At 47.7% G+C, this 57671-nt stretch carries 45 protein-coding genes (1 of these 45 running past the window's edge); 14 read left to right on the forward strand and 31 right to left on the reverse strand.

The genetic code is table 11. From position 1 onward, the window contains the following. The 20 genes from Q4563_RS09580 to mnmG all read right to left on the reverse strand — a co-directional run. On the reverse strand, positions 1 to 5351 hold a 5351-nt coding region (locus Q4563_RS09580), incomplete at its 3' end, for an MBG domain-containing protein (RefSeq protein ID WP_303604374.1). Between the two features lie 110 nt (positions 5352 to 5461). Beyond that, positions 5462 to 6016 carry a hypothetical protein gene (locus Q4563_RS09585; RefSeq protein ID WP_215974670.1) on the reverse strand — a complete coding sequence of 185 codons (555 nt, stop codon included), beginning with the start codon at positions 6014 to 6016 and terminating at the stop codon, positions 5462 to 5464. 31 nt (positions 6017 to 6047) lie between these two features. Beyond that, on the reverse strand, positions 6048 to 6800 hold the full coding sequence (locus tag Q4563_RS09590) for a TlyA family RNA methyltransferase (protein ID WP_303604375.1): 753 nt from the start codon (positions 6798 to 6800) through the stop codon (positions 6048 to 6050). Further along, the gene (gene glmS / locus Q4563_RS09595) at positions 6800 to 8629 is read right to left on the reverse strand and encodes a glutamine--fructose-6-phosphate transaminase (isomerizing) (RefSeq protein ID WP_215974672.1); all 1830 of its coding nucleotides are present in this window, start codon (positions 8627 to 8629) and stop codon (positions 6800 to 6802) included. The genes Q4563_RS09590 and glmS overlap by 1 nt, the downstream gene beginning before the upstream one ends. A 52-nt stretch (positions 8630 to 8681) precedes the next feature. Next, positions 8682 to 11483, reverse strand: coding sequence for an insulinase family protein (locus tag Q4563_RS09600; protein ID WP_303604376.1), 2802 nt, complete (start codon positions 11481 to 11483; stop codon positions 8682 to 8684). Between the two features lie 17 nt (positions 11484 to 11500). After that, positions 11501 to 12322, reverse strand: coding sequence for an undecaprenyl-diphosphate phosphatase (locus Q4563_RS09605; RefSeq protein WP_215974674.1), 822 nt, complete (start codon positions 12320 to 12322; stop codon positions 11501 to 11503). A gap of 12 nt (positions 12323 to 12334) precedes the next feature. Beyond that, positions 12335 to 13702: a bifunctional UDP-N-acetylglucosamine diphosphorylase/glucosamine-1-phosphate N-acetyltransferase GlmU gene (glmU, locus tag Q4563_RS09610; protein WP_303604377.1), complete on the reverse strand. Its 1368-nt coding sequence runs from the start codon at positions 13700 to 13702 to the stop codon at positions 12335 to 12337. A gap of 140 nt (positions 13703 to 13842) precedes the next feature. Then, positions 13843 to 14268 carry a F0F1 ATP synthase subunit epsilon gene (locus Q4563_RS09615; RefSeq protein WP_215974676.1) on the reverse strand — a complete coding sequence of 142 codons (426 nt, stop codon included), beginning with the start codon at positions 14266 to 14268 and terminating at the stop codon, positions 13843 to 13845. 45 nt (positions 14269 to 14313) lie between these two features. Then, complete coding sequence (gene atpD, locus Q4563_RS09620) at positions 14314 to 15693, reverse strand: F0F1 ATP synthase subunit beta (protein ID WP_215974677.1); 1380 nt, start codon at positions 15691 to 15693, stop codon at positions 14314 to 14316. 73 nt (positions 15694 to 15766) lie between these two features. Continuing rightward, entirely contained in the window at positions 15767 to 16630 is an 864-nt protein-coding gene (atpG, locus tag Q4563_RS09625) for a F0F1 ATP synthase subunit gamma (protein WP_215974678.1), read from the reverse strand. Between the two features lie 53 nt (positions 16631 to 16683). After that, positions 16684 to 18228 carry a F0F1 ATP synthase subunit alpha gene (gene atpA / locus Q4563_RS09630; protein ID WP_215974679.1) on the reverse strand — a complete coding sequence of 515 codons (1545 nt, stop codon included), beginning with the start codon at positions 18226 to 18228 and terminating at the stop codon, positions 16684 to 16686. 16 nt (positions 18229 to 18244) lie between these two features. Further along, positions 18245 to 18781 carry a F0F1 ATP synthase subunit delta gene (locus Q4563_RS09635; RefSeq protein WP_303604378.1) on the reverse strand — a complete coding sequence of 179 codons (537 nt, stop codon included), beginning with the start codon at positions 18779 to 18781 and terminating at the stop codon, positions 18245 to 18247. Positions 18782 to 18793: 12 nt separating this feature from the next. Further along, positions 18794 to 19264, reverse strand: a complete 471-nt coding sequence (locus Q4563_RS09640; protein WP_215974681.1) for a F0F1 ATP synthase subunit B — start codon at positions 19262 to 19264, stop codon at positions 18794 to 18796. 49 nt (positions 19265 to 19313) lie between these two features. Then, a complete protein-coding gene (gene atpE / locus Q4563_RS09645) occupies positions 19314 to 19550 on the reverse strand; it encodes a F0F1 ATP synthase subunit C (protein WP_020208604.1) in 237 nt (78 codons plus the stop codon). Between the two features lie 54 nt (positions 19551 to 19604). Beyond that, entirely contained in the window at positions 19605 to 20549 is a 945-nt protein-coding gene (gene atpB, locus Q4563_RS09650; RefSeq protein WP_215974682.1) for a F0F1 ATP synthase subunit A, read from the reverse strand. 48 nt (positions 20550 to 20597) lie between these two features. Beyond that, positions 20598 to 21032: an ATP synthase subunit I gene (locus tag Q4563_RS09655; protein WP_303604379.1), complete on the reverse strand. Its 435-nt coding sequence runs from the start codon at positions 21030 to 21032 to the stop codon at positions 20598 to 20600. A 303-nt stretch (positions 21033 to 21335) separates the two neighbouring features. Further along, positions 21336 to 22247 carry a ParB/RepB/Spo0J family partition protein gene (locus Q4563_RS09660; protein WP_215974684.1) on the reverse strand — a complete coding sequence of 304 codons (912 nt, stop codon included), beginning with the start codon at positions 22245 to 22247 and terminating at the stop codon, positions 21336 to 21338. Positions 22248 to 22274: 27 nt separating this feature from the next. Further along, entirely contained in the window at positions 22275 to 23081 is an 807-nt protein-coding gene (locus Q4563_RS09665; RefSeq protein WP_215974685.1) for a ParA family protein, read from the reverse strand. A gap of 148 nt (positions 23082 to 23229) precedes the next feature. Continuing rightward, a complete protein-coding gene (gene rsmG, locus Q4563_RS09670; RefSeq protein WP_303604380.1) occupies positions 23230 to 23874 on the reverse strand; it encodes a 16S rRNA (guanine(527)-N(7))-methyltransferase RsmG in 645 nt (214 codons plus the stop codon). Continuing rightward, positions 23874 to 25769 (reverse strand): tRNA uridine-5-carboxymethylaminomethyl(34) synthesis enzyme MnmG, encoded by a 1896-nt coding sequence (gene mnmG / locus Q4563_RS09675; RefSeq protein WP_303604381.1) that lies wholly within the window; start codon positions 25767 to 25769, stop codon positions 23874 to 23876. The genes rsmG and mnmG overlap by 1 nt, the downstream gene beginning before the upstream one ends. A 622-nt stretch (positions 25770 to 26391) precedes the next feature. Here mnmG and Q4563_RS09680 point away from each other — a divergent pair. The 3 genes from Q4563_RS09680 (at position 26392) to Q4563_RS09690 (ending at position 28588) form a co-directional block, all read left to right on the forward strand. Then, positions 26392 to 27255 carry a fructosamine kinase family protein gene (locus Q4563_RS09680; protein WP_303604382.1) on the forward strand — a complete coding sequence of 288 codons (864 nt, stop codon included), beginning with the start codon at positions 26392 to 26394 and terminating at the stop codon, positions 27253 to 27255. A 71-nt stretch (positions 27256 to 27326) separates the two neighbouring features. Then, positions 27327 to 27950, forward strand: coding sequence for a signal peptidase I (gene lepB, locus Q4563_RS09685; RefSeq protein WP_215974689.1), 624 nt, complete (start codon positions 27327 to 27329; stop codon positions 27948 to 27950). A gap of 125 nt (positions 27951 to 28075) precedes the next feature. Further along, on the forward strand, positions 28076 to 28588 hold the full coding sequence (locus Q4563_RS09690; RefSeq protein WP_215974690.1) for a helix-turn-helix domain-containing protein: 513 nt from the start codon (positions 28076 to 28078) through the stop codon (positions 28586 to 28588). A gap of 72 nt (positions 28589 to 28660) precedes the next feature. Here Q4563_RS09690 and mnmE read toward each other — a convergent pair whose 3' ends face one another. The 5 genes from mnmE to rpmH form a co-directional block, all read right to left on the reverse strand. Next, entirely contained in the window at positions 28661 to 30022 is a 1362-nt protein-coding gene (mnmE, locus tag Q4563_RS09695) for a tRNA uridine-5-carboxymethylaminomethyl(34) synthesis GTPase MnmE (protein ID WP_442903751.1), read from the reverse strand. Between the two features lie 16 nt (positions 30023 to 30038). Then, complete coding sequence (yidC, locus tag Q4563_RS09700) at positions 30039 to 31694, reverse strand: membrane protein insertase YidC (RefSeq protein WP_215974803.1); 1656 nt, start codon at positions 31692 to 31694, stop codon at positions 30039 to 30041. A 25-nt stretch (positions 31695 to 31719) separates the two neighbouring features. Beyond that, a complete protein-coding gene (yidD, locus tag Q4563_RS09705; protein ID WP_368411077.1) occupies positions 31720 to 31989 on the reverse strand; it encodes a membrane protein insertion efficiency factor YidD in 270 nt (89 codons plus the stop codon). Further along, a complete protein-coding gene (gene rnpA / locus Q4563_RS09710) occupies positions 31941 to 32315 on the reverse strand; it encodes a ribonuclease P protein component (RefSeq protein WP_215974693.1) in 375 nt (124 codons plus the stop codon). Before rnpA ends, yidD begins: the two co-directional genes overlap by 49 nt. A gap of 121 nt (positions 32316 to 32436) precedes the next feature. After that, positions 32437 to 32571: a 50S ribosomal protein L34 gene (gene rpmH, locus Q4563_RS09715; protein WP_215974694.1), complete on the reverse strand. Its 135-nt coding sequence runs from the start codon at positions 32569 to 32571 to the stop codon at positions 32437 to 32439. A gap of 410 nt (positions 32572 to 32981) precedes the next feature. On the opposite strand from rpmH, the gene dnaA reads away from it, so the two are divergent. The 8 genes from dnaA to Q4563_RS09755 all read left to right on the forward strand — a co-directional run bounded on the left by dnaA (position 32982) and on the right by Q4563_RS09755 (position 48369). After that, a complete protein-coding gene (dnaA, locus tag Q4563_RS09720) occupies positions 32982 to 34430 on the forward strand; it encodes a chromosomal replication initiator protein DnaA (RefSeq protein WP_215974695.1) in 1449 nt (482 codons plus the stop codon). 52 nt (positions 34431 to 34482) lie between these two features. Further along, on the forward strand, positions 34483 to 35586 hold the full coding sequence (dnaN, locus tag Q4563_RS09725) for a DNA polymerase III subunit beta (RefSeq protein ID WP_215974696.1): 1104 nt from the start codon (positions 34483 to 34485) through the stop codon (positions 35584 to 35586). Between the two features lie 10 nt (positions 35587 to 35596). Further along, positions 35597 to 36703 (forward strand): DNA replication/repair protein RecF, encoded by a 1107-nt coding sequence (recF, locus tag Q4563_RS09730; RefSeq protein ID WP_303604383.1) that lies wholly within the window; start codon positions 35597 to 35599, stop codon positions 36701 to 36703. Positions 36704 to 36736: 33 nt separating this feature from the next. Then, on the forward strand, positions 36737 to 39157 hold the full coding sequence (gene gyrB, locus Q4563_RS09735) for a DNA topoisomerase (ATP-hydrolyzing) subunit B (RefSeq protein WP_215974698.1): 2421 nt from the start codon (positions 36737 to 36739) through the stop codon (positions 39155 to 39157). 520 nt (positions 39158 to 39677) lie between these two features. Continuing rightward, positions 39678 to 42491, forward strand: coding sequence for a TonB-dependent receptor (locus Q4563_RS09740; RefSeq protein WP_303604384.1), 2814 nt, complete (start codon positions 39678 to 39680; stop codon positions 42489 to 42491). A 65-nt stretch (positions 42492 to 42556) separates the two neighbouring features. Continuing rightward, the gene (locus Q4563_RS09745) at positions 42557 to 44158 is read left to right on the forward strand and encodes a discoidin domain-containing protein (RefSeq protein ID WP_303604385.1); all 1602 of its coding nucleotides are present in this window, start codon (positions 42557 to 42559) and stop codon (positions 44156 to 44158) included. A gap of 73 nt (positions 44159 to 44231) precedes the next feature. Next, the gene (locus Q4563_RS09750; RefSeq protein ID WP_303604386.1) at positions 44232 to 46775 is read left to right on the forward strand and encodes a family 20 glycosylhydrolase; all 2544 of its coding nucleotides are present in this window, start codon (positions 44232 to 44234) and stop codon (positions 46773 to 46775) included. Positions 46776 to 46785: 10 nt separating this feature from the next. Further along, on the forward strand, positions 46786 to 48369 hold the full coding sequence (locus Q4563_RS09755) for a tetratricopeptide repeat-containing sulfotransferase family protein (RefSeq protein ID WP_303604387.1): 1584 nt from the start codon (positions 46786 to 46788) through the stop codon (positions 48367 to 48369). A 3-nt stretch (positions 48370 to 48372) separates the two neighbouring features. Here the strand turns inward: Q4563_RS09755 and Q4563_RS09760 are convergent, their stop codons facing one another. The 3 genes from Q4563_RS09760 to Q4563_RS09770 all read right to left on the reverse strand — a co-directional run bounded on the left by Q4563_RS09760 (position 48373) and on the right by Q4563_RS09770 (position 51493). Continuing rightward, the gene (locus Q4563_RS09760) at positions 48373 to 49500 is read right to left on the reverse strand and encodes an AraC family transcriptional regulator (RefSeq protein ID WP_303604388.1); all 1128 of its coding nucleotides are present in this window, start codon (positions 49498 to 49500) and stop codon (positions 48373 to 48375) included. 492 nt (positions 49501 to 49992) lie between these two features. Further along, positions 49993 to 50913, reverse strand: a complete 921-nt coding sequence (locus tag Q4563_RS09765) for a prolyl oligopeptidase family serine peptidase (RefSeq protein WP_215974704.1) — start codon at positions 50911 to 50913, stop codon at positions 49993 to 49995. Positions 50914 to 51019: 106 nt separating this feature from the next. Beyond that, entirely contained in the window at positions 51020 to 51493 is a 474-nt protein-coding gene (locus Q4563_RS09770) for an Lrp/AsnC family transcriptional regulator (RefSeq protein ID WP_215974705.1), read from the reverse strand. 266 nt (positions 51494 to 51759) lie between these two features. Here Q4563_RS09770 and leuA point away from each other — a divergent pair, with 266 nt between their 5' ends. The 3 genes from leuA to Q4563_RS09785 all read left to right on the forward strand — a co-directional run bounded on the left by leuA (position 51760) and on the right by Q4563_RS09785 (position 56220). Continuing rightward, complete coding sequence (gene leuA, locus Q4563_RS09775; RefSeq protein ID WP_303604389.1) at positions 51760 to 53460, forward strand: 2-isopropylmalate synthase; 1701 nt, start codon at positions 51760 to 51762, stop codon at positions 53458 to 53460. A 245-nt stretch (positions 53461 to 53705) separates the two neighbouring features. Further along, entirely contained in the window at positions 53706 to 55013 is a 1308-nt protein-coding gene (locus tag Q4563_RS09780; RefSeq protein WP_215974707.1) for a GGDEF domain-containing protein, read from the forward strand. Between the two features lie 82 nt (positions 55014 to 55095). Beyond that, positions 55096 to 56220 carry a pectate lyase gene (locus tag Q4563_RS09785; RefSeq protein WP_215974708.1) on the forward strand — a complete coding sequence of 375 codons (1125 nt, stop codon included), beginning with the start codon at positions 55096 to 55098 and terminating at the stop codon, positions 56218 to 56220. A gap of 3 nt (positions 56221 to 56223) precedes the next feature. Here Q4563_RS09785 and Q4563_RS09790 read toward each other — a convergent pair whose 3' ends face one another. The 3 genes in view from Q4563_RS09790 to glyS are tightly spaced (at most 20 nt apart) and all read right to left on the reverse strand, a layout consistent with a single transcriptional unit that may run on beyond the window. Next, positions 56224 to 56979, reverse strand: a complete 756-nt coding sequence (locus Q4563_RS09790) for a lysophospholipid acyltransferase family protein (RefSeq protein WP_215974709.1) — start codon at positions 56977 to 56979, stop codon at positions 56224 to 56226. Between the two features lie 20 nt (positions 56980 to 56999). Next, positions 57000 to 57560 carry a D-glycero-beta-D-manno-heptose 1,7-bisphosphate 7-phosphatase gene (gmhB, locus tag Q4563_RS09795; RefSeq protein ID WP_215974710.1) on the reverse strand — a complete coding sequence of 187 codons (561 nt, stop codon included), beginning with the start codon at positions 57558 to 57560 and terminating at the stop codon, positions 57000 to 57002. 6 nt (positions 57561 to 57566) lie between these two features. Continuing rightward, positions 57567 to 57671, reverse strand: partial view of a glycine--tRNA ligase subunit beta gene (glyS, locus tag Q4563_RS09800; protein WP_303604390.1) — the final stretch only. 1974 nt of this gene lie beyond the right edge of the window; the window shows 105 of its 2079 coding nt (coding positions 1975-2079); its start codon lies beyond the right edge, outside the window; its stop codon occupies positions 57567 to 57569.

Genomic DNA, 57671 nt, shown 5'->3' on the forward strand with positions numbered 1-57671 from the left:
ACATTCTCGCCCGCGGCGCGGCTGAGGGTGCCGTCCAGCGTTTCACCTGCTGCCAGTGAGCCGTCGGTGACCGCCCAGCTCAGGGCGGGGTCATTTTCGCCGTAGACTTTTACCAAATCGGCGATGGTAACGGTAAGCTCGCGCGGGGTAATGGTAAGCACACCGTCTTCGACGCTGACCAGGTAGTTATCATTCATGACATCGCCACCCACATCACCCGTAATGGCGTAGTCACCGACATCGTCTCCGGCCTCGCGCGATAGCGCCACGGTGAAATCATCGCCACTGGCCGGCTCGCCGCTGACGCTGTAGGTGAGCGCCGGGTCCGCCTCGCCGTACACGCGGGATAAGTCGTCGATACTGATGGTAATCTCACGCGGGGTGATGGTGAACACACCGTCGACCAAGGTCACATCGTAGTTAGGGCTGTCCAGGTCACCGGTGATATTACCGGTGATGGCATAGCTGCCGACATCTTCGCCCGATTCGCGCGATAGGCTACCGGTTAAAGAGTCGCCCGAACCGAGCGAGCCGGAGGTAAGATCCCAGCTAAAGGTGGGGTCGGCCTCGCCGTAGATTTTGCTGGCGTCGTCAATGGTCACTGTGACCTCGACCACGGCTTGATCGATGGTGAGCACACCGTCGTTCATCACAATGTCGTAGCCGCTTTGGTTGGACCACAGCTCGCTCGGGGTAAGATCGTAGGTGCCGACATTCACCGCGCCCTGCGAGTCGCCGCTGTATTCTAAATCGGGGCTGTTAATGTCGTCCGAGCCGTAAGGCGTGCCGTTTTCGCCAAACACCGAAACAAACTCGGCGTAGTTGGTGCCGTAGCGTACGCCGGCACCGGTTGTCGCGTTAATATCGTGCAGGCCGTCGTAGGCCGCGCCATCGTAGACTTTGTAGTCGTCGTAAGCGATGACGTCGATTTCGGTTAAGAAGGAGCGGAGCAGTGGCGCCGATTGGCCTTCGTAGATTCGCCAAGTGGCGCCTGTGCCACCCTCAGCATCGATGTCCCAGCCGGTAAAAGACGCCAATTCCATAAACTCGGTGGTGGTAAGACCGACTGCATTCGATGTACCAAAATTCTGACCAACACCCGTCGCTACAACGCCCAAGTCCCAGTAACTGTTGTCGATTGAGCCTACATTGAAGCCAGCTAAACCACCTACATTCGTTGTTCCTGTTACCGCTCCTGTTGCGTAACCTTGTTCAATCTGTGAAATGTTGAAGCCTACTAGACCACCAATATTTTCAGCGCTATTTGTTCCCGTTACTTCACCTGTAGCATAACTATTAGAAACAGTTCCGATGTTGCGACCAGCTAACCCCCCGACATCGGTGTCACCCTGTACATCACCACTCGCATAACTACCCGAGATGTTTCCTAAACTTAAGCCAACTAAACCACCAACGGTATCAACACCTACTACCGATACATTAGAGCCATTATTTTGTTGATTCCCAGAAATAACATGGCCGATTAAACCACCAACATGCACGTTACCACTTACCGTGCCCGAAACTATGACCCCGCTTGTGGAACCATCGATGATCCCTGTAAGCACACCGGTATAATCATTACCTGTCACATCCGCAGAACTAATGACAACATCGGCCATGGTTGCACCCATGGAAAAACCGAAAAGGCCCACATTATCTTGATCAGAGCGATTAATGGTCAATTGTGAAATGACATTGTTAGCACCATCAAAACTACCAGCAAACGGTGTCGTGGTGTCTCCTACCGGCGCAAAACCGCGCCCACCCCAGATATCCGAATAGTTGCCAAGATCGCCCTGCGCCACACTGTCGGCCGTGGCCGAGGCGTCGATATCGGCCATAAGGATGTAGCTGCCACCTAAATCAGCGGCCATACCTTGCAGGTCGTAGAGGTTATGGATTTCACCGCCGCCCGAGAGATGGGCGCGCAGCATAGGGCGGGAACTGCCCTCGGCAATAAACCAATCGTTGGTAAAATCCAGCTCTTGGCCGGCTACTTCGTAGCTAGCCTGGTTGTAGGCATTGGGGCTACTGCCCCAGTCGCCCTGGACTTCATTGACCGTTTGGGCGTTAAGATCAGCCCCTATGGCATCGGCTTGGCCTGTGGTATCACTGTCCCAGTAGCTGGCGTTAACAGTACCGGAAACAGCATTTGCGCCCACCAGGCCGCCTACACTGGTATCACCATCAACCTCGCCCGTCGCGTAGCTGCTGGTTATGCTCTCATAGTTTAGTCCCACTAGGCCGCCTACATAGTTAGCACCATCAACCGCACCCGTCGCGTAGCTGCTGGTAATACTTCCACTTGTAGTGTTATTGCCCACTAGGCCGCCCACATAGTCAGTACCACCAACTTCGCCCGTCGCGTAGCTGCTGGTTATGCCCCCAATGTTTACACCCACCAGGCCACCCACATTGTCAGTACCACCAACTTCGCCCGTCGCGTAGCTGCTGGTTATGCTCCCTATGTTTTCGCCCACCAGGCCGCCCACTTGGATGTCACCATCAACCGCGCCCGTCGCGTAGCTGCTGGTTATGCTCTCTATGTTTTGGCCCACCAGGCCGCCTACATAGATAGCACCATCAACCGCACCCGTCGCGTAGCTGCTGGTTATGCTCCCATCGTTTCGCCCCACCAGGCCACCCACGTTGTTTTGTCCAGCAATAGATCCTCCCTCTAGGCCGATTCCAGTCAGGTTAGTGGTATTACTGGTGACGCTAAACAGACCCACATAATCCTGATCGGGTCGGTCGATAGTAAGACCCTCAATCACAAAGTCCTGACCATCGAGGCTTCCGGTGAAACGTAGTACTAAATTTCCGACAGGAGAAAACCCGCGACCACCCCACACATCGGAGTAGTTGCCGCCATTACCCGCCGCCACACTGTCAGCGGTGGCTGAGGCATCGATATCGTTGAGCAAGGCGTAATTGCCCGCGAGATTGGCGGCCATACCTTGCAGTTGATAGAGGTTGGAAATATTGCCGCCGTCTAAAAAGGCGCGCAGCATGGGGCGCGAGCTGCCCTCGGCGATAAACCAGTCGTCGGTGAAATCTAAGCCCGTATAAGATGTCTGGTTATAGGCATCAGGTGCACTCCAATCACCGTCTACAGCGCTTATACCGGCCGGAGTACTGCCATTAGCACCAAACGATTGGCCCGAAGTAAACGTATCCCAGTAACTGTTGGTGAAAGTGCTTCCGCCGCTACTACCCACCAAGCCACCTTCTGGCCCACCACCCGCAACTGACACCAAGCCACTCGCCCAAGAGTTATTAATGGACGATGTATTTGCCTGGCCAATGAGCCCACCGTTACCACCTGGGCCAGGGCCTGTAGCCGTGACACTGCCAGTAGCGTAAGTATCGTTAACTGAAAGACTATTTGCTCCCCCCACTAGACCACCAACGGTATGTTCACCGGTTACCGCAACATTAGCGTAGCTTTGTGAGATGGCGTTCAATGGATCTGCAAGCCCCATCAAGCCACCAACATTATGTGCCCCCGTTACCTCACCTGTGGCGTAACTGCCAGTGATTTGTCCAGCACTGTGTCCAACTAGGCCACCGACATAACCCTCACCGACAATATTAATATTGGTTAAACCCACATCTGTGATGGTAGCGTTCGACGCATTGGCAAATAGACCCACCGCACTTTCAGTAGGTCGGTTAATAGTCAAACCATTAATGACATTGCTGCCGCCATTAAAATCAGCAGAGTAACCATTCAGTTCATCACCAATCGGATCAAAACCCTCACCGCCATTCCAACCCGAGGTACCCGAGGCGTCAATGTCACTTACCAAAACGGCATCAGCATTCAACGTGGTATCCAGTCCCTGCAACCCAAATACGTCGGTAATTTGCAAAGCTGCACCGCCCACACTGCCACCGGTGGCACGGGTAAAGGTGCCGCCGTTAATCACAAAATCATCGGCCATAAATGTGGGCAGGGTGGCTGAAATTTGCGAAAAGTTACCGCTGTTTAAGGTAAAGGTGTCAACGTTAATATGGCCCTCGGCGCCGGTGGTGATGTTGCCCACGGCATTGAGAGTGAGACCGCCGCCGGGGGCGTGCAGATAGTCGTTAAAGGCAATGCCGCCATCGGCATCCAGGCTTAGGGTATTGCCGCTGGCCCAAATAATCGGGTCGGCAATGGTGATATCGCCGGCTCCGCCGCCAGAGTTGGCAGTTTGCAGTGTGACATTGTTGCCGGCCAAAGAGTTTTGCAACGCCTGGGTGTGGACGTGGCTGGTGCCATCGTTGCCGCCCATTTCGTCGTAGCTGATTTCCATGTTCGTGGGATCGAGCAACCAGGTGCCCGCTGCACCACCCGCGCTTGCGCTGGTAATAACAGCATCGGCACCAACTTTGACAATGCTGCCCGAGGTTTCAATAAAGCCGCCGTCGCCAGTTTCGGGGGCAGAAGCATCCAGCGTACCGCCGACACGCACAGTGCCACCCGTCTCAGGCGTCATGCCGCCCAGTAGTAAAATTTTGCCGTCTTGCTCTTGCAGGGTTTGCGCTTCAATCACGCCGGTGTTGTTGACCACGGTTTGCAAGAGCGCGTCACTGGCGTGGGCAGTCATGAGTACCTGGCCGCCGTCGGCCTGAATCAGGCCGTGGTTTTCCGCCAAGGCGTTCAGCGCGGCTTGGTCCACTTGTACATTCAGCAGGCCATCACCGGCAAAATCGAGGGTGATTTGGTTGCCCGCAGCCAGTGCCACATTGCCCAGCTTGGCGTGAATGACACCGCGGTTACTGACTTGCCCACCTAAAAGCGCTACCGCACCTGTGTCGGCAGCGGTGATTTCGCCTAAGTTTAATACCGAGGCGGGGGCGCCATTGCCGCTAAAGGTAAAGTGGGTATAGCCGGTGTGCGACACGTCCAACGTAGAAGCCACCAGGGAGTCGACGTTGACGCTGGCGTCTTGGCCAAACAGTACACCGTTCGCGTCCAACACAAAAACGCGGCCGTTGGCGTTAAGCTGGCCATTGATCTGGGTACCGTCGGCGCTGAAGACGCGGTTGAGCGCAATAGAGGTGTCATTCGGCTGCAGGAAGTTAACGATTTCGCTGGCGTCGATATCAAAGCTGTCCCACACGATGGTGGTGTTCTGGCTGTGCTGGTTGATATCGGTCATGTTGCCGTAGCGGTGGATGTTGGCATTGCCGTCGATCACTACGCCGCCCTCGGGCGCCGCCATGGCGCAATGAGCACTGGCCACGGCCAGTGCTAGCGCTAATTGCTTACCGGCAAACGTTCTTTTTCGGCGCCCACTTTTGGCGGCATCGATGTGCGACGAATTGTTTGTGTTCCCTTGAGTATTAGCGATTACGCTCATGACGATCCTCGAAAGCTGATGTTCGACTTAATGACTGGGTTTCTATGCAATTGCAAAGGCCTCTATTCTAAATCAGGGGCATTGAGATTAGATAGTAGCTGAACCAAGAATCACTGCAACTGAGCGATATTGTGGCTGAATATTCGCGCAGCCTGATCCAGGCTTTGTAACTTGAGCGGCAAGGTCAGCGTAATTGACTTATTCAGCGTCATAGCCCCGCGCCATACCGAATGTTGAGTGTAGGCGTTGTCTAGCCAGATTATTAATGTTTTATCACTCAGTTGGGTTGCATTAGCAAGGGCTGGTGCCACCCCAAAGCGAGTGATCATTTGCGCTTTTGACAGCTGGCTGTCGAGCACCAGGGCGCCTCGAATTAGATAACGGGCACGGCTTTCCTCCTCTGCAATCATCAAACCATCGGCCTCTAAGGCCGATAGCAGTAATTGCTGCCAGTGTTCAATTTCTTCGGTTGTGATTTCACTGGGTTTTGAGGCTAGTATTTCTAGAGGTGCACCCCAGGCGATAGCGTCGGTACTGTGTATTTGAACCCCCCGTGCCACGACACTGATAAAAGACTCATTATTAGCGTTATCGGTGGGTGGCGGATAAAAAACACACGCGTTCAACACTGCGTTAAGGCACAACAGACAAAACCATTTGACCATAAACGACTTTCCTTGCGGCGTTAGCAGGTTGCTAACGGCCCTTCTGCGCCCACACAAAAAACTCGCGGTTACCATCGCCGCCTTTTATCGGGCTGTCGAAGTAATCTTTCGCCTGTAGTTGATTGGCTTGGCAGTAGGCTTTGATTTTGGCTTGAACTTCTTTATATAGACTGGCGTCGCGCACAATACCGCCTTTTCCTATTCCCTCACGGCCTACTTCGAACTGCGGCTTAACCAAGCTGAGCAAATACCCGCCGGGAGCCAGTAATGGGGCCAGCGAAGGGTAGATCAGCGTTTGTGAAATAAACGAGACATCCATAACCGCCAAATCAAACCCGGCGGCGCTGTGAGTATCGCGCAGTGTTAAGGGTAGGGCACGGGCGTTAATTCCTTCGTAAACTGTAACGCGCGTGTCCTCGCGGATGCATTGGGACAGTTGGTCGTGGCCCACATCGACACCAACGATAGCATTAACACCAGCTTGCAATAAGCAATCGGAAAAACCACCGGTGGATTGACCCACATCGAGTGCCGTTACACCAGAAACCTTAATACCGGTATGTTGCAATGCACCCTCAAGTTTTAAACCACCTCGCGAGACGTAGCGATCTTCCTCGGTGGCGGTGACCGTCAACGGTGTATTTACCTCGATTTTTTGACTGGGTTTGGTCAACGGCAAGTTTGTATTACTGTCACTGACGCAGCCATTTTTAATCAGCTTTTGCGCATGAGCGCGACTGCGTGCTAAGCCGCGCACTACCAACTCAGTATCCAACCGATCCATTATTCGACAGTAACCGATTTGGCCAAATTACGCGGCTGGTCAACATCGGTACCTTTAATAATAGCGACATAATAAGACAATAATTGCAGCGGAATGGTGTACACCACCGGGGCCAGCCAAGGGTCGGTATGGGGTAGGTTAATAACCCGCATGGTGTCGTCCGATTGAAAATTAGCATCGATATCGGCAAACACATACAGTAAGCCGCCGCGCGCGCGCACCTCCTCAACATTGGATTTTAATTTTTCCAACAACTCGTTGTTAGGGGCAACCACAACAATGGGCATATCATCGTCAATCAGTGCCAAGGGGCCGTGTTTTAACTCACCCGCGGCGTAGGCCTCGGCGTGAATATAAGAAATCTCTTTGAGCTTTAACGCCCCCTCCATGGCGATAGGATATTGGTCGCCGCGCCCCAAAAACAACGTGTGGTGCTTATCGGCAAACTCTTTGGCCATGGTTTCAATAGACGAAGCAAGGTTAAGGGTTTCTTCTAATTTTTGCGGTAGGTTTTTAAGTGCGCTAACCAGCTGCTTGAGCTGCTCTGGGTTCATCTGATTGTGTTGCGCTAAAGACAGCACCAAAATCGCCAAGCCGACCAGTTGAGTAGTAAAAGCTTTGGTTGAGGCAACGCCGATTTCCACACCGGCGCGTGTCATAAACGCTAGATCGGATTCTCGCACCAACGACGATGCACCCACATTACAAATTGCCAGGGTAGCCAAATAACCCAAATGACGCGCCATTCTTAACGCGGCCAAGGTATCTGCCGTTTCACCGGATTGCGAAATCGTCACCAACAGACTGTTTTCGGGTACCACGGATTTTCGGTAGCGGTACTCTGAGGCAATCTCGACACTGCAGGCAATACCAGCCAAAGATTCAAACCAATAGCGCGCGACCATTGCCGAGTGATAACTGGTGCCACAGGCGACTATTTGTACGTGGCGTACTTGGGCAAATATTTTCGTGGCCTCAGTGCCAAACGCTTGCTCTAGCACATGATCTTGAGCCAGGCGCGACTCCAGCGCGTTACGCACAGCCTGGGGCTGATCGTAGATTTCTTTGAGCATAAAATGGCGGAAATCGCCTTTGTTGCCCGCGTCGTAACTGGCGGTAGATTCTTGCGCAGGGCGGTCAACTTCTACTCCGTTGGCATCTTCAATATAAACATGATCGCGTGTGATTAAGGCAACATCGCCTTCTTCTAAATAAATAAATTGGCGCGTTACCGGTAAGAGGGCGAGCGAGTCTGAGGCGACAAAGTTTTCTCCTATACCTAAACCAATAACCAGCGGGCTTCCCGAGCGGGCCACTACCAGTTGCTCTGGGGTATTTTTATCCATTACCACGGTACCATAGGCGCCACGCAACTTCTGGGTGACGGCCTGAACGGATGCCAATAGATCGTTACGTTGTTGTTGCTCTTTATGCACAAGGTGAGCAATCACTTCGGTATCAGTTTGTGATTGAAAGTGATAACCCTCAGCCACAAGTTCTTGGCGCAGCTCCTGATGGTTTTCAATAATGCCATTGTGCACCAGGGCAATATTGTCCGAACTGGTGTGAGGATGGGCGTTATTCTCGCTGGGCTCACCGTGAGTTGCCCAACGAGTATGGGCAATACCAGTGCCACCAATTATTGGGTTTGTCATAGCATCGGCCAAGGCTTGCACCTTACCCAAGGCACGAATTCGCTCTATGGTATTCTCTGGATTGATGACCGCTAAACCAGCAGAGTCGTAACCTCTGTACTCCAGACGTTTTAAGCCTTCTAATAATATTTGCGCTACATCGCGCTGGGCGATGGCCCCAACTATTCCACACATAATCTTTCACACTCTCTAATCGTAGCGCGCGGGCATTGCGCGTACTGTTTTGTTATGGGCTAACAAAAAGCTCGCCTTGTAACTGGACAGTTACACGCTCTGCGTTATCGCCGAGCAGTAGGCTATCGTATAACGATAGAACCTGGTTTTTACTGGTTGCTTCTATCGCTTCAGTCAGTTTTTGTCGGGTGTTAAAGTCATCATTACCCCGATAAAAATCATTGAGAAACCTTGGGTATTCATCGGAAAAATTACCCGGTGGCTGATTAATTTGCGCTATCAGTGTTGTACGTAAAGTATCAAACACACTTTCATCAAGCTCAGCCAGATCGCGTCTATAGTCTTTAATGAATAGGTCAAACCGCGCCTGTAGAGGCTGCAATGCGGTATTTTTCGTTTGTGTGTAAATCATTAAGCCCCAATGGTAACCAATGCGATCAATACTTGATCCCACAATATAACCCACTTGTTCTTCGGTTCTTAATTTGTTGTACATGGCTTGATTGAATACCGAGTTTAGCAATAACAACTCGGCACCGGTGGTTAACTTATCGACCGGAGAGTAAAACGCATTGAGTAAGGCATTGTCGGTATGTTGGGTGGTACCGTTGTGCTCTATTTCTATACCAGCTTTTACCGGCTTGTACTCACTCAAGTAGCGCTCTTGGGCTTGCCAGTTGCCAGGTAAAAGTGCTTGGGTACTAGCGGCTATTGCCTCCACATTCTCTGGGGTGTAGTTACCAAAGGCATAAATACGAATTCTATTGTTTAACAAAATTTGACGGTGATATTGCTGTATATCTTCTGGCCTAACCTCTGCGAGTGCTTCAGCCAATTGCTGATCAGTCCAACCGTGAGTCGACATTAAGCGATTTAATTCGGTGAAAAGTTGCCTATTAGGATCATCTTTTTTTCGCCCCTGTAGCCAATCATTAAACCCTTCTTTCGCAATGGCAAACGATTGCGCATCAAACTCTAGATTAATCCAACGCTTGAGCATTCTTGCAAACAGAAGAGGGTGTTTTTCTGTATATCCTGACAGCGTTAAGGCGTGATTTTCTCTGGGGCGCTCAATCCCCATACCAATACCAGCGCGACCCGCTTTATCCCTTAAGGCAGTGGTTTTTTGGGCAAAAACACGATTGATTAGATCGCTCATTACTGAGTTTTTAGCACTCTTAACAGGTAAGTTTGTATTAAACATCACCTGTACATAACCGTATTCTGACTGATGGTATTGGCTGTGTGTTAACCAGGCTTCTATACCGGGTTGATTTACAATACGTTTAGGAGAAGCTAGATCATTATCGACAATCTGTGCTTTGCCCGAGCTAAACAGGTCATTTTCTTCCGGTAAAGATAACTGCTGTTTTTTGGCTTTTTCTTGCCATAGTTTGAGTTCTTGCTCAGTGATGGGGCGAATAGCGTACTGACCATCGTAGTAGGGTATATCTTCAGTGACCTCAACACTTGGCAAGATATGCCAAATACGGGCAAGCTCTGGTTGCATTCGATCCAATATCTGTTGAATTTTTTGCGGATGAAACTCACTTAATACATAGTTTGCATTAATAAGATTTTCTATCGGCAAATCGAACATAGCCCGGGAAAAATGTAATGCTTGTCGGTACGCCTGTGGCACTTGTAAATCGGCAAAGCGTTTGTCTAGCATTGCTCGATATTCTTTGAAATATACCTCATCAACTCCGTTATTTTTAATTTTTTCAATATACGAAAATACCGTGGCAATTATATCGTCTTGATAGTCTACGCCGGTTTCGGTCAAGCCAATGTTAATGGTGAAAATACCGTCAGAGCCATAATATTGCGGGCTTACACTGGCAGTAAAATTATCCACCCAGCCCTTAGCTCTTAATACTTGTGCGGCGGTTCCGGGCTCTTCAGAGCTAATCAAGTTGGCAATAAAACGATTGGGTTTATAGGGCCACTGATTTGAATTGTCGTCGATTGAAAATTCAATCACCAGCTCACGCATTGGTTTTTTCGGCTGGTAATCAATATGCTTGCCTAGCTGGGCTGCTGTTAGACCTTGTACGGCAATGCTGGGGCGTGCAATGTTTTTGTTTTCAATAGCTGTAAAATTTTCACGCGCTATTTTTTCCAAATCACCAATAGGGAGATTGCCAAAAACAACCAGTTTCATGTTATTGGCAGAATAGTACTGTTGATACAAACCCAGCATCGCTTGGTAGACGTCTACATTGTCGTTATTTTGCAATGTCTCAAGATTACCAACCGACATTCTCGTCGCAGGGTGTGCGGGGTTAGCGGTGATGCCTCGCAACCGATTAATAATTCGGCCGTCTTGGGTGCGGCCCATAGACCACTCGCTATCGACAGCGTGTTTTTCTTTGGCGCTGTACTCTTTATCAAAATTCGGAGACTTAAAATAATCGCTAAAACGATCTAGCGCTTCTTCAATGGCTTTTTCACCAATTTGAAAAAAATAATTGGTATGGTCGGTGGCGGTATAAGCATTGCTAAACCCCGCATTTTTTTGTACGTAGGTTTGAAAACCATTAGCTTCTGGGTATTTTTCTGTACCCAAAAACAACATGTGCTCCAGATAATGCGCTAAACCCGGTATAGCCTCAGGGTTGTGATAACTGCCCACACCCACACTTAATGATGCACCGGCTACCTCTAATGAAGGGTCTGATATCAGTACAACATCCAGCTGATTATCTAACTGCACGGCTTTATAAGCTCGCTGATCATTAGGGCTTTTTATAATCATTAAATCTTCTTTATCGCTTTGATGGTGGTTAGCACTACAGGCCGTTAACAGTACGGCGATCGTGGCTAACAGAGGGAGACTTAATAAATACTTCATTTGATTGATTTTTCCGTTCAGTAATATAAGTAAAGCAAATAACCACCTAGCAACAGGCGATACCAAACAAAAGGCTGTAGTCCGTATTTTTTAATCAGTGCGAGAAACCAGTGAATACACGCATAAGCACTGATGGCTGAAAGCCCCGTACCGACTATTAGAGGAAACAAGGCTGTCTCTGTCGGCTGAGCCTGCAACTCTATGGTTTGCAGGCCTGCGGCAAGCGCAATAACCGGTATACTCAACAAAAATGAAAATCGTGCGCTGGCTTCACGAGTCATACCTGTCATTAGACCTGCTGTCATGGTAATGCCCGAGCGTGATGTGCCGGGTATTAATGCCAGTACTTGACTTAAGGCAATAATCAACACTTGACGATTGGTCATACTGTGTTCATCGGTAAGCACAGGTTTAACTTGTCGCTTTTGCGCTTGAGCATAACGCCAATCGGCCCACCCCAACAGTAAACCAAAAACAATCAAGCTATAGGCCATGTACACGCCTGTGCGCAAATGTTCTTCAATCACTGATTTGGCCAGAAGACCAACCAACCCTACCGGGATAGTGGCCAGAATAATACTCCAGGCCAGTTTTGAGTTAGAGGTATGTACACCATTAAAACTTTTGCACCAGGCTATAAAAAGCTGAAATATATCTTTTCTGAAATACGTAACAACCGCTAATAAACTGCCAAAATGTAATGCAATATCAAAAGCCAGCCCTTGATCTTGCCACTGGGTAAACAGTGGAATTAATAACAAGTGGGCACTGCTGGAGATCGGTAAGAATTCCGTCAGCCCCTGAATAAGAGATAAAACAAGTACTTCAAACCATTGCACTATTGTTCTCTCTTATTGTTTGGTTGGTTTTTGCCAACCCGGTAAATTACGCTGTTTAGCGCGGGCAATGGCTAAGTCTTGTGCTTCTGTACTTTTGGTAATAGTGCTGCCAGCACCGATACAAGAGTCGCGGGCCAACTCAACCGGAGCAACTAGTGCCGTGTTAGAGCCGACAAAACAATCATTGCCAATCACTGTTTTAAATTTGTTTACACCGTCATAGTTGCACGTAATAGTGCCGGCACCAATATTAACCCCAGTGCCCATATCGCAATCACCAATATAGCTTAGGTGATTCACCTTGCTGCCTTTACCTATTACAGACTTCTTAATTTCAACGAAGTTTCCAACTTTTGCCTTAGCCTGTAACACGCTGCCCGGTCGCAAACGGGCGAAAGGTCCAACGGTACAGTGAGTATCCAGTTGGCTGTTGTCGATCATCGAGTTAGCTTCTATTCGACTACCCGCGGCGATTGTGGCGTTTTTAATAATGCAGTTGGGGCCGATGGTTACACCATCACCGAGCTCTACATTACCTTCGATAATAACGTTGATATCAATGCATACATCTTGGCCAAATATAAGGGAACCACGACAATCAAAGCGAGTAGGATCGAGCAACATCAAACCTTTTTGCATATAGGCATTGGCCTGATTTAACTGATATTGGCGCTCCAAGGTGGCTTGTTGTTGTCTGTTATTCACACCTTCCACCTCCCACAAGTCCTGGGGCTGACAGCTGGTAATAGTTGTGCCGTCGCGCTTGGCCATGGCAACGATATCGGTTAGGTAATACTCTTGTTGGGCATTGTTGTTCGATAGCTGCGGCAACCAGTCACGCAGTTTATCGGTGGGAACTGCCATGATTCCGGTGTTGATTTCAGCTATTTTTTTCTGCGCATCACTGGCGTCTTTTTCTTCCACAATGGCTACAATACTGTTGTCGCTTGGCTCGCGCACTATACGCCCATACCCGGAAGGGTCTGCCAGGTTAACAGTCAATAGCGTCAATTGTTCCCCGTTACATTGGGCTGATAAACGCTGCAGTGTTTTCGGTTGGATTAACGGTACATCGCCATACAGAATTAATGTTGTGGTCGACTCGCCAAGGTGGGGTAGGGCAGCTTGAACGGCATGACCGGTTCCCAGCTGCTGATTTTGCTCGGCCCATTGCACTGTTTGACTGGAAAAGTTTTCTTTCACCTCTGCGCCACCGTGCCCCACTACGATCACTGGAGGTGCATTATTGCCAGGCAATGCACTAGCGGCTTGATATACATGACTCACCATTGGCAAGCCTGCAATAGTTTGTAGGACCTTGGGCGTAGCCGAGCGCATACGGGTGCCTTTACCCGCCGCCAAAATCACAATATCCAGCACTGATCAACTCCAATAGACGTATGTTTGAGGGGTAAGCGAATGATACCAATATCTGACAATGCCCGCTGAGAGTTAAAGCTCTAAACGAAAAAAGGGCAGCCGAAGCTACCCTTTTTAATGCCGATGTACCTTGGCGTGAGTTACTTCCGCGCTTTGCGTCTAATCGCCTGTAAAGCGCGCAATTGAGCAGAAGCTTCGGCCAGCTGTATCGCCGCCTTGGAATAGTCCATTTCACCGGAGTTATTCAGCAGCTTAGCAGCGGCTTGCTTTTTCGCGTTTTCGGCAGCGGCTTCATCCATATCGCCGGCGCGCAGGGCGGTATCGGCCAAAATGGATACATGATTCGGCTGAACTTCCAAGTATCCACCGGATACATAGAAGACTTCCTCTTCACCGCCTTGCTTTTTGATGCGAACAGGACCAGGCTCTAAGCCAGTCAGCAGTGGTGCGTGACCATAGGTTACACCCAGGTCACCCAGGCTACCTGTTGCCACAACCATCTCTACCAAACCGGAAAAGATCTCTGTTTCTGCACTAACGATATCGCAATGGACAGTCATTGCCATAATCTGCCTCTCAAGCTTTTAGGGAGCGGCTTGCGCCGCGCCCAATTACTTCATTTTTTCGGCTTTCTCGACGGCTTCGTCGATAGTACCAACCATGTAGAACGCCTGCTCTGGCAGGTGATCGTAATCGCCAGCCAAAATACCCTGGAAACCACGGATGGTTTCTTTCAGGGATACGTACTTACCAGGCGCACCGGTGAATACTTCCGCTACGTGGAAAGGCTGAGACAGGAAGCGTTCAATCTTACGGGCACGTGCTACGGTCTGCTTATCTTCTTCAGACAGTTCGTCCATACCCAAAATCGCAATAATGTCTTTCAGCTCTTTATAACGCTGCAACACCATCTGTACACCGCGCGCGATGTCGTAATGCTCTTGCCCAATGATTAATGGATCAAGCTGACGCGAGGTTGAATCCAGCGGGTCGATAGCGGGATAAATACCTTTAGAGGCGATGTCACGGCTCAAGGTTACGGTTGAGTCCAAGTGAGCAAAGGTGGTCGCTGGCGATGGATCGGTCAAGTCATCCGCAGGTACGTAAACGGCCTGAATAGAGGTAATAGAACCGGTCTTGGTCGAGGTAATACGCTCTTGCAGTACACCCATTTCTTCGGCCAGAGTTGGCTGATAACCTACCGCCGATGGCATACGACCCAACAGTGCCGATACTTCGGTACCCGCCAGGGTATAACGATAAATGTTATCGACGAAGAAGAGTACGTCTTTACCTTCATCGCGGAATTTCTCGGCCATAGTCAGACCGGTCAATGCAACGCGCAGACGGTTACCCGGTGGCTCATTCATCTGGCCGTAAACCATGGCAACTTTATCCAGTACGTTGGACTCTTTCATCTCGTAGTAGAAGTCGTTACCTTCACGAGTACGCTCACCCACACCGGCAAATACAGACAAACCGCTGTGCTCTTTGGCGATGTTGTTGATCAGCTCCATCATGTTAACGGTCTTACCAACACCGGCACCACCGAACAGACCAACTTTACCACCCTTGGCGAATGGGCATACCAAGTCGATAACTTTAATACCGGTTTCCAGCAATTCATCGGAAGCTGCCAACTCTGCGTAAGCAGGGGCTTTACGGTGAATTTTCATACGGTCTTTTTCACCGATAGGGCCGGCTTCGTCGATGGGGTTACCCAACACATCCATAATGCGACCCAAGGTTTCAGCACCTACAGGTACTTTGATCGCTTCATTGGTGTTTTCGACATCCAGACCGCGACGCAAACCTTCAGACGAACCCAGTGCAATAGTGCGTACCACACCGTCGCCCAATTGCTGCTGAACTTCCAAGGTCAGGTTTTTCTCGGTGATAGTCAGTGCGTCATAGACTTGAGGCACTGCATCACGTGGAAATTCCACGTCGATCACGGCACCGATGATCTGTACGATACGTCCGCTACTCATTTCCGATTCCTCTTTATTTCAGGCTCTTAGCCTGAAGGTTTAAGCTAAATTCTTCACAATGGCGTACGGGATTTTAAGAAATCGCCGCTGCACCGCTCACAATTTCTGACAATTCCTGAGTAATTGCCGCCTGACGAGCTTTGTTGTAGACAAGCTGCAGACCGTCAATAAGGTCACCGGCATTATCGGTGGCGCTTTTCATAGCGATCATACGAGCGGCTTGCTCACAAGCTCCGTTTTCTACGACAGCCTGGTAAACCTGTGACTCGATATAACGGGTCAGCAGGCCTTCAAGCAACTGTTCAGCATCCGGCTCATACAAGTAGTCCCAGTGATGCTGCAGCTCTTCGTCTTGTTTTGGCTCAAGTGGTAACAGCTGCGCTACACCAGGGTCTTGTGTCATGGTGTTCACAAACTCGTTGCTCACCAGGTACAACTTATCGATACCCTCATTAGAATAGGCATCGAGCATAACCTTGACTGAACCAATCAAATCAGCAACGCTTGGTGCTTCACCAATGTCGCGAGTGCTTGCCAGCACACTGCCGCCAAAACGATTGAAAAACGCCTGCGATTTCGCACCGATTAAACACAAGTCTACGCCCACACCCTGTTCAGAATAGCTTTGCATTTTCTTCAATGCTGCTTTGAACAGGTTAACATTCAGGCCGCCACACAAACCGCGATCTGTGGAAACGACGATGAAGCCCACGCGTTTAACATCGCGCTGCTGCATAAAACGGTGTTTGTATTCGGGGTTGGCGTTTGCCAGATGTCCGATCACCGAGCGCATACGGGTAGCGTAAGGTTTACCTTTTTGCATGCGTTCTTGAGCTTTACGCATTTTACTGGCGGCGACCATTTCCATCGCGCTGGTAATTTTTTGCGTGCTCTTAATGCTCGAAATCTGTGTGCGTATTTCTTTTGCGCCTGCCATTAATCCGGCCCTCGAGATTTCTTAACGGTGGTGCGCAAAGCGCACCACTGAACTTACCAAGTTTGGCTAGATTTAAACTTCTCAACCAATGCTTTGAATTGCTCTTCCAAATCGCTGTTCCAATCACCGGTATCGTTGATTTGTTTAATCAACTCACCGTGTTCGGCATCAGCGTAAGACAGAAGGGCAGCTTCAAAATCCAAAATCTTATTGGTTTCGATGTCTTGCAAATAACCTTCGTTGGCGCAGTAAAGTACCAAGCCCATTTGCGCAATGCTCATGGGTGAGTATTGCTTTTGCTTCATCAGCTCGGTAACACGCTCACCGTGATCCAACTGGGCTTTAGTCGCGTCATCCAGATCAGAAGCAAACTGAGCAAAGGCCGCCAATTCGCGGTACTGAGCCAGTGCGGTACGAATACCACCAGAGAGCTTTTTGATAATCTTGCTTTGCGCCGAACCACCCACACGAGATACCGAAATACCGGCGTTCATCGCAGGGCGAATGCCCGAGTTGAACATGTCTGCTTCGAGGAAAATCTGACCATCGGTAATCGAGATTACGTTAGTCGGTACGAATGCAGAAACGTCACCACCCTGGGTTTCAATAATTGGCAGAGCGGTCAAAGAACCGGTTTTGCCTTTTACTTCACCATTGGTTTGTTTCTCAACGTACTCGGCGTTTACACGAGCGGCACGCTCTAGCAGACGTGAGTGCAAGTAGAAAACATCCCCTGGGTAGGCTTCACGGCCCGGTGGGCGACGCAAAAGCAAAGAGATTTGACGGTAGGCCCAAGCTTGCTTGGTCAAATCATCGTAAATAATCAGGGCATCTTCACCGCGGTCGCGGTAGTACTCACCGATGGTACAACCGGCGAATGCAGCCAGGTACTGCATAGACGCTGGGTCTGATGCGGTAGCGGCAACCACTACGGTGTGTTCCATGGCGCCGTGCTCTTCTAGCTTACGCACTACGCTGGCAATCGAGGAAGCTTTTTGCCCGATCGCTACATAAACACATTTAATACCAGAGTCTTTCTGGTTGATAATGGCGTCAACAGCAATGGCAGATTTACCAATCTGACGGTCACCAATGATCAGCTCGCGCTGGCCGCGACCGATTGGTACCATTGAGTCAACGGCCTTTAAACCAATCTGTACTGGCTCATCAACCGATTGACGCCAAATTACGCCCGGTGCTACTTTTTCAATAGCGTCGGTTTGCTTGGCATCGATTGGGCCTTTTCCATCGATGGCATTACCCAAAGCGTCAACGACACGACCTTCGAGTTCAGGACCCACCGGCACTTCAAGAATACGGCCAGTACATTTACAGGTTTGACCTTCGGCAATGCCGAAGTAGTCACCCAGAATAACGGCACCGACAGAGTCCTGCTCGAGGTTAAGTGCCATACCAAACATGCCACCTTCGAACTCGATCATTTCCCCGTACATAACATCCATCAAACCGTGGATGCGTACAATACCGTCTGATACAGAGACAACCGTACCTTCGTTACGGGCCTCAGAAGACACATCGAGGTTATCGATGCGCTGTTTGATAATTTCGCTAATCTCGGATGGATTCAGCTGCTGCATGCTTTTTTCCTCAATCCTACGAATTGATTGCTTTGGCGAGTTTTTCTAACCGACCGCGCATGGAGCCGTCGATCACCAAGTCACCAGCTTTAATGACCACACCACCGAGTAATTGTTGATCGGTGATAGTGGACACTTTTACCTTACGCTCCAGTTTCGCACTGAGCGCGTCGGCCAGTTTTTGCTGGCTGGCATCGTCCAGTTCAAATGCTGTTGTCAACTCAACGTCAACGGCCTGCTCTTGGGCGGTTTTCAGCGCATCGAAAAGGGTGAATACTTCGGGCAACAAAGCCAAACGCTTATTGTCCGCCAGTAGCTGAACAAAGTTTTGGACTTTTTCGCTCAGCTGTTCACCGCAGACTTCAATCAGAGCGGTGGCTTGATCAGCGGGAGTCATACCTGGTGAGGCAACAATTTCTTTTGCCTTACCGTACTCGCTAACCAATGCCAGTGTTTTCAGTTGCGTTGCCCAACCCGCAAGATCGCTATGGTCGCGGGCGAATGTAAAAGCCGCTTTTGCATAGGGTCTTGCTAGGGTAGTCAATTCAGCCACAATTCACCTCACTTACAAACTGGCAGCCAGTTTGTCGATCATGTCTTTGTGAGCCGCTTGATCGACAGAAGACTCGAGCACTTTCTCAGCACCGGCAAACGCCAAGACAGAGACTTGTGAACGCAGCTGTTCTTTCGCGCGATTCATTTCTTGCTCAACTTCAGCTTGAGCGGCCGCTTTAATACGGTCTGCTTCAGTGCGAGCTTGCTCTTTCGCTTCATCGACGACTTGCGCTGCACGCTTATTGGCAGACTCCAGAATACCGGCAGCCTCAACCTTAGCTTCACGCAAGGTTTTAGTTGCTTTTTCCTGAGCCAGTTCCAAATCTTTGCTGGCGCGATCAGCGGCGGCCAGACCGTCAGCAATTTTCTTCTGACGCTCCAGCATAGCCGCAGTAATAAACGGCCATACATACTTCATGCAAATAAGCACAAAGACAATGAACGTTATGGACTGTCCAATGATGGTTAAATTAATGTTCACGCCGACACCTCGGTTATGGGAAGTTTCTGTGCGTTAATTCGGTTTTAGCTTACGCCAAACCTGGAACAGTAACGAACAGAATGTACATAGCGATACCCACACCGATCATTGGTACGGCGTCAAGCAGACCAGCGATCAAGAACATTTTGCCTTGCAGCATTGGAGCCAATTCTGGCTGACGGGCAGAACCTTCAAGCAGTTTGCCACCCAAAATGGCGAAACCAATAGCGGTACCCAGAGCGCCCAGACCAATCAACAGTGCAACAGCAATCAGTGCTAAACCCATGGTAAATCTCCTCGATTTAAGTATGTAAAAGTAAATTAAAAAAAGGTGTATATTTTAATGATTAAACTGATCTTCATCATCGTTATGGAACGCCATAGCCATATACACAATGGTCAGCACCATAAAGACAAACGCTTGCAGTGTAATCACGATAATATGGAACAGCGCCCAACCTAATTGCAACACACCGGCGAACAGGCCAAGAATCAAGCCGGCACCAAACATGGTGGCAATCAGAATGAAGATCATTTCACCCGCATAGAGGTTACCGAACAAACGCAGGCCCAATGAGATAGGGCGGGCGAGTAGGGTGACTGACTCAAGCGCGAAATTAATAACAATAATAACCGGTGCCAACACAATCGCCGGCCCTTTGGTGGGCGGGTGGAAAGGGTGGAAGGTCAATTCTTTAACAAAGCCCACAAAACCTTTCTCTTTGATGCTAAACAACACCATCAGAAAGAAAACGGTAAAGCCCATACCCAGGGTAACGTTGGGGTCGGTAGTTGGCACAATCTTAAAGTAGAAGTGGGGGTCGCCGGCAATCCAGGCTGCCAACTGCGGAATAATGTCCACAGGAATCAAATCCATCAGGTTCATCAAGAAAACCCAAACGAAAATAGTCAGAGCCAAGGGCGCAACAAAACGGCTTTTGTACTGAAAACCATCTTTTACGGTTTTATCAATAAATTCGATGATGGCTTCAATAAAATTGAGCATACCAGTGGGGACACCCGCGTGTGCTTTGCTAGCACCCCAGCGAAATAGTGCTAAAAAGATAACACCTAGGCCAATTGACCAAAGCATTGAATCAAGGTGAATCGCATTGAACCCCATAGCCGACATTTCTTCTGAACAGTGTGCAACTGTCCAGCCGGTGGATTCTTGAACACTTTTACCATCGCAATAGGTACCGGCAGGCAATTTGCCATAGGTCCAGTTGGTTAAGTGGTGCTGGATATACTCGGTGGTGGTTGGTGCGCTACCTTCCGCGGCCATCTGTAATCTCTCAACTGTTAATTCACATTTTAAATTGAGCGGAACTTTTTATGGTTTACCGCTCATTCGGTGGTGGCGCAAAACTTTAGCGGTCACCACCAACTGTACTACCTGGGCCAGAATGTAGGCACCGATAAAAACCGGCACACTGAAATCCACATCCCGGGTAAACACCGCCGCAAACAATACGGCAGTGAGTGTAAATTTCGCTGCTTCTGCTCCGTAGAGACGATTAACACTCGCGTAGACACTGGAGGCGCCGTTGATACGTCTGGCATACCAAGCAAATACAATTGCCGGCACCAAACATACGGTAAAACCCCACAGTAAAGACATCCCCCAACGCGGCTGCCAGAGTAGAGCCGGAAAACTGATACACAGGGTAATTACCCACAATCGCATCAAGTGCTTATAAACCGGTAATCTGGCTAGCTCAGCTGTCTGTCGGCGTGCCCCAAGCATCGATTCTTTATCGTTTGCCACTGCGATGGTGTCCTGCAATTTGGCAAATCTGTCGATTTACGCCGTATATTTACGTCTGCTTACAGATCAGCTGCAAAGCCGCAGCATTATAGGGGGTTTCCAGAGTGCCTTTCAACAGTGCAATCGTTAAATTCGCTCAGTTAGGGTCAATTGTGAACCTAATAGTGGGTAAAGACTGCAAAACAAGCCTTAACACTCCTTAACTGGCATGACCAATACCTGTGGATATTATTTTTTTGACCCAAAATAGGGCGGCGGTTATACCAAACCAAACACCTAGAGCACTTTTTACTTGGTTAATTTTTATTTTATATGGGACAAAATACCATCCAGCTCGTCAAGATTATTGTAGCTGATGACTAATTTACCCTTCCCTTTGGCTGAGTGCTGAATAGCGACACCGGCCCCCAGAGTTTCCGACAACTCATTTTGCAGCCGCTTAATATCCGCCGACTCTTGTGGTTTTGCGCCAATGGTTCCTTTGTTTTGTTCTTCTTGGATTTTTCGCACTAAAGCTTCAGCCTGACGCACAGTCATACCTTTGCCCACAATTTGCCTAGCCACTTGACGCTGCTGATCGGCCGTTAGGGACAACAGGGCACGCGCATGGCCCATTTCTAAGTCACCGTGTTCGAGTAATTTTTTCACTTCTTCATCGAGGGCAATCAGGCGCAACAGGTTAGTCACCGTGGTGCGCGACTTACCCACCGCCTGAGCCACTTCCAGATGGGTGAGTTCGAATTCATCTTGTAGGCGCTTGAGGGCGACCGCTTCTTCGATAGGGTTAAGGTCTTCACGCTGAATATTTTCAATCAGCGCCATAGCAATGGCAGCTTCATCCGGCACATCGCGCACCACCGCCGGTATTTTGTCGAGCCCCGCCTGTTGGGTTGCACGCCAGCGTCGCTCACCGGCTATAATTTCGTACTTGTCCTCACTGATGGGGCGCACAATGATCGGCTGCATAACACCCTGTGCCTTGATCGAGTCGGCCAACTCTTCTAAAGCTTCTGGATGCATATCTCGCCGCGGCTGGTATTTACCACGCTGAATCAAATCCACTGGCAGTTGCATTAATTTGCCATCTGCCGGAGTGGGGGCTGGGGTTTGTTCTGCCGTTGAATCCCCTACAGGTACATCGGCCGGAGGAATATTAACCCCAGCACCCAATAGTGCGTCTAAGCCTTTGCCCAAACCTTTACGTTTTCCAGCCATGGTTCTACCTGTGTTCGACTAAATGCGCTATTGCGCCAATTCGGGGTTCAAGGGGACGCTACCAGCGCCTAGTTCGTTGCGGCGAATCAACTCGCCGGCCAGCGCCAAGTAGGCGATAGCCCCTTTGGACTGACGATCGTACACCAATACCGGCTGGCCATAACTGGGAGCCTCAGCAAGGCGTACATTACGTGGAATGCATGTGCGATAAACCCTGTCGCCAAAGTGTTCGTGTAATTGCGCCGACACATCATTGGTCAAACTGTTACGCGGGTCGTACATTGTGCGCAAAATACCCTCAATGCGCAGCTTTGGATTGAGCAGGTCATGTATTTGATTGATAGTACCAATCAGAGCAGACAACCCTTCCAGCGCGTAGTATTCACATTGCATGGTGATGATCACACCATCACAGGCTGCCAACGCGTTGAGTGTCAGCATATTGAGTGACGGCGGGCAATCAATCAAAATATAATCGTAATTACTCTTCACTTGCTCAAGTGCCCGACTAAGGCGGCGCTCTTTGTTCGGCAGTGACAGCATTTCAACTTCGGCGGCGGTTAAATCACCATTTGCAGGAAGGACGTGATACTTGCCCTCTTCGGATACCACCAGACAATCGGCCATTTGCGCCCGGTCGGTTAGCACATCGTAAACAGTTTCTTCCAACTCGGATTTATCCACGCCACTGCCCATAGTCGCATTGCCTTGTGGGTCGAGATCCACCAGCAATACTCGCTTTTTGGTTGCAACCAAAGAGGCGGCCAAGTTCACACAAGTGGTGGTTTTTCCCACTCCACCTTTTTGATTGGCTATGGCGTAAATTTTAGTCAAGTTGTTATCCTTCTTCTGGTGACAAGACCTGCGGTCTACCACTCTGGAGTCGGTGCTATTGGGGGTTGGCGACACCCGCCCCACTAAACGAGCCGTCTATTGTGTGGCAGATATGGACATCGGGCAAGCGCCACAGACAATTGCGAGCTTATTCAGGCTTTACCGGACGTTTGTTGATCACCAATAAATGTCTCTGCCCAGCCTCACCGGGTACGGATAGGGGAATATTCTGCTTCAATTCAAAATCCGGCTGGATATCCAGCAGTTCCTGCTCAGGGTAGATCCCCTTCATTGCGTAAAAGCAACCATCATCGGCCAGCAAATGTTGGCACCAGTGGGTCATATCAGACAAACTGGCAAAAGCCCGGCTTACCACACCTTGGTATTTTTCATGGCTCTGGTGTGATTCAACCCGGCAGTTTTCCACCTCAACCCAATCCAAACCCAGCAGTGTTTTTACATGAAACAAAAAGCGTGTTTTTTTGCCATTACTATCGAGCAAAGTTAATGGTTGGTTGGGCCGACATATCGCCATCACCATACCGGGCAAACCACCACCGGTGCCTACATCAATAAACCTTCCATCCGGCAAGTGGGGTAGTATCGCCAGCGAGTCCAACAAATGGCGACTCACCATCTGATCAATATTGCGAACCGCCGACAAGTTATACGCTTTATTCCAACGCGAAAATTCTTGCAAGTATTGCAGTAATACTTCGATTGTATCCGGAGCTAAAGTCAATGAAAGGGATTTCACCCCTTGTTCAAGTTGTGCGCGCAAAGACAATGCCATTACACGGCCTCTGCTTTAGCGCGCCCCAACAAGCCGCGTTTTTTCATATACACCAAGAGTAATGAAACCGCCGCCGGTGTCACACCGGGTATGCGTTGTGCGCGCGCTAATGTTTCAGGCTTGGCTTCGGATAATTTTTGTTTTACTTCATTCGACAAACCATCGACCGCATTAAAATCAAACGCGTCTGGAAAGCGTGTATTTTCATAAGCTCGCAATCGATCAATATCTTCTTGTTGACGCGAAATATAACCCGAATATTTTGCGTCGATTTCAATTTGTTCGGCTACCGCTTCACTGACATTGACCTCGCCTTTTAGATTGGCAATATCGGTGTAATTTAATTCTGGCCGTTTTAATAAATCAAATAAACTGTATTCACGGGTCAGTGGACTTTTCACTTTTCCAGCTAATTCATCCGCTTGTGGTGTGCCGGCTTGAACCCAGGTATCTTTTAATCGGGCGCGCTCTACTTCAACCGCTTCGCGTTTTTCGCAGTAATCTTGCCACTGCGACTCGCCCACTAACCCCATTTGATAACCTTGTTCGGTTAATCGTTCATCGGCGTTATCTTCGCGCAACAACAACCGGTACTCGGCACGGCTGGTAAACATACGATAGGGTTCACTGGTACCTAATGTGATTAAATCATCCACCAACACACCAAGATACGCTTGATCACGGCGCGGACTCCAGGCATCCAATTCGCGAGCGCGTCGCGCCGCATTTAACCCAGCCAACAAACCTTGCGCGCCGGCCTCTTCGTAACCGGTTGTGCCGTTAATTTGACCCGCAAAATACAAGCCTCCAATCACTTTTGTTTCCAGCGAGTATTTTAAATCTTGCGGGTTAAAGTAATCGTACTCGATGGCATAACCTGGACGCATTATATGTGCGTTTTCAAAACCTTTGATAGAACGCACTAAATTCATTTGCACATCGAACGGCAAACTGGTGGATATACCGTTGGGGTACAATTCGTGAGTCGTTAGACCTTCCGGCTCAATAAAAACCTGATGGCTCGGCTTGTCGGCAAAGCGATGGATTTTATCTTCAATGGATGGGCAGTACCTCGGCCCCACACCTTCAATGACACCCGAATACATCGGTGATCGGTCTAAACCACCTCGAATAATCTCATGGGTTTTTTCATTGGTGTGGGTAATCCAACAACAAACTTGCTTTGGCTGCATTGCGCGATTACCGCGTACTGACATCACCGGGCGAGGCTCATCCCCCCACTGTTCCTGTAATTCAGAAAAGTCGACCGATTTGGCATCGATTCGCGGCGGGGTACCGGTTTTTAACCGGTCAACTCGTAGCGGGTATTCACGCAAACGCTGAGACAATGCCTGTGCAGGTGGATCACCGGCGCGACCGCCTGAGTGATTCTGCATACCAATATGGATGACCCCACCTAGAAAAGTTCCCGCGGTCAGCACCACTTGGTTAGCGAAAAACCGCAAGCCCATCTGAGTGATAACCCCACGCACTTCATCGGACTCAACAATCAAATCATCGACCGCTTGTTGGAATATCCAGAGGTTGGGTTGGTTTTCTAAGGTTTCCCGAATAGCTGCTTTGTACAGTACACGATCGGCTTGAGCGCGAGTAGCGCGAACCGCAGGGCCTTTGCGAGCATTTAAAACCCGGAATTGAATCCCCCCAGCATCGGTTGCCAACCCCATGGCACCACCGAGTGCATCAATCTCTTTTACCAGGTGGCTTTTGCCAATTCCCCCGATAGCTGGATTACACGACATTTGGCCCAGCGTCTCGATGTTATGGGACAGCAATAGGGTTTTTGCCCCCATGCGAGCAGCAGCCAGGCACGCCTCTGTGCCGGCGTGACCACCGCCAATCACAATAACGTCAAAACGATCCGGGTAATTCATTCAGGCCTCAAGGCTACCAAGGAAAAAAGGGCGAGCATTATATAGTGAAGTTGGACTGTATAAAACATGTTCAATACTTAATCTTTAAAATCTAGTTATACAGATAAATATTTAATAATGAATATATATATAAATATGTATTAAAGATTAATACTGTTGTTACTAATGGTAAGGCGGTTTTCTGTTTATAACCGTAATTTATCCTTTTAAAACAATGATTTATTGTGATTACAACTGGGTCTTAAAACTGCCTGTAAACTGGCAGAGAGCTCTTGATAAGCTATGGATGGAATAGCCAGTTATCCCCAGAATTTTTAAAACTCGAGTTATCCCCATTTTCATCATCAAGTTAATCAGTCTTAATACACAGGGTTATGGCCAATTCTGATTACTTAACAGGCAAAAAACACTTGAAAACAGTAACTTATGGGATAAACCTGTGAACAATTGTGGATAACCTTCGTAAGTTAGTGCTTTTAGGTGCTTGGCGCTGTGGGTAACCTTGTCCACTTCTGTGAATAAAACGCGTTTTTGAACTTTTGGGCGTGTTTATCCCTTGCAATTGAGAGTTGTTCTCAAGTGTATAATTTTTCAAATTCATTAATGCGTTATAGGTGGGTGTGTGAATCTTGCACTATGGGGTCAAATTAACGTCAGGTTTTTTGCCGGTCAGCTGCAATTAGATACGGTAGAGATGATCGCTGGTGGCGATATTTGCCAAAGTTACAGAGTCTCCGATGCCTTGTTGCGGATGTATTTTATTAAGATACACGTCAATCAGAAGCTTCTCGGGGCTGAACATCATAATTTACAGACTCTCCAGGCAGCATCGATCAGAACTCCTAAAGTATTGGGTTGCTTGTCATTTGAGACATTTGCGGTCTTGATTATGGAGTATTTATCCTTATCCGACAGTGGCGATGAGTACCTATTGGGGCAATCGCTGGCCCAGCTTCACACCTTACTAGCACCGGATACAATGTATGGTTTTGATGAGGATAACTTCATCGGACATAACCCTCAGTACAACAGTCAAAGTCCTAATTGGGAGCAATTTTGGTGGAGCCAGCGACTTGAGCCGCAGTTATTAATGGCTCAAGGCTCGGGGTTTTCGCCTGTCTCTATTGCAAGGATTCGCGAGTGTACACACGCACTTTTGGCTGATCACCAGCCGGCACCTTCTTTATTGCACGGGGATTTGTGGTCGGGTAACAAAGCATTTTTAGCCAATGGTGAGCCGGTATTGTTTGATCCCGCTACCTATTATGGTGATCGAGAGACGGATCTAGCGTTTACCCATGTGTTTGGCGGATTTAATGCTGAGTTTTACCGAGGTTATCACCACCGTTGGCCATTACCAGCGGGGGCCAATCAACGCCAATCGCTGTATAACCTTTACCATCTACTTAACCACTACAATTTATTCGGTAGTGGTTACGTCTCTTCGGTTTATGCGGAATTGGAACGCTTGGGTTTACAAGCCTGACCACCGTGTGAAACTTAACAGCCGGGATAAGACTCTAACGTTTTTTATCGGCTTGGTTAAGAAGATTGTTTATGGATGATTCATTTCAGCGAGTAGGTTTTATTCGACGCAACGCAAGGTTTATACTTTTTGTTTTGGGTTTGGCTATTTTTCGGACCGCGGTGGCCGATTGGAATTACGTACCCTCAGGTTCAATGGAACCAACGCTTTATCCAGGGGATGTGTTGGTTGTAAACAAGCTTGCCTACGGCCCTTCTATTCCTTTTACTCGTTCGCGCTTACTGGCATTGGGACAACCAGACAGGGGTGATGTCATTACCTTTTTCCCCTCACATACAAAAGATTGTTTAGTAAAACGCGTTATCGGTGTTCCCGGAGACAAATTACGTATTCAAGGTAATCAGGTTTGGATTAACAATAAGCTTGTGTCTATTGAACAGGCACAGGGGCAGTATTGGGAGCTACTACCAGGTTCTCGTCATTTAATAGATCCGACAGGTGATCAGCCTATTTTAGAAGGCGAATTGCTCATTGCTGAGGGCAAATATTTTGTTATGGGTGATAATCGCGGTAACAGCCTCGATTCGCGCTTCTGGGGGCTGGTAGACGAGAGTCAGGTTATTGGGAAGGTGGTGGCGGTGGGTTTAAATTTGGGGGATCATTTCACTCAGCGAATGGTTCATGGAGTTTTGTAAGTTATTGTTTTTATTATGTTGTCGCCCTTATGTCAGGTAAATGACGTGGATTTGTCCGGTCTTTTTTAACAATACTAAAGGTGTGCCATAAACGCAGCACACCTCAGTACATTACGGAGCAAGGAATGAACGCTCGGAAATTAAGATTAGTGAAAGGCTGGTCTCAGGAACAGTTAGCCGAAATGGCTGGTGTCAGTATTCGGACGATTCAGCGTATTGAAAGAGGGCAGCCACCTTCTTTAGAGACGCGCAATGCACTTGCTGCGGTGTTTGAGGTTGATATCAGTGAGTGGCCTTTGGAGGGCATCGATATGAACACAACATCTACCGCAACTAATGAAACAGCAATAAATCACGAAGACTCGAAAGCGGAAGCGCTAAAAGAGCAAAAAGCGATGGAGTATGTCAGAGACGTTAAAGCGTTTTACTCAAATTTGGCATCGTATCTGTTAATTATCCCCTTTTTGGTTTTTGTAAATCTAACCACCTCGCCTGGCTATATATGGGTGTTTTGGCCCGCCATCGGTTGGGGTATCGGCCTGGCTTTACATGCCCTAAATGTGTTCGAGGTGTTTAACTTTTTTGGCTCCGATTGGGAGCGAAAACAAGTTGAGAAACGATTGGGGAGAAAGTTGTAGAGTAAGTCGCTAGAGGTCTGATGTCGGACGCTGTGGACAGACCTCAGACCTCAGACCTCAGACCTCAGACCGTTATTTCCCTATACAAAAAGAGGAAAATATGCGCCCCAGTAAATCATCGGAGGAAAACTCTCCGGTGATTTCCGACAAATGATTTTGCGCATCGCGCAGATCTTCAGCCAGTAGCTCGCCAGCGGCGTGTACTTGTAATTGCTCTTTACCTTGTTTAAGGCAGCTCTCTGCAGACAATAGGGCGTCTATGTGCCTTTGCCTGGCGGTGAAGGTTGCCTCGGTGGTGCTCTGATAGCCGATACAATCTTTTAGATGGCGTTTTAGTTGATCGAGCCCCTGGCCGGTTTTAGCGCTTATTGCCAGTGCGTTGGCAGGGAGTTTAGCGCTGTCTGCTAAATCGACTTTATTGTAAATGACGCTGACTTTATCGGAATGCTTTAAACGCTCGGTAAATTCTGGCCATACATTCTCGGGTTGCCATTCAGGGTGGTTAATTGCATCGAGTGTGTCGATCATCAGCAGTATTCGATCGGCTTTTTCTATTTCAGCCCAAGCTCTTTCGATACCTATTTTTTCTACCTGATCGGACGCTTCGCGCAGACCTGCGGTATCGATAATATGTAGTGGCATACCGTCGATATGTATATGCTCTTTGAGTACATCGCGAGTGGTGCCGGCGATGTCTGTGACAATTGCACTGTCTCTTTCTACCAGTGCGTTTAAGAGGCTGGACTTACCCGCATTGGGTTTGCCAGCGATGACCACTTGCATACCATCGCGGACCAATTGGCCTTGTCTCGCTTGCTGGATTAACTCGGTCAGAGCCTCGTTAATCTGATCCAGGTCACCAGCTACCTTGCCATCACTAAGAAAGTCGATCTCTTCTTCTGGAAAATCAATAGCGGCCTCTACATAGATGCGCAGAGCTATCAGAGATTCCACCAATTTATGGACCTGGCTGGAGAACAACCCTTGCAGTGAGTTTAGTGCGTTGCGCGCGGCTTGCTCTGAACTGGCCTCAATTAGGTCGGCTATGGCTTCGGCTTGGGCTAAATCTAACTTGTCGTTAAGGAAGGCTCGCTCTGAGAACTCACCAGGGCGTGCCTGGCGGGCTCCTAACTGTTTTACCCGCTCTAGCAGTAAGCCCAAGACAACCGGTCCACCGTGCCCTTGCAGTTCGAGTACATCTTCACCGGTAAAGGAGTTTGGGCCTTTGAAGAGCAATGCTATGCCTCGATCGAGTTCTCGGTCTTCGGCATCAATAAAGGGTAAGTAGTGCGCTTGACGGGGTTGTAGAGTGTTCTGGGTAATAGCCGAGGCTATAGCGGCCGCTTGTGGACCGGACACCCGGATAATACCGACACCGCCGCGACCGGTAGCGGTCGCAACGGCGGCAATGGTGTCAGAAGGCGTTAACACCATGAAATCACCTTATCGTCTATGTGCTGGCATTGTCCGACTTTTCAATTTGTCGGGTAATAACCATCTGTTGCAAGAACGACAGGGTGTTGTTAGTTACCCAGTACAGAACTAAACCGGCCGGGAACCACAAGAACATAAAGGTAAACACCACCGGCATTAACTTCATAATTTTGGCTTGAGTTGGGTCTGGTGGCTCGGGGTTGAGTCGCATGGTGAGCCACATGGTAAAGCCCATTAACAGCGGCAAGACAAAGATTGGATCTTTAATCGACAAATCTGGAATCCACAAGAAAGGTGTGTGGCGTAACTCAACCGACTCCATCAGTACCCAATACAACGCCAAAAACACTGGCATCTGGATTAGCATGGGTAAACAACCGCCCAGAGGGTTCACTTTTTCGTCGCGATAGAGCTTCATTGTCTCTTGCGACATTTTTTGTCGATCATCACCGTGGCGTTCTTTTAGCTCCTTCATTTTAGGAGCAAGTTTACGCATACGGGCCATAGACCTATAACTGGTGGCACTTAGCTTAAAGAAAATTGCTTTAATAATAATTGTCAGGGCAATAATTGATAAACCCCAGTTACCAATAATCTCATGAATGTACTTCAACACACCGAATAATGGCTTGGCCATCCACCATAGCCAACCATAATCCACGGTTAAGTCTAAATACGGAGCTATTGCCTCTAGAGCTTCGGTGTCTTTAGGGCCGGCGTAATACTGAACCGCTATAGCTTGGGATTCACCTGGAGCGACTGTCGTCATCGGTGAGGTAAAGCCCATTAAGTAAATATCCTGACTACCTTGTTGGCGTAAGTAATACTGATTTTGGCTTTCGGCGGCGGGAATCCAAGCGCTGATAAAGTAGTGCTGAACCATGGATACCCAGCCACCTTGAACACTGGCTTTGAAACTTTTTTCTTCCAGATCATCAAAAGAAAATTTCTTATAGCGTTCATCATTGGTTGTTAAAGCGGCACCGACAAAAGGCTGCATACCAAAACCATTGGCCGTGTCAGGCTCGTGACTGTCGCGTTTAATTTGACCATATAAGGCGGCTTGCCAGTTTTCGCTGCTCCCGTTTTCAATCAGGTAGCTAACTTCAACTCGATACTCACCTCGATAAAAGGTAAATCGCTTAGTGACTGTTACTGAGTCCTGTTTAGTCGTCAGGTCAACTTGTAAGGTGTCTTGACCTTCGCTCATTTGATATTGAGTATCGCTGGCGGTAAATACTGGGCGTCCGTCAGAGCTGTCGGTACCGTTAGGGCCTATTAAGCCACTCTGTGCGGTGTAGGTTTTACTGCCACGATTGTTTACCAGCACAAAAGGTTGGTCTGGGGTATCTATTTCGGCGTAGTGCTTAGGCAGCGAAACTTCGGTGATATCACCGCCAGTGGGGTTAATGGCGACTTTCAAGGTGTCGGTTGTCACGCGAATTACCTGAGTGCTGGTAATTTCTGGTGAGGCCTGGCCGGGTATCTCGGTAACGGGTACATCGCCACTAACCACTGCAGGGATATCACTGTCTTTAGGGCTGTTGACTTGCTCCTCGGCAATTTCAGCCGTTGTTTCGGCTTGCCGTTCTTGGAACTCTTCCCAGCGTATCACCAGGAGCACGATTACTGCGACCATTGCCGCGATTAACAGATTCTTTTGCCAATCCATTTTAATGTTTGCCATTGGTTAGTGGTTAATTGTTGGTTTTAGTTGGAACTGGGTCTATACCACCCGGGTGCCAAGGGTGGCATTTTAATAGGCGGCTGACTGTTAGATAAGACCCTTTTATAAAACCGTGAGTCATTATGGCTTCCTCACCATAGTGTGAGCAACTGGGGTAGAAGCGGCATTGATTGCCGATCCATGGGCTCAATAAATATCGATAGAGTCGGATACATTTAATGGCAAGCCAGCTCACGATTGGGCCTCTTGTTGAGCTTTTTTGTGTTGTAAACGCCGCCACTGCTTGGCCAGTAGCTTAAAGATTTGCTCGTTGTCTAACTCGGCCAATCCCCGGCGAGCCAGTACAATAACATCTAACCCATATAAATGTTGTTGGTGCTGACGAAAACTTTCCCGAATTAATCTCTTAACTCGGTTGCGATCAACAGCGAAGCGGATATTCTTTTTTGCGATGACCAGTCCAAGGCGGGCTGTTTGATCATCGTTACTGCGAGATAGCATCAATATATGCTGATGTGAGGCACGAAAGGGTGCGTCATCAAATACCGCCTTAAATTGAGCGGGCTTCAATAAACGTTGTTGTTTGCTAAAGGCATTCGAGCTCACAGGGCTGCGACCTCGTTAAATTGAAAACTGACCACACACAAAAGGCACCGGTGTAGTGCTTCATCATATAATGAAGACGCTACAGCGGTGCCTTTTGTATCACGCGCAGTCTCAGGCTTAATTAGGCGCTTAAGCTTTTACGACCTTTTGAGCGACGACGAGCCAATACTGCACGACCGTTTTTGGTGGCCATACGAGCACGAAAGCCGTGGCTACGTGCGCGTTTTAATACGCTGGGCTGAAATGTTCTTTTCATGGGTTAACCTACCGATACCTGTATTGATCACACAGTGTGCGAAAAAGAGGCGGCGATTTTATAGAAGAACACTAGCAAAATCAATGCTTAATCCTTAATGAGTTATAAATTTATCTATACAGGGTTTATATACCTTGTTTACACAGTTTTTCACGGGGTTATCCACTGGGTTGTTATTGAGAGATGGTTGTTAGTGAGTTTGTTTTATTTTGTGGATAAGCCTGTGTAAATCTTTTTTATAACCTGCATAAAACCTCTTAAAATTAACAATTTACCTTGATTTTACTGATCTGGATAGATTTTTGTTCTTTGGTGTGGATAACTAGCTTTTGGCAAGGTAAACTAGTGAGTTCTAAGGCGAGCACCAAACGTTGTAGCAAGGTGTTTGTGAATAATATTGGGGGTTAGTTTTGCCGGAATCGGTGTGGGAATTTTGCGTTTCCAGTCTTCAGGATGAGTTGCCATCGCAACAATTTAATACTTGGATTCGACCGTTAAAGGTTGAGGGGGGCGCTGATGGTGCCAGCCTGCGTATTCTTGCGCCTAACCGATTTGTTTGTGATTGGGTTAGAGAGAAGTTTTTAGCTCGAATATCCGAACTTGCTCTTCAGTACCAAGACGAACCATCACTTACTATTGATGTAGGGGTGGGTAATCGCTCTGGTGGCAACCCCGCTATTATGCGTCGACCGGCCCCAACAGCGACGCAGTCTAATCCTGCCCCAGCGGCAGCAGCGCCTGAGACAACCCCTGTTGCACATAATGCCTCAGTGACTGCACCTCCCCCGCAACCGCCAATACAGGCTTCCAGGCCAGATGTAGAGGGGGCGCTTAAGCATCAAAATAATGTCAATCGAGCTTTCAGTTTTGAAAGTTTTGTCGAGGGTAAATCTAACCAGTTGGGTTTAGCAGCCGCGAGACAAGTAGCAGAAAACCCCGGTGGTGCTTACAACCCACTTTTTATCTACGGTGGAGTTGGGCTGGGTAAAACTCACTTGATGCAAGCTGTGGGAAATGCACTGCTGCAGAAAAATCCCAATGCTAAGGTTATTTATTTACACTCTGAACGCTTTGTGGCGGATATGGTAAAGGCACTGCAATTAAATGCCATTAATGACTTTAAGCGTTACTATCGTTCTGTTGATGCATTGTTAATTGATGATATTCAATTTTTTGCGGGTAAAGAGCGCTCTCAGGAAGAGTTCTTTCACACTTTTAATTCGCTATTGGAAGGTGGCCAGCAAATTATTCTTACCTGTGACCGTTATCCAAAAGAGATACACGGCTTAGAGGAGCGGCTTAAATCTCGCTTTGGTTGGGGGTTAACCGTAGCGGTAGAACCCCCTGAGCTCGAAATGCGAGTGGCTATTTTAAAGAAAAAGGCTCAGCAAGTTGAGGTCGATTTACCTGATGATGCGGCTTTCTTTATCGCGCAGAGGATTCGGTCAAATGTACGTGAGCTAGAGGGTGCACTAAAAAGAGTGATAGCGAGTGCTCACTTCACAGGAAGATCGATTGATGTAGAGCTGGTACGCGAGGCTCTGAAGGATTTACTAGCACTGCAAGATAAACAAGTGAGTGTGGATAATATTCAGCGGGTTGTCGGTGAGTATTACAAAATTAAAATCGCGGATATGTTATCTAAACGGCGCAGTCGCTCAGTTGCCCGGCCGCGTCAGGTGGCTATGGCATTAGCGAAAGAGTTAACCAATCACAGTTTGCCTGAGATTGGCGAAGCTTTCGGTGGGCGCGACCATACAACCGTTTTACATGCCTGCCGTAAAATTAAAGAGTTGGAAGAAGAAGATGCAGATATCAGAGAAGATATGAAAAATCTGCTACGTTCTTTAACCTCTTAAACCAATCAATCAGTAAGCCCTATATTCAAGGACTAAGACAAGAGACCATCACATGAAATTTGTCGTATCGCGAGAGGCATTGATCAAACCCCTGCAACTGGTGGCGGGTGTTGTTGAGCGTCGCCAGACCTTACCTGTTCTATCCAATGTGTTGTTGGTTCTAGAGGGGAATAGGCTGTCCCTGACGGGCACCGATCTAGAGGTGGAAATTGTCGGTCGGGTAGAGCTGGAAGCTCCTGGAATTGATGGTGAAATCACTGTACCGGCCCGAAAATTTGTGGATATTGTTCGCTCATTGCCGGATGACGCTGTGGTGGAGTTAATTGAGGAAGAGAGCCGAATTTTATTAAAAAGTGGCCGTAGCCGCTTTACCCTATCTACCTTGCCAGCCAATGATTTCCCCAATGTTGAGGATGGTCCCGGTGATTTGCAGTTTAGTGCACAACAAGGAGAGATAAAGCGACTTATTGATAGAACTGCTTTTGCAATGGCTCAACAGGATGTCCGTTACTACCTAAACGGTATGTTATGGGAAGTTCAGCAAGATCAGTTGCGAGTAGTGGCCACTGATGGCCATCGTATGGCAATGTGCACACGAGCTCTGGGAATCAACACCTCTGAGTTGGTACAGGCTATCCTGCCGCGTAAAGGCGTGTTAGAGCTTGCTCGACTAATGAATGACAATGAAGAGTTGGTGGATGTTGTACTGAGCGCGAATCATATTCGCGTGGCATCCCATGAATATACATTTACCTCCAAACTAGTAGACGGTAAATTCCCAGATTACGAACGAGTATTACCGCGTGGTGGCGATAAGATTATGTACGGCTCACGCAGTGAATTAAAACAAGCCTTTTCTCGCACGGCTATTCTATCCAATGAAAAGTATCGTGGTGTACGTTTGTTGCTGGATAGCGGCCAGCTAACAATTGTAGCGAACAACCCCGAACAAGAAGAAGCTGAAGAGCAACTAACCGTTGATTACGCTGGAGACTCTCTTGAGGTGGGTTTCAATGTCAGCTATCTGACAGATGTTGCCAATGTACTGAACAGTGATGCGATTAAGATCACTCTCTCAGATGCTAATAGCAGTGCTTTGCTAGAGGAGCCTGAAGAGGGCGACTCTCTCTATGTTGTTATGCCTATGAGGCTCTAAGACTTAGAATATGCCTATCCAGCGGCTGTTGGTCACCCAGTTTCGCAATTTGTTACAGGTCGACGTCCAGCCTTCACCCGATATCAATCTTCTTTATGGTCAGAACGGCTCTGGTAAAACATCTTTACTGGAGTCAGTTTATTTGTTGAGCCTCGGGCGCTCTTTCCGCAGCCATAAAATTAAGCCGCTTATTAATGAAAGCGCCTCTGAATTAACAGTCTTTGGAAAATCAAGTGCAGCCAGTATTGGTATTACCCGTCCACGACGTGGTGATTCTCAGTTTAAGGTTAATGGCTCAAGGATAGCTTCACTGGCTGAATTAACCCGCTCTTTACCGGTGTTGGTAATTAACAGTGATACTTTCCGGTTGATAGAAGGTGGGCCAAAAGAACGACGTCAACTTCTCGATTGGTTAGTGTTTCACGTGGAACCTGGCTTCTTCATCACCTGGAAGAATGCCAGCCGGTGTTTAAAACAACGGAATGCAATGCTGCGTCGTGATAGAATACCCTATGCTGAGTTTCATCCTTGGGATAGAGAGTTGGCGGGGCTCAGCCAGCTGTTAGCTGATTATCGCCGCTGTGCATTTGATCAATTCAAAGCCGTTTTCTTGTCACTAGTGGAAGAGTTTGTTCAGATTGAATCTCTTACGGTAGAGCTTGAGCAAGGTTGGGACACCACTGGTAATCTGCTGGATATCTTAGAGCAGCATTTTGACCGCGATAAGAAACAAGGCTTTACAGGCACTGGCTTCCATCGGGCGGATATCAAAATCAAAGTAGGCTCCCATAAAGCTGAAGAAGTACTGTCACGGGGCCAACAGAAACTGCTGGTTTGCGCCTTAATCCTTGCTCAGTGCATGGTGTTTCAGCAAACAAGTGGAAAGAATTGTATATTGTTAGTCGATGATTTGCCCTCTGAGTTAGATGATAAGTATCAAACTCTGATGGTTAATTGGATTAACAAGCTTAATTGCCAGGTGTTTGTGACAGGGGTTGATGTGTTAGCTCTGTCAGAACCTTGGGGAAAGATGGTTGATCGGGATATTAAAGTGTTCCACGTGGAACACGGAGAGATAAAACACGAAGAGCGACTGGCGCTATCTGAAACGGAATAAGCCAGCCTTACTAATAAGCGGAGTAAACCTACTATGTCAGACGATAAACCCAATTATGACTCGTCCAGTATTAAGGTGCTAAAAGGCCTTGATGCCGTACGTAAGCGACCGGGTATGTATATTGGGGACACAGACGACGGCACGGGTTTGCACCATATGGTCTTTGAGGTGGTGGATAACTCCATTGATGAGGCATTGGCAGGCTTTTGTTCAGAAATTCGCGTTGTCATACACCCCGATGAATCAGTTTCGGTATCAGATAATGGTCGTGGCATCCCCACTGAAATGCATGAAGAGGGTGTGTCTGCGGCAGAGGTCATTCTGACCGTATTGCACGCCGGTGGTAAGTTTGATGACAACACCTATAAAGTGTCAGGTGGTTTACACGGTGTGGGTGTTTCGGTGGTTAATGCTCTTTCAGAAGAACTAAAGCTCACCATCCGCCGCGGTGGCAGCGTACATGAGCAGGTCTATCAGCACGGTGTACCACAAAAGCCCCTAACGGTTGTGGGTGAAACAACCTCAACGGGAACAGAAATTCATTTTAAGCCTTCCGCTGACACCTTTAGCAATATCAAATTCGAGTTTGAACTCTTGGCTAAGCGTCTGCGCGAGCTGTCGTTCCTAAACTCCGGTGTGCGTATCGTTCTAAAAGATGAGCGCAGTGGTAAAGAAGAAGTGTACGAATATGAAGGTGGTTTACGTGCCTTTGTGGAGCACCTTAATGCCAATAAAACCCCAATCAATAAGGTTGTACACTTTACTGACCAGCGAGAAGACGGCATTGCAGTAGAAGTTGCCCTGCAGTGGAACGATTCCTTCCAGGAAAATATATTCTGTTACACCAATAATATCCCTCAGCGCGATGGTGGTACTCACTTAGCAGGCTTTCGGGCTGCATTGACGCGGGGTTTAAATACCTACATTGAAAAAGAGGGCTTGGCGCAGAAAGCTAAGATCAGCACCACAGGTGATGATGCACGAGAGGGGCTAACAGCGATTATTTCTGTAAAAGTACCCGACCCTAAGTTCTCATCGCAAACCAAAGACAAGCTGGTTTCTTCTGAGGTGAAAACCGCGGTAGAGCAGGAAATGAGTCATAATTTGGCTGATTTCCTGTTGGAAAACCCAGCCGAAGCCAAGCAAATTGTGGGTAAAATGATCGATGCGGCCCGCGCTCGTGAGGCGGCCCGTAAGGCCCGTGAGATGACACGCCGTAAAGGCGCGCTGGATATAGCCGGGTTACCGGGTAAACTGGCAGACTGCCAAGAGAAAGACCCAGCGCTATCAGAACTATACCTGGTGGAGGGTGATTCTGCTGGCGGTTCCGCCAAACAGGGCCGTGCCCGAAAAACCCAAGCCATCTTGCCACTAAAAGGTAAGATTCTAAATGTCGAGAAAGCGCGATTCGATAAAATGCTGTCCAGCGTTGAAGTAGGTACTCTGATTACTGCCTTGGGTTGCGGTATTGGTAAAACCGAGTTTGACCCGGAAAAGCTGCGCTATCACAGTATTATTATTATGACGGATGCTGATGTCGATGGATCGCACATTCGTACCTTGTTACTGACCTTTTTCTTCCGCCAAATGCGTGAGTTGATTGAGCGCGGTCATGTTTATATTGCCCAACCTCCTTTGTATAAAATTGCCAAGGGTAAGCAAGAGCAATATTTAAAAGATGAACCCGCCCGTATCGCTTTTTTGACCCAAGCGGCCCTTGAAGGTGCAAGTCTTCATGTTAACAGCGATGATCCAGGTATACGCGGTGAGCAACTTGAAAACTTGGTGCGTGAATATCGCAGCGTGATGGAGACCATTGAGCGTCTATCGCGTTTGTACCCACCAGAAGTGCTTGAGCAAATGATTTATATGCCTTCATTATCACCTGAAAACCTAGGTGATGAGCAGGTTATGAATGAATGGTGCGAAAAGCTAGCATCTAAGTTCCACAACAGCCACAAAGCGGGTGCCGATCGCTACGAATTGACCGTGCGGGAGGATCAAGAGCGCCATCTTTATTTGCCTCATGTGGAGATCATTGAGCATGGTGTAGCTGCGGAGTATCCATTTAATCACGAGTTCTTCGCATCCGGTGAATATCGAGCAATTGTAGGCTTAGGTGAGAAGCTCGATAATTTGTTGGAGGACGGCGCCTTTGTCAAACGCGGTGAGAAAACTCAAGAAGTCGACACATTCGATGCTGGTTTAGAATGGCTCATGAAAGAGGCTACTCGCGGTTACTCTATCCAACGTTATAAAGGGCTGGGTGAAATGAACCCAGAGCAATTGTGGGAAACCACAATGGACCCACAGAGCCGTAGAATGCTTAAAGTGACTATTCAGGATGCTATCGCTGCCGATCAAATTTTCACGACACTTATGGGTGATCACGTTGAGCCACGTCGTGAATTTATTGAAACTAACGCACTGGCAGTGGCCAATCTGGATGTGTAAGTAAGTACTAACTACATTATTTTTGGCGTGCTTTAATGGCCAAAATCTTCCTCTAAACAGTTTTTGTTGGGGGAAGGTTTGGGCCAAACACCCTCAATCATGAATACGTTCAAGCCTGCCAACCTGTCTATCAAAGCTCTATTTTTATTTGCAGTTATTTAACTGCAGGCTATAAAAGCTCGATTATAGGGCCAAAATATAGCCCAAATACCTGCCAGAATATTCCCTATATTAAAAACAGACTATCTTCCTGAATTTTTTTCAAATCCCGAATAATAAACCAAATTTTAAAATTCTTTTAATTTCAATGGATTACGGTTGGGTCATTTATTTGTTTAAAGTGGGTCGGGTCAATTCTTACGAAAAAGCGAAACTGAGTCGCGACTATTGAGTGGAAAGCGGATTATCAATTGCAAGGAGAGCTATTGCCAACACAACGGTTTCGTGAGCCTGAATCAGATGACAAAAATGCCTAAGACAAAGTCTTATGATCAGGCACTACTTTGGGGAGAAGAATTCGATGTTTAAACATTCAAAGCTTTCGGTAGCAATACTAGCTACCTTGTCGGTGGCACCAGTAGCCAGTATGGCTCAAGAAGAAGAGGTGCTGTTCGAGGAAGTAATCGTACGAGGTATCGCAAGCAGTATTGAACGCAGTATTGATCGAAAGCGTGATCAATCTTTGATTTCAGATGGTATCTCGGCTGAAGATCTGGGTAAGTTCCCAGACAATAATATCGCTGACTCACTCCAGCGTGTACCCGGTGTGGCAATTGATAGAGATGGCGGTGAAGGTCGATTTGTCAGTATTCGAGGGCTTGGCCCAGATTTCACGGCGGTACAAATAAACGGCCGTACTCCAGCGTCTGAAAATGAAGAGCGGGCTTTTAGTTTTGATACCCTGGCCTCCGAATTGGTGAGCACTGTTGATGTCTTTAAGACGTCGGCACCAGGCTTGAAAGAAGGTGGTTTAGGTGGAACGATTGATATTGTCACCGCACGTCCATTTGATTTTGATGGTTTTAAGTTCGCAGGCAGCTTAAAAGGGCAGTACGAAGAGAACAGTGAAGAGACCAGTCCGCAAGGCTCTTTTATTATCAGCAATACGTTCAATGACGGCATGTTTGGTGTTTTGGCGTCAATGACCTACCAAAAACGAAACACGTTAGAGTATGTGGTTAGAAATGAACACATTGCCAATACAAATCTAGAGCCGTTTCTTAGCTTTACCACGCCAAGTGAAGGTTGGGGTGGTGGCTATGCCTACTCAGGCGATGGTCTAGAAGAAGACACCTACCGTATTCAAAGCATTTACGCCGGCAGCGAAGAAGTGACTCGTGAGCGAGTTGGTGGCAACCTCGTCTTTCAGGCCAGACCGACGGAAAACCTGACTTTAACCGCTGATGTTATTTATTCAGACTACAGCACATCATCTACTGAGTATTCGACCGGTTCGTATCTTTGGGCGCCTACTTTGTCAGACCAAAATGTGGTGGATGAGAACGGCTTTTACCAAGTAATTAACCATGGTTACGACGAAGGTTATGATATTACTGGTTACGCCCACCTGTTAACCACGAAAGAGAGACCGACCGAATCGGTTATTGGCGGCTTTAACGCTGAGTGGTATATCACCGATGATTTAGTGATGACGGCTGATATAGCACACTCAGAAGCGGAGCTGGATAACCGCGGTTTGGATCGCTTGTATATTGCCGAATTTCTTAACCGCCCTGGCTACATTATGACCTCAGATGGCGGAATTCCGACCTATGAGTATCGTGACGAAGATGCCATTAAGCCCGAGATGGGCAGCCAAAATATGCAAGACCTGAGGGCGCGTATTACCTCGAATGATGGTGTGTATAACAAAGGTACTAACGATGAGTTTAAGTTGGACTTTGCTTGGGACGCCGATGGTGAATACTTACAAGGCGTGAAGTTCGGCATCAATAACACGATATCTGAGAAGCAGACAGAATATTGGAAAACTCCTGAATTGATCCGTCGTATGTACCACGGCCTGGCTACCGGGCAAGAGATTGATTACGATAGCATTATTACCGGTGTACAGGAGTCGGGTGACCATTTTGGTGGCCTTAACGCCGATGTTTATATGATTGATCCCGTGGCGTATCGGGAGTGGATGGCAGAAAATATCGATGGCCGAACCCGAGCAGATACAGCCACCGGTATAGCGTCTAAAGAAGCCTTTATTGAAAACGGCTACAGTTGGGCCGCGGTCAAGTCTAACGATTCTTATGTCATCGAAGAAGATGTTATTTCAGCTTATCTTGAGTTAGATTTCGAAGTAAACCTGATGGGGATGCAATTAGAGCTCGTTGGTGGTCTGCGTTACACCGAAACATCGTTAATCTCCGATGGCACTTCTCAAGTATTGGAATCATTGGAGCGTGAATCTACCGGTCCCGGCGAACCACCATCGCCCTGGTTAGTGCAGAACTACGCAGATGCTGCAGGTACCGCCGTATCGATAGACAGCAATTACGACAATTGGCTGCCGTCTCTTAATGCTACCTTGCAGGTAACAGAAGATCTTTATGTTCGAGCAGCGGTCAGTGAAACCCTAACACGACCGACTCTGTCAGCTCTTGCACCCTATACGACCTATCAAACAACCACTGTGTCAACGCGCACCGCCATGGGTGGCAACCCCGATTTGAAGCCGTATAAATCAACCAACTATGATTTGGCGTTCGAGTACTATTACGGCGATTCCGATATCTTATCTTTGGCTTTTTATCAAAAGAACATTGATGACTATATCGTGCGGTACTCGCAATTGGAAACCATAGAAAATGTTGCGGTTGAAGACCCTAGCTGGCAAGAGTTTATGGTGACTCGCCCACACAATAGTAAGTCTGCCACGATTGAAGGTGCAGAGATTAATATCACGCACTTATTCGATATAGGGGTTGGTGTAACGGCTAACTATACGTTTGTTGATAGCAGTGCCACCCTAAGCGAAGCGAGTGATGCCGAGCAATTTGCCCTTCCTGGGCTGAGTGATACCGGTAATGTTTCTTTGTTCTACGGCAACGAACTCTATGAAGGTCGATTAGCGTATAACTATCGCACCGATTTTCTTGGCTTAGTGTTTAACGGCCCATCAAACGAGCCGGTTCACTATGATGCGTATGGAACCTTAGATTTCTCCTTTAGCTACAACATTACAGAAAACATGTCGGCCTTTATTGAGGGTATCAATGTTACAGGTGAGGTTGTGAATAAATACGGTCGTTACGAAAATCAATTTGTTGGTTACGAAGACACCGGAGCAATTTATACCTTTGGCTTAAGAGCCAATTTCTAAAGAGTTTGTTTCCTCGCTTTGGCCCGGGTAATACCGGGCTTTTTTTATCGATAGGGTTAGGAAGAATGAAAATTTCAAATATTTATATTATGGCTAAAGTAGTAGTCATTATGCTAATCAGCCAGATTACTGTAGCTGAAAACTCGGCTTCAATTGGCGGACATTGCGTAGAAATTAACGGCATGTATGTTTCTCTGAACAGAGGAAATACTGATCTTTTAGGGAATTTTAATCGAGAAACAGAATTATTGGAATTTAGCCAGAGCAATGGCATCAATTATTTAATTCTCTATGGTCTAGAAGGTATGGGGCCGGATGTTTCTCGACAAAATAAACTGGCAAATTTTATCTCTAGAGCGAAAACATACTACGGTATTCAGGAAATAGCGGCTGCACTGGGCTCGGCATCATCAGCCGATGAAATGCTCGCCTATAACAATACCCGGACGAACATTGAAAAACTGGATGTTTTAAATCTTGAGTACGAATTTTGGAATCGTGAAGACAGAGAGCAAGCATTTACAGAAACTCTGAATATTTTATCTCATTTTGACAGCGTTGCTCGTGGGAATGAGTTAAAAACAGAAATTTATATTGGATGGATAAACGCAGAAGAAGGTGCAGCTTTAGCCGATGCGGTAGATAGAGTACTTGTACACTATTATCGACAAGACGATATTAATATTATTCAATATGGATTAGACCGCCTAGAGTTTTTGGCGTCGGGTAGTCGAACTGTAGAGATTGCTCCTATATTTTCTAACGAAGGTCCTACCAATACAGGTGATCCAACCTCTTACTTTATGGGCCCATGGCTGGAAACACACTCTATTGATCAGCCCTTTAAAACATGGATGACAGAGTATCAGCAACTAGATGACGTATGGAAACAAAAACTCGAGGTGGTCGGTAGTACCTGGTTCTTATATAACCATTTCGCTGATATATCTGTAAATAACGAAAATCATATTAATTTACAGCCTGTGTCAAATAAGGCCTGTGTAAGTGAAGAGGTAACACTTCAGCTTAATAGCAGTGCCAGTGAAAAAGATATTACATGGTTTAAAGATGGGCAATGTTTAACGAATACTCAGAGCATTCAAGGTGCTGATTCACAGACACTGCAAATTAATAGCCTAAAGGTCGATGACATAGGTAGGTATCAAGCGCGTGTGGTTAGTTATGACGCTACCAATCCGTCTAGCCATGTGACTAAAACCGCTAAAATAAAACAAAAAAATAAATGTTCACCAAATCAAAATATAGCGTTAAATAAAACCGTCGATGCGTCGTCGTTCGTAGCGTCAGGGTATGAGCCCTGGCGTATTACAGACGGCGACATCACCAATAGTCGCTGGGCCAGTGAATACACCGGAGATCAATGGATACAGGTCGATTTGGGGGGTGAATTTTATATCAAAAATATCACCCTAACTTGGGATCCGGCTTATGCAATCGATTACCAGGTGAGCCTGTCTACCGATGGCAGTGAATGGAGATCATCTATCGATATTTCAGATAACAATCAAATGATTAACACACACGATAATATAAAAAAGAAAGCTAGATTTGTCCGTATTAAAGCTACGAAAAAAGCAATTCCGTCGCGAGGTTTCTCGTTGTATGAGTTAGAAGTGTACGGAACACCGGTTATTAAAGAGTGCTGATAGACCGATAGCGTATAAATAAGGTAGAGCCAAACTTAAAAAAGTGACATTAGAAATTAAATAGCAGGCTTTTATGAGACAAATACTGAAAATTGTGCTTGGACTATTATTGGTTCAAGGCACGAACGCGTTTGACTATCAAGCGTTTGCCGACGAGGCGGATGTAAAATACGGAGTTGAAAGTAATTTTCTACCGGACGGAAAATTCAGTGCATACTTAAATATTAATAATAGCTCGAGCCAAACAATCCCCGCGGGGGAGTCGGGTTGGAGTTTTTATATGCATTTCGTTAGGCGCATTACCAAAATAAATACGGATGAGTTTACCCTGACTCGAATCAAAGGTGATCTGCATCGTTTAACACCGACGGCCGCCTTTAAAGGCATAAAACGTGGTGAAAGTAAACGCATTTCATTTACAGCATTAGGCTATATTTCAAGTTATAGCTATATGATGCCAAACGCTTTTCTGGTTGACCCGAAGGGCAATAGCTATGTTTTAGCCAGTACAGCTTATGAAGACCCTAAAACGTTTACAGATGAGTTAGCAAAACCAGAGCAGTATCTCCGGTTTAATAATCCCGACGCCGATCTTTATCCGGTAGCCACACCTGCCAGCCGCTACAGCGACAATAAAAACGTTGATGTCATCGAACAGCCTTGGGGCATTATTCCTACCCCGAAAGAGGTTCATCGCAGTAAGGGCTATGCCAAAATTAATAGCGAATGGTCACTGTATCAAAGTGGGGGCTTGCGCTTCTCTGCTGACTATTTAAAGCGTGAGTTTGAAGCGTTAGGGATTACGTTAAACGACATTGAAAATATCGGCGCCGACAATAGCATCAGTTTACTTATTGACGATTCAATCACTCAAGCTGAGAAATATGAGCTCAATATAAAGAGTAATAGAGTGGTTATTAAGGCGGGTGATAAGGCTGGAATATTCTATGCCGTACAGAGTTTAACTAAGCTTTTACCGCTTTCAGAAAGCCAACAAGAGGTTAAGTTACCCGCGGTTAGAGTATTTGATGAGCCACGTTATACATGGCGGGGAATGCACTACGACATCGCGCGAAACTTCCATGGCAAGCAGGCCATACTGACTTTAATTGAGCAAATGGGCCGCTATAAACTTAATAAACTCCACCTGCATTTGACCGATGATGAGGGCTGGCGGTTGGCGATCCCAGGCTTGCCCGAATTAACCGATATAGGAGCAAACCGGTGTTTTGATCCACTGGAACAAACGTGTTTAATGACTCAGTTAGGTAGCGGACCTACCTCGGAGCAAGACAAGCAGTATTTAACCCGTCAGGACTATATGGATATTGTGCGCTTTGCCAATAACAGAAATATTGAAATAGTGCCTGAGATTGATATGCCGGGTCATGCGCGGGCGGCAATTGTTGCTATGCAGGCAAGGTACCGCAATAAGTTAGACGTAGACCAAACAGCACAAGCCGAGCAGTTTTTGTTATCCGACCCCCATGATACGTCTGAATATTTAACGGTTCAGAGTTACAACGATAATTCTATCAATGTGTGTATGGAGTCGACGTACCACTTTATCAATAAGATCATGTATGAACTGCAGCGTATGCATCGCGATGTTGGTGCTCCTTTGCAGACCTTCCACATGGGCGGTGATGAAGTAGGGCGAGGCTCGTGGGTGGGCTCACCGCGCTGCCAGGCGTTGTTCAAAGATGCAGACTCTGGAGTCGTGGGTGTAGATGATTTAAAACCGTACTTTGTTAAACGGGTCGCGCAGCTCGCCAGTGATCGCGGGTTGGCAATTGCCGGCTGGGAAGATGGTTTGATGTACGATAAGAACACGCCCTTTTTACGCGAAAGTCTGCCAAATTTGGATGTTATTGCCCACACTTGGGATAATATTTGGGAGTTAGGTGTTTCCGATCGAACCTATATGCTAGCGAATGCCGGCTACAAAGTGGTTTTGTCTTCTGCCACTCACTTATATTTTGATCATCCGTACGAAAGTAACCCAGATGAACGAGGTTATAACTGGGCAACGCGGTACACTGATTTAGAGCAAGTGTTCGCTTTTCGACCAGACGACCTATATGCCAACGCGGATAAAACCTTTAGAGGTGAGGAGATAACTAATCTAGAGGCGCTGACTAACAAGGTACATGTAGCTCTCGAAAAACCGGAAAATGTTCTCGGTATGCAAGGGCAGCTTTGGAGTGAAACTCTGCGTACCACAGAGGCGGTAGAAAGTATGATCTTCCCCAGAATTATCTCCCTCGCTGAGCGCGCTTGGCACAAAGCTGGCTGGGAAGATGGCAATGGTAAAGACAAAGAGTATCGTCAAGACTGGCAAGTATTTTTATCTGCGCTGGTTACCCATGAACTGCCAAAGCTGGATCAACATGGGGTGAATTTTTATATCCCTCCGCCCGGCATTCGGATGAACGGAAAAAAACTGATGTTTAATAGTGCACTACCTAAGGTGACTTTTGAAGCGAGTCTCGACGGAGGGGAAACTTGGGTGGCCATTGATGGCAACACCGCAGCTTATACACCAGCTGCCCTATATCGATCTCGTTTTGGTAATCAGTATAGCCGTTCAATATCGATGGCTAACGCGGAAATTTAGGAGATTTGTTTTGACTCACTCGCCCCCCCCAAAAAGCTTGGAAACTTTAGCACGTAAAGCGCTTGGGGAAGGGCGTGATCAGCAGGCGTACCGGCTGTTAGGTGAAATTCTTCAACAGCAGCCGGATCATGCAGAAGCTCACTACTTACTGAGTTATATTGCGCATAAATACGGTAATTACCAGAAAGAGGTAGAGCTTCTCCAAAAAGCATCGATCATTAACTCGGAAAATTTGCTTTATAAGGGTTACTTGGCTCGAGCGTTGGTGCTTTGTGGTGAAATGAATTCCGCTTATCAGTTATTACAAACAATTGACACGGTGGCAACAAATAATCCTGAGTTGATCGATGTTGTCGCAACCACTTACAATCGGTTGAATCTCTATACACAGGCAAGCAAATGCTATCAGCGTTTAGTAGAGATTGATGTGAGTAGCGCGTTGGTGTGGTTCAACCTTTCAACTTGCTATAAGTACCTTGGTGACTTTTCTCAAGCCAAAAAGGCGTTAGAAAAAGCCGTTGAGCTTAAGCCTAACTATGAGAAAGCCCAGGCGGCATTGACTTTACTCAGTAGTATGAACTGCCGTGCAAAAAATTCTGAGGATAAACGAGTAAAGTACCTGACCCGAATGTTAGAGGCCAGTCACAACCCGGAAGCTCAGCTGCATATAGCGCATGCTTTGTCCAAAGAGCTGGAGGCTGGCGGTCATTATTCACAGTCTTTTTCTGTGCTGCAAAAGTACAAAGCCAAACAAAAGGCGGCAATAGGTTATAGCTTTGATCGGGATAAACTGATCTTAGACAAGTTAATCGCTAAGGCACCTTATCCCTGTAAGCCCGCCGATGGTGTTGAGAATATTTTTGTAACCGGAATGCCGAGAAGTGGTACCACTTTAGTTGATCGAATATTGTGTGGTTCGGACGAGGTTATCTCTGCCGGCGAATTACAGTGCTTTCGTACCAGTATCAAAAAGGTACTGGCGGACACTTCTTCGAACTTTATCACACCAAGCTGTTTAGCCGCCTTAGGCGACGATAAGTGTATAGAAGTGGGTCGGTTATACCAGCATAACACTCGCTACTTACAGGGTTCAAAAAAAATTCTACTAGACAAGCTGCCGGTTAATATCTTGTTGGCAGATCAACTTATTCACTGTTTGAAAAATAGTGTCGTAGTGTGCTTAGATCGAAACCCACTGGATACCATTGTGAGTAATTATCGGCAGTTGTTTAGTTTTGCTGATGGTTGCTATAGCTATTCTTTAAGCTTAGAGGATACAGCCTTATTCTATGTGTCGTTTTACCAATTAACACGGCGGTTGAAGCGGGATTATCCAGAACGTTTTTTTCTTTTAAACTATGAAAGTCTCGTACAAAATCAACAAGAAGAAGCTAAACAGCTGTTCGAATTCTGTCAATTGCCATGGAGTCGTGAATATTTAAATATTGAAAATAATACAGCGCCTGTGGCGACTGCCAGTGCCTTACAGGTTCGTCAGAAAATTCATACCCGATCTATAGAGCAATGGCGTCACTACGATGACCAGCTACTAGAGGTTAAAGCTATTCTCGACGCCCATGACATCGCGTATTAACGATTAATCCGTTTGGTTAATAGCTTTATTGCGATATTCAGTTGGTGACTCACCGGTTAATCGTTTGAAAAATCGCTGAAATGAGGATTTGCTGTTAAAGCCAGACTCCAGTAAAACCTCCATAATCGACATATTTAAACATTCCTTATCGCCTAGGTAGCGCTTTGCTTCTTCTACTCGATAAAAATTAATAAACTCAAAAAAGTTTTTATCGAAGGCACGATTGATCGCAAAGGAAACATCCCGGTATGGTAGATCGAGCATATCAGAGAATTGCTCTACGTTGATATTTGCTTTTAAGTAGAGTTTCTGGTCTTGTATCCCACTCATAACCTTGTTGATTAAATCATCAATATTATCGTTGGATTTATTGCCCGGCTTTTTTAAGCCTTTAGTGGTAGTCAACCGTTGAGCATGTGAAACACTGTAGAAAAAGAGCGCAATTAATAGGATAAAGTTTATGTAATTGTCAGTAATGCCCAGCGGCAATCGATAGGCGACGGCTAGAAAACTGAGCATTAACGACCATACTGCGGAGCAAATATAAGCCACAGTTATCAGGTAAAGCCAAACAATCGCTTCTTCGTTGACCGAGGAGTTGTGACTGAAAACAGTCTTGTGATATTTCCTGACAATATACAACGAGTAAACAAAATAGGCGAAAGGGGTAAGTTTAACGAACCACCAAATAAAATCGACGGCTCGATATACAGCGCTGTCGATACCAAAAGTATCGAGGCGAAGAAAGCTGCTGTCTATACCAAAAAAAGCAATCACACTGATGACGATTATAGTAGGTATAAAGTGCAGCCAATCGGTTCCAGTAAGACTAAAGTCGTCGTGGGTAATGCTGGCAACATACAGCATTAAGAGAGGACCCTTAAGTAGCATGGCCGGTGCATAAAAATAGGGCGTAAGAGTTTCCAGTGTATCAGAAGTGGGCAAATACTCATTCCAGATAAGCAATATGCCGATATCGGCCAAAGCAATGGATACAAAAAAACCCGATAAAAGATATTTGGAGATAGGCAGCTTGCTTGAAAATAAAGTCTGCGACAGGGCCAGTACAATGCTTAGACCAATAGATAATATAAGAATGACATCGTTAAGGTTAAAGTACAGCGTGGTCATAAAAAAGGCTTCACATAATATTACTAACGACAATTCTCGCTAGATAGACTGGATACTGCTATTAGATCAAAAGCAGTTGCTTGTGACTATAGCCAATTCGTTAAAGTAAAAAAATTTAGGTTTCATAGAATAGAAACTTAGAATTTGATGTGGTAACGGTTTTAGATATACCAGAGACTCAGGCAGAGCCTCGTTTAAAGTGATATCGCCAGAATAAAGCATATCGAAGATACAAACTTATTTTGTATTAGCTAGCTCTTTTCGTTTCTGTGGCCGGGTGTATAGAAAGACTATTCATGGCGAGTGTCGTCAAGCAGAAAAGTCAGTTTTCACTTGCTGGATGGCCTAGAGAAAATCAGGGCTGGATTGGACTGGCCTGTTGTCAAAGCGTCCAGGTAAAAATTAACACCCCTCTATATTATCAGACAGAGTCAATGCGGGGTGCTGAGTTTTTTATTCCACTACCTTCGTCAGGGCCGTGAATAGCCATCGTTAGCGGCTTTGTTGCAACAGCCAAGAGTATAGATCTTCACTGCGATACACTCTACGCCAAGCATCATGGCCCATGTCTTCGTGTGTTGTGAAGTGAACACAGGGGTGGCCAAGTTGCTCCAGTTTATTGAGCGCTGGGTAGAAGTATTGAATTGGAATGGTCTGATCACGTCCCCCGGCAAATTGCCAGATAGGTATCTGGTGTTTGGCAATGGGTTCGACGAGTGATGGGTGGCCCCAACCAACAACTGGGACAACGGCGGCAAATAGTTCTGGGTGTTTACCGGCAAGCCACCAAGAACCAAAGCCACCGTAGCTTAAGCCTGTTAGATAGAGCTGATCTCTCTCGGTTTTATAGTTGTTGTGTACTTGTTCGATGATATGTAACAGGTCGGTTTCTACTTGATCCCAGCCGGCAGGGAGATTGGGTGGAATTTTTGATATATCGGACACTTGTGGCATCCCCGACATTGGTTGAGGGGTCGTAAAGTAAGGTTCTCTAGGGGGGGTGCCCTCGGTTAAGCGCTGTGGAATTTGAGTGGGAGACCGATTGTCGATGTAACTGATGCCACGCTTATCCATATCAAACATAGGCAACTGAGGTGAAATAATAATAAAGGGCAGGTCTTTTTTTTGAATCCAAGCTTCATAGATAGGACCATGCTGTAACACATAGTCCAGCTCATTTCGGCCATTACCCCGTTCGCCATTACCGTGTAGGAATAAAATAACGGGCCATTGTTTGGCTTCATCCGGGTTGTAGCCCGCGGGAAGATAGAGAAAAAAATCTCTTTTTTCTTTACCAATTGAACTGGTATAGCTGACTCGTTTTAGTTGCGGATCAGTCACTGGGGTGTCGTTGGCCCCCATTGTGTTGGCTGATAAAGTAAAACTCAGTAGCAATAGTAATAAAGTCCTCATAAAAGACCTCTAGGGTTCCGCGAAAAGCTATTGAGCAGGTTAGCTATTAATAAAATGGGGGAAATCGCTCAATATGTGTATTTGCAAGTGCTGATGGATCGGCTCATTAAGCTTTATGTTGTATCGGTAAAGCTGTGGAGCGAATGGGGGATTTCAGCACAAAGGATGACTGAACGCCGTTGACACCTTCAACCCGGGTTAGTTTATTGAGTAAAAATTGCTGAAAGGCATCCATATCTTCCACGATAACTTTTAACAGATAGTCTGCACTCTGCCCGGTAATCAAATGGCACTCCAGAACCTCAGGGTATTGACTGATAGTTTGCTCAAAGTGTTCAAATCGCTCGGGGGTGTGACGATCCATACTGATATGAATAAACGCCATTAGGTTTAGGCCCAATTTACGCGCGTTAAGCAAGGCCACATAACCATCGATTAGACCATCCTCTTCCAGCTGCCTAACCCGTCGTAGGCATGGTGACGGCGAGAGACTGATCGCATCGGCTAGCTCTTGGTTGGAAATACGCCCTTCGCTTTGAAGGCGCTGTAAAATCATTCCGTCATATCGGTCGAGCTGCATAGCGAGGAAAACTCCTTATAGATGTACCGTGTTCGGCAATCATAGCGCAATAATATGCTAATTAATGTAAATATAAAGCTAGTTTAGCAATCATCTGCGGCAACAACCTCCTTATACTGTTTACAACGGGTTGAGAGGCAAGTTCGATTATCTATCGACAGTGTCTACAGAGCCAAAAGCTCATAGTGATGAATTGATCTGAGTGATCCCCAGAGCAGCGCAGTCACGTTAACCCGCCAATAAACGGCTTTACTGAGGATGCCACCATGTTAGACCAACCAAGCACTAAGTATCGAGCTTACCAACCGGTTAGCTTAACCGATCGCCAATGGCCAAACCGTAGTATTGAATGTGCCCCTATCTGGATGAGTACAGATCTGCGCGATGGCAATCAGGCTTTGATTGATCCTATGTCGGTAGAGACGAAGCTTGAGTTTTTTAAGTCACTGGTGGCTATTGGGTTTAAGGAAATAGAGGTAGGTTTCCCATCTGCATCCGCGACGGATTATGAATTTGTTCGACGTTTGATCGACGAAGGGCATATTCCTTGCGATGTGACCATTGAAGTACTTACCCAAGCGCGCAAAGAGTTAATTGATCGCACGGTAGAATCGCTTAAAGGTGCCCGGCGGGCTATCGTCCATATGTACAATCCGACGGCTCCGGATTTTCGCGAGATCGTTTATCGTACCGATCAAGCTGGCGTAAAAGCAATCGCCGAACAGGGGACTCGCTGGGTAAAAGAAGCCGTTGCCCAGTATCCGCAAACCCAGTGGGTTTATCAGTATTCACCGGAAGTGTTCTCGGGAACAGAACTGACTTTTGCCAAGGAGGTGGTCGATGCGGTCTCGGCGATTTGGCAGCCGACCCCTGAGCATAAGATGATCGTTAATTTGCCTGCGACAGTGGAGATGGCGACACCCAATATATACGCCGATCAAATTGAGTGGATGCATCGGCATATTGAGCGTCGCGACGGTATTATTATCAGTGTTCATCCACACAACGATCGGGGAACCGCCGTGGCTGCCGCCGAGCTCGCTGTGATGGCGGGTGCCGATCGGGTGGAGGGTTGTTTGTTTGGCAACGGAGAGCGAACCGGCAATGTGGATTTAGTCACTTTGGCATTAAATCTCTACACTCAAGGTGTTAGTCCAGGGCTGGACTTCAGTCACATTGATCAAGTGCGGCAAATGGTTGAGCGGTGCAATAAAATTCCCGTGCATCCGCGCCATCCGTATGCGGGAGAATTGGTGTTTACCGCTTTTTCCGGTTCACACCAAGACGCGATCAAAAAAGGGTTTGCAGCGCGAGCAGAGCAAGAGGATGAACGTTGGTGTGTCCCTTATTTACCTATAGACCCCAAAGACCTCGGCCGGGATTATGAGTCGGTGGTACGGGTCAATAGCCAATCGGGTAAAGGTGGTATTAGCTTTTTGTTACAACAAGAGTATGGGTTAGATATACCGCGACGCTTACAAATAGAGTTTAGCCGAATCGTGCAAGCATATACCGATAAAACCGGTAAAGAGGCGAGCGCGGCGGATATCTTTGCCTTATTTGAGGCAGAATACTTGCCGGTAGAGCAAGATTTACGCTACCAAAATTTAGAGCAACACAGTACGGATGCCTGTGTCTCCTTGGCGCTTGATGTTGCGATCAAAGGACACGTGGAGCGTTTACGGGGCCAGGGCAGCGGCCCGGTTGCGGCAGCCGTAGCGGCTGTCAGTGAGCGCCTAGCGGTGCCGATACAGGTAGTGGACTACCATGAGCATGCGGTACAGGGCGGCGGGGCTGGCGGCGAAGCTGTCTGCTATGTCGAGCTGAAAGTGGCAGATAGTCCCGCAATCTTCGGTGTCGGGCAGGATCAAAACATTGTTGCCGCTGCCGTTCACGCATTGCTGAACGGAGTAAGCCGGGCGGTGCCGACTGAGCAGGAACAATCTATAACCGCAACCCAGGGTTGATGGTGAAGGCGCGGTTGCTCACCGCGCCGCACAAATTTTCGAATGTTCGGTCACTGCAGGGCTCAGCCTGCTAGAATAAAGGAAAAGGTGCGGTAAGCTTTTGCGCCAGCGTTCTTGCTGCTGGTATTGAGCTTGCACAGACACCCAGCAATAGGGCGACTGAGGCCGAGCGTTTTACGACATGGCGCAGAACATACAGCGTTTTTTGCTTTTTTCTTAAATTCTTGCGCGTGGGGACAGCTGGATTGATCGTTCACTTCAATCGACAACAGTGGCTACTGTTAGGTGCCTTGATCCTGACGCTTGCCGCTATATTGCTGCGCAGCTATTTGCCAGAGCGCCAGCTGAATTTGCTGACCAGCGATCAAGTTGTCTACCTATATTACGACCAAACCCATGGCGGTGGCTCGAAGGCCGAGTGGGTCGAGCGCGACGCCTTTAGCTTTCGCTGTAAGAGAGAAAATCCAAATCTACCCTCATCATACTGCGGTATGAGTATTGAGCTCACCCCGCGTGAAGGCAATATAACCGATGGTATCGACTTTAGTCAGTACGACTCCATATTGCTCGATGTCGATGTAGACAGCACTCAGCCGCGTATATCGTTGATCTTGCGCAATTTTAACCCCGATTATTCGACAGTTGGAGACTTTAGCTCGACGCAGCATATCTCCCTACCTTTGCGAGTAAGTGACCTTCAGCAGTCCATCGCCATCAATATGAGCGAGTTCAGCGTGTCCGAGTGGTGGTTGGTGGATCGCGATGTATCGCGTCAACACACCAGACCGGATTTTGGTAATGTCATTACGTTTGGGGTAGATGTTCGCGACAATCTGGATATGAGCGAGCACAGAGTTACCCTCAATCAATTCACCCTAACGGGCGAAATAGTACAAGCCGAAACCTGGTATTTAGCAATCTTGGTGATCTGGCTCTGTGCTTTGGTGGTGTATTTACTTTACAGCGCAATTTATTGGCGTCAGCAGGCACGAGGCGGCGTTGGTCGTATTAAGAAGATGGCGCAGCGCCAGCGTGAGTTGCGCTCTGAGGCGGCAAATTTTAAAGCGCTGTCGGAACAAGACCCGCTGTCGGGGCTGGCCAATCGCTTAGGTTTGCAATCCACCTTTAACCAAATGGCCATCTCCGATATAGGGCCCGTATCTTTTATTTTGATTGATATCGATCATTTTAAGCGTATCAATGATCGGCGCGGGCACGCCGAGGGCGATCGAATTATTTGTGCGATTTCCGATATTTTGCAAAACAACACACGCTCCGGTGATTTACTTGCGCGCTGGGGCGGAGAGGAATACCTGCTTATTGCCCCTTATACGGACATTGCACAAGCACAAATCATTGCCGAAAAAATACGGCTACGTATCTATGCCACGGATTTCTTTGCCGAGAAGCCAATGCCGATTAGTGTCAGTGTGGGGATTTCCAAAATGCGTGATCAGGACAGCTTCGATGACGCCTTTAACCGTGCAGACGCCTGTTTATACCAAGCCAAAGCAATGGGCAGAAACTGCGCCGTGACCGAAGATGAGCTATAGATAACATTGCTGCGCTGTTTGGCGCTTAGCGCTGCGCACTCGCTTCGTTTACAATAGCGCTCTTTGGCCGAAATCTGCTTGCATGATAAAACTTCACCTCCCCGGTAAATTTGGCTTATTGACCCTGCTGCTGGTTGGGTGCACCAGCCATGAGCCGGTCTATCGACCCGTATCGACCGCTGGCTTCGAGCAGAACCTCGCGTTGTGGCAAACACGCGCACAATCGCCCAACGCGCCTAAAAAGCGTTACGCCGCCGACAATATTTTGGCCGTTGCAGACAACCTCCTGTTGATGCAGCGAAACAACGGCGGCTGGCCCAGCGGACAACACCCGTTTCGCCCCATCAGTGATGCCGAGCGTCTGCAGTACCTGAAAGATCAGAACGCCAAAGATGCCAGCTTTCGTCACCACAATATCTTTCCCCAAATTTTTTATCTGTCCAATGTATATTTGCAAACCGGCGATGTGCGCTATCGCAACGCGGCCCGCAAGGCACTGAAGTTGGTGTTGGCTTCACAGATCTATAATGGCGGTTGGACCGCTCAGGCCATCCGACAGACACAAACCGATGATTTGACCGCAGTTGATCTTGCGGTCACTTTGGGTGCGTTACAGTTTTTACGCAAAATAGCCGCCGGTGAAATACCTTATGGATATATCCATTTCGGGATGCGTAAACAGGCGGCTGATGCGGTGCGAAAAGGCGATGAACTATTGCTGCGCTTGCAACAGGCCTACGACAGTCGCTTAACCCTTTGGGCGTCACACTATTCGGTAAACAATTCACGACCTATTGCCGGCGACAATGCCGTGCCTCTTGCGTTAAACGTACCGCTCAGTGTGCGCATTGTCGATTATCTAATGGCCGTGCAGCGTCCGCCAGGTGAGGTAGTGCGCTCGGTACAAGGAGCGTTGGGGTGGCTAGAGGCGCACAGTCTTCAACGCTGGCTAGCGCGTCAACCAGCGCCACAGAGCGTTGGGCAAAACAGTGTAGAGCGGTCGCCTGAGCGTGGAGTATGGGCAAAGTATTACGACATCGACACTTCAGCGCCGCTGATGGATGGCGCTGAGGGCAGCGCTAATACTCGATGGTTTGATCCGTCATCGGCGACCGGAGATTGGCCATACGACCTGCTGAAAGAGCGGGCCGAGCGCTGGCGCCAACGTGTGACCCACAGCTCCCCAGTCAGCTCAGCCAAGCCCTAAAAGTCAGTCTTTACGGGGTTGGGTGGGGCTATAAATGCCGTCCTTACGCGCCAGAGGCAGACTGGCAATAGTGCTTTCGGTCCACTGTTTTACTTGTTCAGTTAGAACTTTTCGGTCAGCATTTTCCGTTGAAAGTGCCTCGCCGATCACCACCGTGATAGTGCCGGGGTATTTAAGGAAGTGTTTATGTGGCCAGCACTCAGCTCCATTGTGGGCAACTGGAACAATTGATACTTGAGCGGCACAGGCTATATCGGCACCGCTGCGATAGTAAGTTCCGACCTCGCCCAAAGGCATGCGTGTTCCCTCGGGAAAGATCAAAACACTAATGCCTTCCTCTAGCCGCTCTATGCCCTTTGTTTTAACGTCTCGTAGTGCCTGAATACGGTTAGAGCGGTCGATGGCGATCGGCTTTAAGGCCGCTAGCCCCCAACCAAAAAACGGAATACGCATTAATTCTTTTTTTAATATGGTACTGATAGGGGCCATATAGTGTTGTAAAAAAAGCGTTTCCCAGGTGCTTTGGTGTTTAGCCATAACGACCACTGGGTGTTCATCACTTGTGCGCTGGTCAATCACGCGAACACGAATGCGACAGGTCAACTGCAGCCAGAACATGACAAAACAGTTCCACAGGGTAATTACCCGCCAGCGCCGTTGATAGGGCAGTAGGGGCCAGATTAAGACACTCAAAGTACCGGCGATAATGCCGGTAAGGTAGTAGCCGGTATTGAAAAGCAAAGTTCGTAAATAGAGCAACAGGGGGTTCCTTGTAGCGATTAAGCCAGAAGCGAATCGACAACGGCCTTGAGGTCAGCAAAAACATCGACCGGGCTGTCGTTAAGTCGACGAGCACCTTCCGCTTCGCCGGAAAGTTCGGTTAACGTTTGTTCGCCATTGCCTGTTAAGACCAAACACAATCGACAGCCTTTAGTTTGCCCGGCTTGTAAGTCGCGCAAACTGTCGCCGACTAAGATGGCATCTTGTGCACTGACATTAAACTCAGCTTCGATGGCATCGATTAGCCCTGGCATGGGTTTGCGACATTTACATTGATCATCCGGGCCGTGCGGGCAATAAAAAATGGCCGCCAGTTGACCGCCAGCGTCTTCGACCAGTTCGGTCAGTTTGGCGTGCATGGCTTCAAGGTCATCTAAATCAAATGAGCCGCGAGCTAAGCCCGGTTGATTGGTTGCCACCACTACGGTGTAACCGGCATTACCGAGCCGGGCGATGGCCTCAATACTGCCGTCAATCGGCTGCCAATCATTCGCCGAGCGAACATGGTTGTCGCGGGTATGGTTGATAACACCATCCCGGTCGAGTATCGCCAGCTTCATGGGTGACTATCCTTTAGTCGGCGCAAGCAGAGAGATATCAGCCACTTGCAAAAATAGGCCGCGCAACTGATTGAGCAGAGCCAGGCGATTGTTTTTCAGGGCCTCGTCTTC

The sequence above is a fragment of the Gilvimarinus sp. 1_MG-2023 genome, from assembly GCF_030548285.1.

What these genes read in the sequence shown, in the direction of transcription:
- Q4563_RS09585 (WP_215974670.1), bottom strand. Translation starts at nt 6,016, where the DNA reads ATGGTCAAATGGTTTTGTCTGTTGTGCCTTAACGCAGTGTTGAACGCG.
- Q4563_RS09590 (WP_303604375.1), bottom strand. Translation starts at nt 6,800, where the DNA reads ATGGATCGGTTGGATACTGAGTTGGTAGTGCGCGGCTTAGCACGCAGT.
- glmS (WP_215974672.1), bottom strand. Translation starts at nt 8,629, where the DNA reads ATGTGTGGAATAGTTGGGGCCATCGCCCAGCGCGATGTAGCGCAAATA.
- Q4563_RS09600 (WP_303604376.1), bottom strand. Translation starts at nt 11,483, where the DNA reads ATGAAGTATTTATTAAGTCTCCCTCTGTTAGCCACGATCGCCGTACTG.
- Q4563_RS09615 (WP_215974676.1), bottom strand. Translation starts at nt 14,268, where the DNA reads ATGGCAATGACTGTCCATTGCGATATCGTTAGTGCAGAAACAGAGATC.
- atpD (WP_215974677.1), bottom strand. Translation starts at nt 15,693, where the DNA reads ATGAGTAGCGGACGTATCGTACAGATCATCGGTGCCGTGATCGACGTG.
- atpG (WP_215974678.1), bottom strand. Translation starts at nt 16,630, where the DNA reads ATGGCAGGCGCAAAAGAAATACGCACACAGATTTCGAGCATTAAGAGC.
- atpA (WP_215974679.1), bottom strand. Translation starts at nt 18,228, where the DNA reads ATGCAGCAGCTGAATCCATCCGAGATTAGCGAAATTATCAAACAGCGC.
- atpE (WP_020208604.1), bottom strand. Translation starts at nt 19,550, where the DNA reads ATGGGTTTAGCACTGATTGCTGTTGCACTGTTGATTGGTCTGGGCGCT.
- atpB (WP_215974682.1), bottom strand. Translation starts at nt 20,549, where the DNA reads ATGGCCGCGGAAGGTAGCGCACCAACCACCACCGAGTATATCCAGCAC.
- Q4563_RS09660 (WP_215974684.1), bottom strand. Translation starts at nt 22,247, where the DNA reads ATGGCTGGAAAACGTAAAGGTTTGGGCAAAGGCTTAGACGCACTATTG.
- rsmG (WP_303604380.1), bottom strand. Translation starts at nt 23,874, where the DNA reads ATGGCATTGTCTTTGCGCGCACAACTTGAACAAGGGGTGAAATCCCTT.
- mnmG (WP_303604381.1), bottom strand. Translation starts at nt 25,769, where the DNA reads ATGAATTACCCGGATCGTTTTGACGTTATTGTGATTGGCGGTGGTCAC.
- lepB (WP_215974689.1), top strand. Translation starts at nt 27,327, where the DNA reads ATGGATGATTCATTTCAGCGAGTAGGTTTTATTCGACGCAACGCAAGG.
- Q4563_RS09690 (WP_215974690.1), top strand. Translation starts at nt 28,076, where the DNA reads ATGAACGCTCGGAAATTAAGATTAGTGAAAGGCTGGTCTCAGGAACAG.
- mnmE (WP_442903751.1), bottom strand. Translation starts at nt 30,022, where the DNA reads ATGGTGTTAACGCCTTCTGACACCATTGCCGCCGTTGCGACCGCTACC.
- yidC (WP_215974803.1), bottom strand. Translation starts at nt 31,694, where the DNA reads ATGGATTGGCAAAAGAATCTGTTAATCGCGGCAATGGTCGCAGTAATC.
- rpmH (WP_215974694.1), bottom strand. Translation starts at nt 32,571, where the DNA reads ATGAAAAGAACATTTCAGCCCAGCGTATTAAAACGCGCACGTAGCCAC.
- dnaN (WP_215974696.1), top strand. Translation starts at nt 34,483, where the DNA reads ATGAAATTTGTCGTATCGCGAGAGGCATTGATCAAACCCCTGCAACTG.
- recF (WP_303604383.1), top strand. Translation starts at nt 35,597, where the DNA reads ATGCCTATCCAGCGGCTGTTGGTCACCCAGTTTCGCAATTTGTTACAG.
- gyrB (WP_215974698.1), top strand. Translation starts at nt 36,737, where the DNA reads ATGTCAGACGATAAACCCAATTATGACTCGTCCAGTATTAAGGTGCTA.
- Q4563_RS09740 (WP_303604384.1), top strand. Translation starts at nt 39,678, where the DNA reads ATGTTTAAACATTCAAAGCTTTCGGTAGCAATACTAGCTACCTTGTCG.
- Q4563_RS09745 (WP_303604385.1), top strand. Translation starts at nt 42,557, where the DNA reads ATGAAAATTTCAAATATTTATATTATGGCTAAAGTAGTAGTCATTATG.
- Q4563_RS09750 (WP_303604386.1), top strand. Translation starts at nt 44,232, where the DNA reads ATGAGACAAATACTGAAAATTGTGCTTGGACTATTATTGGTTCAAGGC.
- Q4563_RS09760 (WP_303604388.1), bottom strand. Translation starts at nt 49,500, where the DNA reads ATGACCACGCTGTACTTTAACCTTAACGATGTCATTCTTATATTATCT.
- Q4563_RS09765 (WP_215974704.1), bottom strand. Translation starts at nt 50,913, where the DNA reads ATGAGGACTTTATTACTATTGCTACTGAGTTTTACTTTATCAGCCAAC.
- Q4563_RS09770 (WP_215974705.1), bottom strand. Translation starts at nt 51,493, where the DNA reads ATGCAGCTCGACCGATATGACGGAATGATTTTACAGCGCCTTCAAAGC.
- leuA (WP_303604389.1), top strand. Translation starts at nt 51,760, where the DNA reads ATGTTAGACCAACCAAGCACTAAGTATCGAGCTTACCAACCGGTTAGC.
- Q4563_RS09785 (WP_215974708.1), top strand. Translation starts at nt 55,096, where the DNA reads ATGATAAAACTTCACCTCCCCGGTAAATTTGGCTTATTGACCCTGCTG.
- gmhB (WP_215974710.1), bottom strand. Translation starts at nt 57,560, where the DNA reads ATGAAGCTGGCGATACTCGACCGGGATGGTGTTATCAACCATACCCGC.